Here is a 56,894-nt window from a genome sequence, read left to right as displayed (position 1 = left end):
CGGTGTTGCTGATGGCGCAGAGACGGCGGGTCTATCGAGGCACCTAGCTCGTGCCGCGTCGCCGGTTCCTTCAACCTCAGTTCAGCACGACCGAAGCATCAATGGCACCGATTGTCTTGCGCCCGGTCAGGGCCATGGCGACCTCCAGTTCCGTGCGAAGAATATTGACGATATGAGCTATGCCGACGGCGCCGGCAACGGCAAGGCCGTGCATGATGGGCTGGCCGATCAGCACGGCGTTTGCGCCCAATGCCAATGCCTTGAGAATATCAGTGCCGCGGCGCACGCCACCGTCGAGCAGTAGCGGGACGACGCCTGCCGTCTCCCCGGCAATGCCCGGCAGGGCTTCGATGCTGGCAGGCAGCGTATCCAGCACACGCCCGCCATGGTTGGATATCACCAACCCATCCATGCCCGTTTCGATCGCTCGGCGCGCGTCATGACGGCTCATGATGCCCTTGAGCAGCAAGGGCAATCGCGTCTGGCTTCGAAGCCATTCGACGTCCTTCCACGTTGGGGCGGCGTCAAGCAATCCCTGGAAGACAGGACTTTGCCCTGGGCCGGCCCGCAGTGCGGGGCCCGGCATTCCCCTCGTGTTCACCGCCTCGATGCCCTTGGGCAGGCGAAAGCCGGCACGTTGCTCCTGATTGCGCAGGCCATTGACGGGCGCGTCGACCGTGACCATGACGGCGCGGCATCCGGCGGCCTCGGCGCGCCGCAGCAGGGCAAGCGTGTCGTCGCGGCGTGCCTGCAAGTAAAGCTGGAACCAGAACGGGCCGTGCGTGGTCGAGGAAATCTCCTCAATGGTGACGCTGGCCTGTGTGCTGATTGTCATCGTCACGCCGGAGGCCGCCGCGCCGAGCGCGGTCGCCAGTTCTCCATCGCGATGGGCCAGTTTCTGGAAGGCGACAGGAGCCAGAATGATCGGCGCATCCATCGCCTGACCGAACAGCTCGATGCTGGTATTCGCTCCCGCCATATCGGCAAGGACACGTCCTTCGAGCCTGAGCCGGTCGAACGCCTCGCGATTCCAGCGGTGGGTTATCCCGTCGGCACCGACCCCTGCAATGTAAGCCCAGACCGATTGAGGCACACGCTCCCGCGCGTGGCGCTCATAGTCCGCCAGGCTGACAATATCGGCCGGGACAGGCGAAGCTTGACCGGCGGCCACTGTTTACAGATCCGACCAGTGGCGGATGAGGTTGTGGTAGTGAGCGGTAAGACCGACCACGGCCGGATGGTCGTCGGGCATGTTCTGCCGCACCTTTATGATGGACATATCCAGATCGTACAGCATGTGCCGGCGCCAGTCGTCCTTCACCATCGATTGCGTCCAGAAGAAGGAGCCCCAGCGGCTTCCGCGCGTGACGGGGTTGACGCTGTGCATGGAGGTGGCGGGATAGACGACCATGTGGCCGGCGGGCAGCTTGACGCTGTGGGTCCCGTAGGTGTCATGCACCACCAGTTCGCCGCCATCATAGTCTTCCGGCGGCGTCAGGAAGAGCGTCGAGGAGACGTCGGTGCGCAGACGCATGGCCGTGCCGGGCACCACCCGGATCGAGCCGTCAACATGGGCGCCGAACGTCATGCCCTCGTCATAGCGATTGAACATCGGGGGCAGGACATGCAGGGGCAGCGCCGCCGAGGAGAAGGTCGGGTTGCGGCCCAGGGCGCGCATGACGATCTGGCTCAGTTCCTGCGCGGCAGGCGCATCGACGGGAACCTGCAGGTTCTTCTTGACCAGCGCTGCCTGCTCGCCGGCGGTCGTGCGGCCGTCGACCCATTGCGTCGTTTCCAGCACGCGGCGGATATGGGCCAGTTCTTCCGGGGTCAGCACATCGGGGATCGTTATGAGCATATCTGGCTCTCCATGGAGAATTGAGCCGGAAACACCCGGCTCAATTCGTGATGACGGCTGCGAAAGATGAAATCGGGCATCCATCTTTCCGGTCGGAGAACAGGATTTATCCGGGCCGCTTCGTATCTTGCGGCCCGGCTATTTCCCGTTCAGAACTTGGTGCTCACCGTCAGCACGAAGCTGCGGCCGGGCGCCACGACTGCGCGGTTGCTCCAGCCGGTGGAGTAATTCAGGCTGTCGGTGAGGTTGTATCCGTTCAGCGCGAATTTGAGATTGTTGTACTCATAGGCGACGAACGCATCGAGCGAGAAGGATTCGGGAATCTGCCCGGTATTGGCCGAGTTGGTGTAATAGGCGTCGGAATAGACGATACCGCCGCCGACATCGAGCCTGCCGTCCATCTCGAGATGGCGCGAGACCTCATAGCTCGTCCACAGCGACACCGAATTGTGCGGCACATAGGCGACCTCGTTGCCTTCAACGCCAGTAGGCGCGCCTGAAGAATTGAAGGCAGCCAGGATTTCGCTGTCCATGTAGCTGTAGGAAAGGCCGACCGTCCAGGCGTCGGTGGGTTTGCCTGACACGCCAAGCTCGATGCCGCGCACGCGCTGCTCCTCGCCCGTTGTTTCGGTGTCGCCCGTAACGGGATCGGTGAAGAAGGCATTGCTCTTCTCGATCTGGAACACCGCCCCGGTCACGCTCATGAGCCCGCCGAGGAAATTAACCTTGGCGCCGACCTCATAAAGATCGCTCTTTTCGGGGTCCAGATTGGGGGTGTTGGGGCTGATGGCGCTGGAGGTGTTGGCGATGAACTGCCCTGCCGGCGTGAACGAGCGGGCCCACGACGCATAATAGGTCTGATCCTGCGTCGGCTCCCAGATCAGCGAGGCCTTGGGCGAGAAGGCACTGGTCTTTTCCCGTCCTTCAAATGGCGCAGGATTGCTGTTGGACGTGGTTGCCTGGTGATATTTGGAGTCGAAATAGTCCCAGCGGCCGCCAGCAAGAACAGAGAACTCCGGCGTCAGCCAGACACGATCCGACGCAAACAGGCCGATATTCGTGCCCGAGCCATTGCGGTCGCCATTGGGGTTGCGCGCGACCGAATAGGGTAGGTCAAAGGTGGCTCCCGGGTTGCGGACATCGACAATGGAAGGATCCTTGCCGGTGACGCTGAATGCGTCACGCTCGTTCTTCTGGTAGAACATGTCCAGGCCGACAACCATCTCATGGCGCATGGAGCCGGTCTCGAACTTGGCTACGCCGGTGGTGACGTTCTGGATGCCCCAGGAATTCTGCTCGTAAGTCGGGTTGCCGCCACCATAGCCGGACAGGAAGGCCGGGTTGCCTGCAAAGAAGTCCGATGCGCAGGTGCTGCCATTGTTATCGTTGCAGGACGGCACGCTGGTGGAGAAGTCGCGATCATAGACCGACAATCGCGTGTCGTTGTAGAGCGTCAGCCAGTCTTCCGCTTCCCACTTCACCTTGGAGGTAACGGCGTGGGTGTTGAAGATATCGTGGTCCTGCGCCTTGCCGTAGAAGCTTGAGCGCGGCACGCCGAACTCGGTGATCGGCAGCAACGGATTGTCCGGACTGCTGGCGCCGCGCGCGACCATGGGCACGCCGTAGTCAGGCGTGCGATCGCCGTGCTGGTAGAAATAGCTCACATCCCAGGTCAGATCCGTGCCGATGCCGAACGATCCGGTGGCGAGGACGCCGGCCCGGTTGGATTCGTTATTGTCGCGATCGACCAGATCCTGCCAATGCCCCATGGCGACGAAGCGCAGCGCGCTGGTTTCGCTGAGCTGCTTGTTCACATCCAGCATCACCCGGCCGAGCGGGCCGTTGCCGGCCTGGCCCTCTATAATGGTCTCGTCATCAAGATGCGCGCGCTTCAGCTGGGTATTGATCGCGCCGCCGGTCGTACCCATGCCGAAGTTTTCAGAGGACGGCCCCTTGAAGACCTGGACCCCCTCATAGGCAAAACTGTCGCGGACATAGACGCCGAAATCGCGCAGACCGTCGCTGTAGATATCGCCCTTGGCCTCGAAGCCGCGAATCTTGAACTGGTCGCCGTTCAATCCGCCGCCGCCCTCGCCGATGGCCATGGTAACGCCCGGCACGTTGCGCAGAACCTGCTCAAGCGTCTGGGTCTGCTGCTGTTCCATCACCTCGGGCGTGATGACATTGACGACCTGGGGAACATCCTTGACCTTGCCGGGTATGCGGCCGACATTCGTGTCCTGCTCGACCGCATTGGCCGAGCCGCCCCCGCTCGCCTCGACATTGATCTGGCCCAGCGTGACGTCGTTGCCAGCACCCGGTGAGGTTTCCTGGGCCTGCGCATAGACCGGGCCGGTCAATGCTGCCGACAGCGCGATGACCGGCAGGAGACCGAGGGTGTTCCTTACTTGTGAAATTGTTTCAGTGTCAGACGGATGAATCTGGCTACCAGTTTCCATGGTCGATGAGCCCCAGGCATGAATTTTGGCCGCGAGCATGTCGCGGCCCAATGTGATGTTTCCATATTCTTTGCCTGGGCCTTTGAAGGCGGGGGTCACCGGGAAACACCGGCAATATCCGGCTATAAAACATGATTATAATTGTCAACTATTAGTCGGCGGCATTGGCACCGATTGTCACAATTTAGCCACAACTTATGTGGCGTCACGGACCGGTTGCCGTGACGGCGCACTCGCCGAGGGCCTTCACTCCTTCCCGGCAAAGGCGAGAGCAGCGCCGAAGGAGGCCGGCAAAGTGGCGGCATGGCCGAGACCGCCGAAAATATCCATGGACACGGACAGGCCGGGCCAGCGCCGTAAGCGGGCGACCATCTCCAGCGTGTGGGGTGCGGGACCCTCCCAATGGGGCCCAGCCGGATTGGATCGCCGCTCCGCATTGCCCAGCATGACCAGCGCTTCGATCTCGCGGCCTGTCGTTGCAGCCTTTGCCTCGAAATCCAGCAGCCACTGGTCGTTCCACCACACCGAGGGGCTGACGGAGACGAAGCGGCGGAAGGCGCCCGGATTCGTCATCAGGGCATATAGAGTGCACAGACCGGCCAGCGAATGACCCCAGAGCGTCCGGCGGGCGGGGTCGACACGGATGCCGGCCTCCGCCAGTTCGCGCAACTCGCCGGCAAGCAGGTCGAGAAAGGCGTCGGCGCCGCCGGTCCTGCGCCCATTGGCGGAGAGCGGGATTTCGACGGGCGTATTGTCGAGGCTGCGCGCCATCACGTCGAAGCGCAATTTGGTGTCGTAGCCGATGCCGATGATCGCAAGCCCGGGCGCGGCCTCCAGATGCGCCGGCGTCAACGCATCGAAGGCGGCATTGCCATCGAGCATGTATAGCAACGGGTAACCAGCAGCCGGCGGCGCGGCGCGGGGAATGGCGAAGAAGAGCTGGAATGCCCGGCCGCTTTGCGTTTCCACCAATCGGCGCTCCAGCCTGTGGGTCGGCACATCAGCGTCGAATATGGCAAGCGCCGCGGGCTGCGGTTGTCTGGGCTGGGCGGGCGTGACGGCGACTGGTTGCATCGCCAAGCTGTGGCAGGTCGGGCGAAATGCCGTCAAGACTATCCAGGGGATAACTTGACGATTTTTATCATGTATCGCATAAGCGGCGCGCCCTGAACTTGCCGGGCAAACGCTTCAGGATGCTTCTTTGGCCGACAGCACGCATGCTTCTTTTGTGATCGAGGACTATGGCCGGCTGGTCCGCAAACGGCTGGCCGTGCTGGCCGGCTTGTGCGCCATCGTGCTGGCAGGGTTCATGGCCGACCTTGTGACCGGTCCCTCCCAGCTTGCGGTGGCGGATGCGGTCAAGGGGTTGTTCTTCCCCGGCGAGCTTTCTGCTCCCGCCCGTGTCATCATCTGGGATGTGCGCCTGCCGCAGGCGCTGCTTGCCGTGCTGGTCGGTGCGGCCCTGTCGCTCGCCGGTGCGGAGATGCAGACCATCCTCAACAATCCGCTGGCGAGCCCGTTCACGCTCGGTGTTTCGTCGGCCGCATCGCTGGGAGCCGCGCTGGCCATCGTGCTCGGCATCGGCCTGCCGGGCATCGCCAGTTCCTGGATCGTGTCGGGCAATGCCTTTGTGTTCGCCTTCGGCTCCGTGCTGTTGTTGCAGGCCCTGTCGCGGCTGCGCGGCACCGGGCCTGAAACGCTGGTGCTGTTCGGCATCGCCATGGTCTTCACCTTCAACGCACTGGTGGCGCTGATCCAGTTCGTGGCGACGCAGGAGGCGCTGCAGCAGCTCGTGTTCTGGAGCATGGGCAGCCTGGCGCGCGGCAATTGGGAAAAGCTTGCGGTGCTATTCGCCGCAATCGTGCTCGTCACCCCGACCGCCATGTGGTCGGCCTGGAAGATGACGGCGCTGCGCTTGGGCGAAGATCGGGCTCGCAGCTTCGGCGTGGACGTGGCACGGCTGCGCTTTGTTTCGCTGCTGCGTGTGTCATTGCTTGCCGCCACCTCGGTAGCCTTCGTCGGCACGATCGGCTTTGTCGGACTGGTAGGGCCGCATATTGCGCGGCTCTTGGTCGGCGAGGACCATCGCTTCTTCTTGCCGGCCTCAATGGCAGCGGGTGCGGCGGTGATGTCGCTGTCCTCCGTGGCGAGCAAGGTGATCGTTCCCGGCGCCGTGATGCCGGTCGGCATCGTTACGGCGCTGATCGGCGTTCCCTTCTTCATGGCGCTGATCTTCCTGCGGCGGGAACGCATATGAGCGACACCGCATCTGCCACACTGTCTGTGGAACGATTGTCGGTCGGCTATCCCGGCCGCAAGGTCATCGACAATCTCTCGCTTTCTCCCATCCGCGGCGGCGCGCTGACGGCACTGGTCGGCCCGAACGCGGCCGGCAAGACGACGCTGCTGCGCGGGCTGGCGGGGCTTAACCGGGCATACGGCTCAATCCGCTTTGGCGGGCGTGAACTGGTCGGCGCAAGTGCTACCGAACATGCCGCCCACGTCACCTATATGCCGCAAGCGCTGCCCCAGCGCGTGGGGCTTACCGTATTCGAGGCGCTGCTTGGCGCGTTGAAGGCCTCACCGCACGGCCGGGCCTCGAGCGCGGACAGGGAGCTGGCGCTGGAGACGCTCGCCCGCCTAGGTATCGAGCAGCTTGCCATGCGGGCGCTGGACGAGTTGTCCGGCGGCCAACGCCAGATGGCCAGCCTCGCCCAGGCGATTGCGCGGCGACCCTCCGTGCTGCTGCTGGACGAGCCGACCAGCGCGCTCGACCTCAACCATCAGCTGCGCGTCATGAAGGTGGTGCAGGCGATTGCCAGGGAGCGCGGCATCGTGACCATACTCGTGCTGCACGACATCGCGCTGGCCTGCCGCTGGTGCGAGCGCATCATCGTGCTTTCGGGCGGCAAGGTATTTGCCGATGGCAGTCCCGACGAGGCGGTGACGCCAAAGATGTTTTCCGGCGTCTATGGCGTCGAGGCACGCGTCGAGCACTGCTCACGCGGCTATCTGCAGGTGATGGTCGACGATGACGTGTGATTTTCCGCCAATTCCGGAAAAATCGCAACCAGACTTGCGTCTTTAAATCATGTAAAGACATGTAGTTAGCTTCAACAGCTTAACCATCATATCAAATACTTGAACCGCAGATTTAATCGAAATCCATCCAGTAGATGCCTGTGAGCGGTACGGCAAGGAACCGTTCATTGATCTCCTGCCGTGTCTTTTCGGGATCGATATCCGGGAAGAGATCCGGACGTATCCATTTCGCCAGAGCTTCGACAGTGAGAATATCCAGCGGCGAATTGACGAGTTGATGGGCAAGTCCGTGTACCCGATGCTCGCGCACCGCCGTGCTGCCGGAAATGCCTTTGCGGGCTGCCACGCGCGCCAGCGTCTCGCGCACGCGCTGCTCGTCATAGCCCGGCCCGATCAGCAGGCCGTTCGTTCCCTCCATATGCGGGCCACCGGTGGCGATGTAGACCTGAGGGTCGGCCGAGATCACATATTCGAGGTTGAGCATGCCGGTCACGCCCTGCAGCACCGAACCGATATTCTCGCCGCCGGCGAACTCGATATAGTTGCCGATATTGCCGCGCCCCGGCGAGGCGCAACACTCATCCGTGCGAGCCGCATGCGGCTCGAGGAACACGCGCGGACGAGGGCTGGACGAAGCGGCCACCTTTGCAGCGATTGCCTCCATGCGCTCCCGGCGGAAGGCGATGAATTCTTCCGCCTGATCGCGGCGGCCGATGATTTCGCCCAGAAAGCGCAGGCTCGGCTCCAGATTTTCAAGCGGCTGGTCGAAGAAATCGATGATGGCGACGGGCACGCCAGCCGTTTCCAGCCGGCCTATGTCGTCATCGCCGGGTTTCGACTGCAGCGAGAAGATGGCGATATCGGGCTGGGCCGCCAATACCTGCTCGACCGAGAATGTACCTGCGGAACTGGAGCTCTTCGCCAGCTTTTCGATGGCCGGGAATTTTTCCGCATAGTGCCGATAGGCCTCGGGGCCGATGCGGTTGATGTCGCGCGGCCATGCCGAGAGCAGGCTGACCGGATCGGGGTGAATGAGCGACAGCGCGATCAGGTAGCGGCCGTCATCGATGAGGATGCGATGGGCAGGCTCAGCCAGCACGACCTGACGGCCGGTGATATCCCTGGCACGGATTTCGGCCCGTGCCATTGTCGCCACCATCACGCCAAGCAGCGCAAACAAGGCGCAGGCGAAAATACCGGTCTTGCTGGAATACCGCATCGGATTTCCTGTTTGCTGATGAAGGTCTACGGGCGGGCCGGGATCATGCGCGCCAGCAGCCCGTCCTTGCGAATCAGCTGATGCCAGAGGGCGGCTGCGACATGCAGTGCGACGATGGCGACGATGAGCTTCGCACCGAGATTGTGGAGATCGCGCGGCCAGCGGCCGAGGCTTTTGCCGAAGGTGGAGATCGTCAACAGGCCGAGTACCGGCTGGAGCAGAATAGCGAGATAGAGCAGCCGGTGCGTGGCATGCGCAGCGAGCGCCTGCAATCTCGACATGTCGGCCGGAAGCGGTGGCGGGGTATGGCCAAGACGCCAGCCGACACGCAGCAGCCCCAGCGCCAATATGGTCGATCCGATGAAAATGTGGGTGCGGAAAAGATAGAAACGCGGCTCCGAGCCGCGCTCGAACCAGCCCCATATCCAGCCGGTGGCGAACTGTGCCAGCACCAGCACCGCCACCAGCCAATGCAGCCAGACCGCTACCGGATCGTACCGGACCTTTCCGTTCATGCTTTCAACCAGCCTCTTAAACCTCGGTCATTTTCCACCCGCGGTGGCATCATGAATTCCCTTCTACATTGCAAGTTTTTAAGTTGACATTGCAATTCATATTTTTATTGGTGCCCGGGAAATTGCGTTGGGGCCGTTGCCGGTGGTGCTTGGAATGCACCTGCGGATGGGCCGGATTTCAGGATCGGATGCGGATATTGTCGTCATCAAGCCAGTCTGCAGGAGAGCAGCGCCAGCCTGCCTCAGGGGCAGAACCCACCTTTCGGCTGCGCGACGCCGAACGCGCCGTGGTTGCGCAAGGCGTGCGCGCCGAAGTTGAGCCCGGGGCGATCGATAGCTTTGCCGAGCGCGTTTGCACTTTCTTCGCCGCTCATGCCGATGGCCCGCGCGTCATCGTCGGCGCGCTGCCCTTCGATCGTTCGCAAGCCGACTATCTGTTCCAGCCGGAAACGCTCGTCAGGGTTGAGGGACAAGTGGAAACGCTGCCCGCTGCGGCAGCGGTGCTGGAGGCTCCGCGCTGTGTCATCCGGCCCGAGCCTGCGCCTTCGGCCTATCGCGATGCCGTCGCCGCCTGCCTGGAATTGATCAAACGCTCTGCCGCAGATGTCGAGCCGCTGACCAAGGTGGTGCTGTCGCGCAGCCTCTCCCTGTCATCGTCGCACGCCTTCGATGCGGCCGGCCTGCTGCGCGCATTGGGGCAGGACCGCAGCGTCACCGTGTTTTCCACGCTTTTGCCGGGCGAGCGTTCGGGGCCGCAACCGCTGCTGGTGGGCGCAACACCGGAATTGCTGGTTTCCAAGCGCGGCGCGAATGTGATCTCGCATCCGCTGGCAGGTTCCGCCCGGCGCTATAGCGACGCGGCTGCCGACCGTCGTTCGGCCGCCGCGTTGGAAAGCTCCGAGAAGGACAGGCGCGAGCATCAGGCCGTGGTCGATGCGGTGTTCGATGCGCTCTCCCCCTATTGCCGTGAGCTTGCCGCGCCCAAGGGCACGACGCTTCGGCCGACGGCCAGCATGTGGCATCTGGGCACCCGCATTGTCGGAACGCTCAAGGACAGTGAGACACCGGTAACCGAGCTTGCCGCCGTGCTTCACCCCACCCCGGCTGTCTGTGGCCTGCCGCGCCGGCGGGCAGCCGAAGTGATCGGCGAGTTGGAAGGCTACGACCGCGGCTTCTACGCCGGTGCGGTTGGCTGGACCGACGAACAGGGCGACGGCGAATGGTATGTCTCGATCCGCTCGGCGCGCATCGCCGGTGCACAGGCAACGCTTTATGCCGGCGCCGGCATCGTAGCGGGCTCGGACCCTGTGGCCGAAACCGACGAGACCTCGGCCAAGTTCGTGGCGCTGCTTTCGGCGCTCGGCATCGATGAGCAGGGTCGCCCGCTTCGGGAGCGCGCGGCATGATGCCGATCCGCCAGACCTGGCCGGAAGAGCTCGCGCGCCTTTACCGCGAAAAGGGCTACTGGCGCGGCGAGACCTTTCCCAGGATGCTGCGCGAGCGCGCCGCCGCTTTCCCGGACCGCATCGCCGTGGTCGGCGGTGAAGAGCGCTGGAGCTATGGCGAGTTGCACCTTCGCGCCGAGACGGCCGCCGCCGGCTTCCTCAAGCTGGGGCTGAAGCCGGGCGAGCGTGTCATCGTCCAGATCGGCAACCGGCCGGAATTCCTGTCGGTCGTGTTCGGCCTGTTTTATGCCGGCCTGATCCCGGTCTATGCGCTGCCCGCTCACCGCCGCACCGAAATAGCGCATTTTGCGCGCAAGGCCGAGGCTGCCGGCTATGTGGTGGCCGACAAAGGCGACGGCTTCGACTATCGCGTGCTGGCGCGCGAGGTAAACGCGGAAGTACCGGAACTGCGCCATGTCGTGGTAGTCGGCGAAGCGGAGGAATTCGCCCGCTTCGAGGATTTCGCGCCCGACCCATCGCTGTTGCCGGGCAACCCCTCGCCTTCGGACGTCGCCTTCCTGCAGATTTCAGGCGGCAGCACGGGGCTGTCGAAACTCATCCCGCGCACCCATGACGACTATATCTATTCGTTTCGCGCGAGCGCCGAGATCTGCGGGCTGGATGCGGACAGCGTCTATATGACGGCGCTGCCGGTGGCGCATAATTTCCCGATGAGCTCGCCCGGCGTGTTTGGTGCGCTCCATGCCGGCAGCTGCATCGTCATGTGCCCCTCGCCAAATGCGCAGACGGCCTTTGCCCTGATCGAGAAGGAGAAGGTTACGATCACCGGGCTGGTGCCGCCGCTCGCACTGTTGTGGATGCAGGCCGCCCCGAAAACCAAGCATGACCTGTCAAGCCTGAAGGTGCTGCAGGTCGGTGGCGCGAAATTCATGCCGGAAGCCGCGCGCCGGGTGCGCCCTACCCTCGGCTGCACGTTGCAGCAGGTATTCGGCATGGCCGAAGGGCTGGTCAACTACACCCACCTGGACGACCCCGAAGACATCATCGTTGAAACACAGGGCCGCCCAATCAGTCCCGACGACGAGGTGCTGATCGTCGATGACGAGGGCAAGCCCGTGGCCGAGGGCGAGTCGGGTAATCTCCTGACGCGCGGTCCCTATACGATCCGCACCTATCACAACGAGCTGGCAGCCAATGAACGCTCCTTCACGCAGGACGGCTTCTACCGCACCGGCGATGTAGTGCGGCGCACGCGCGAAGGCTATCTGGTCGTGCAGGGCCGGGCGACCGATCACATCAACCGCGCCGGCGAGAAGGTGTCGGCAGAGGAGATCGAGGATCATCTCTTGGCCCATCCCCAGGTGTTCGATGCGGCGGTGGTGTCGATCCCCGATCCGTTCCTTGGCGAGCGAAGCTGCGCCTTCATCATCCCGCAAGGCGAGGTGCCGAAGGCAGCCGCCATCAAGGCCTGGATGCGCACCCGCAACGTCGCGGAATTCAAGGTGCCGGACCAGATCCGCTTCGTGGAACGGTTCGAGACAACGGCAGTCGGCAAGATCAGCCGCAAGGAACTGCGCGCGCAGTTGCGGCAGGCATTCCTCGACGCCGAAGCAGTAAAGGAGTGAGGGCCATGGGGCTTCCAATCATCCAGCCATATGAACTGCCGACGGTAGCCGAACTGCCGCAATCGCGCGGGCCATGGAGGGTCGACACGAACCGTGCGGCACTGCTCATCCACGACATGCAGAACTATTTCGTGCGGCCCTTCATAGCCGATGCCTCTCCTCTCGCGCCGGCGACAGCCAACATTGCGCGCCTGGCGGCGCATTGCCGGATAAAAGGGATTCCCGTTTTCTACACTGCCCAGAACGGCGATCAGGACCGACGCGACCGCGGCTTGCAGGCCGACATATGGGGGCCGGGCATGAGCGCCGTCGAGGCGGACCAGGCGATCATCACGCCGCTGGCGCCGCAGCAGGGCGATTTCGTGCTGGTCAAGCACCGCTACAGCGCCTTCCAGCGCTCCAATCTGGAAACGCTGATGCGCGCGCGCGGACGCGACCAGCTCATCGTCACCGGCATCTATGCCCATATCGGCTGCATGATGACGGCGGCGGAAGCCTTCCAGCGCGACATCGAGGCGTTCTTCGCCGCCGACGCCCTGGCGGATTTTTCACGCGACAAGCACGATCTCGCGCTGGAGTGGGTGGCGGGGCGCTGCGGCAGCGTCGCCAGTACCGACCAGCTCGTCGCGATACTTGTTTGACCGGAGGCAAACATGGCCATCACGCTGGAAAGCATGCGCGCCGACATTGCCGAAATGATCCACGAGGACCCTGACGGCATCGGCATCGAGGACAATCTGATGGATCTCGGCATCGATTCCATGCGGCTGCTCAACCTCATCCTGAAATGGCAGGAAGATGGCCTCGACCTGGACTTTGCCGAACTGGCCGACCGCTTCACGCTGGCCGGCTGGTGGGAGGCGATTGAAACCAAGCAGGCAGGCGCGGGCAGCAGAGCCTGATATGGATGCCAAGCCTGCTGCCGCTTGCCAGACAGGCGCGCCGCTGACCGAGGCGCAGACTGGCCTGTGGTACACGCAGCGCATCGACCCGACCAATCCGATCCTCAACACCGGGCAATATCTTGACATCGCCGGGCCGCTCGACATCGAAGCCTTCCGCGATGCGGTGGACCGCACGGTACGCGAGGCCGAGGCTCTGGCGCTGCGCTTCGAGGACGGACCGGACGGGCCGCTGCAGGTGGTCGATCCGGCACGGCTCCCGTTCCTCGAAATTGTCGATCTGACAGCGTCGCCCGATCCGCAGGCCGAGGCGCTGGCGGCAATCGAGGCCGACACCAATACGCCGCTCGACCTCTCGCGCGACAGGCTCGCGGCCTTCCTTCTCTACCGGCTGTCGCCCGATCGGCATTTCTTCTACGAGCGCATCCATCATCTGGCTATAGACGGCTTCGGCATGGTGCTCGTCACCAACCGGGTGGCGGAGCACTATGCCTGTCTAGTGAACGGCACGGAACCGGCCGCAAGCTTTCCGCCGTTGCAGGTGACGCTGGATGACGACCGTGCCTATGCGGCATCGCCAAAGCGCGAGACCGACCGTGCCTTCTGGCATGAGGAGATGGCAGGGCTGGAGCCGGTCACCGGCATGGCGCCCGGCCGCGCCATTTCCAGCCCGCGCTTCAAGCGCGAAAGCCTTTATCTGCCCGCTGTCTTCATGGAGCGTCTGCTGGCCTTCGCAGCCGATGCGAAAGTGACCTGGCCGGATGCGCTGACCGCGCTGGTGGCGGCCTATTGCAGACGCTTTGCCGGCACCGACGAAATCGTCATCGGCGTGCCGCATATGGGCCGGCTGGGCAATGCGGCGGCCCGCGTGCCCTGCATGCTGATGAATGTATTGCCGCTTCGCGTGATGCCCGACGAGGCGCAGCCGCTCGGCGATTATCTCATCGACATGTCGAAACGGCTGATGCGAGCCCGCCGCCACGGGCGCTACCGCTCGGAGCAGTTGCGCCGCGACCTCGGTCTCGTCGGCGGCCAGCGCCGGCTCTACGGGCCGCTGGTCAATGTGCAGCCCTTCGACCTGCCGCCGACACTGCCGGGGCTGGACGTTACGCTCAACATCCTCGGTGCCGGCGCGGTCGACGATATCACCTTCACCTTCCGCGGCGATGCGCGCACCGCGCTGCTGATGGAGGTGGATTCCAACCCGGCGCTCTATTCGGTCGAGGCCACCAAGGCGCATTCCGAACGGCTGGCGGCTTTTCTTACCAGTTCCATGGAAGCAGCCGCGCTGGCCGATGTGCCGACCGCCTGCGCCACCGATGTCGAGCGCTATCTGGTCGAGGCCAACCGGACCGAGCATGAGGTGCCTGACACCACGCTGGCGGCGCTGATCGAGGCGAAGATGCGGGCGACACCGGATGCGCCGGCACTGGTCCATGAGGATACCACACTCAGCTATGCCGATCTTGACCGCCGCACTGCCGCCCTTGCAGCTGAGTTGAAGCGGCAGGGCGCAGGGCGCGACCGGATCGTTGCGGTCGCCCTGCCCCGCTCGGTCGAATTGGTGGTGGCGCTGGTGGCAAGCTTGCGCGCCGGTGCTGCCTATCTGCCGCTCGACCTCGACAATCCGCCGCAGCGCCTGGCTCGCATCGTGGCTTCGGCAAAGCCCGTCTGCGTGCTGGCTGAACCGGGCAACGAGGCATTCGCCGGAGCCAAGGTGCTGCCGCCGGAAAGCTGGCCGATAGAGCCCTATGCAGCGGAGCTGGAGACCCCCGCGCCGGGCGGCATGGCCTATGTCATCTATACTTCCGGCTCGACCGGCGAACCCAAAGGCGTGGTGATCGAGCATCGCGCCATCGTCAATCGGCTGGAATGGATGCGCACGCATTACGGCTTCACCGCCGCCGACCGTTTCCTGCAGAAGACGCCAGCCACTTTCGACGTTTCGGTTTGGGAATTCTTCCTGCCGCTCATCACCGGAGCAACGCTGGTGGTGGTGCCGCCCGGCGCGCATCGCGACCCGACGGCGATTGCCGCACTTGTGCGCCGGCATGAGATCACCACGTTGCATTTCGTGCCGTCGATGCTCTCGGCCTTCCTCGCATCGCCTGCCTCGCAAGGCCTGAGCGTCGCGCGCACCTTCTGCAGCGGCGAGGAACTGACCGCCGAACATCGCGACCGCTTCCATGACCGCATCGAGGGCGAGTTGCACAATCTCTACGGTCCGACCGAGGCGGCCGTCGATGTCAGCTACTGGCCGGCTGGACCGGACGACGATAGCGCGCCGGTGCCGATCGGTTTTCCGGTCTGGAACACGCGGCTCTATGTACTTGACGAACTGCTGCGCCCGCTGCCGCCGGGCGTTGCCGGCCATCTTTATCTTGCCGGCGTGCAGCTTGCCCGCTGCTATCTCGGCCGGCCGGACCTGACCGAGGAACGCTTCGTGCCCGACCCGTTCCGGCCGGGCGAGCGCATGTATAAGACCGGCGATCTTGCCAGACTGCGCGAGGACGGCGCGGTCGTCTATCTCGGGCGCTCCGATCATCAGGTGAAGATCAGGGGTCTGCGTATCGAGCTCGGCGAGGTCGAGGCGGCGATTGCCGGTTCGGCGCTGGTGTCGGATGCGGCGGTGATCGTGCGCGAGGACCGGCCGGGCGACAAGCGCATCGTCGCCTATGTCGTGCCGACTGATGCTTACGAGCCAGAGAGGCTGCGCAGCCATATGGCGGCAAGGCTGGCCGACTATATGGTGCCTTCCGCTGTGGTCGAGATGAACACTATGCCGGTCAGCGCCAATGGCAAGCTCGACCGCAAGACGCTGCCGGCCCCGAGCTTCGAAGCTCCCGCGGCACGCGCGCCGGCGACGCCGACCGAGGCGGCGCTGTGCCGGCTCGTGGCCGAGGTGCTGGGGCTTGAGGCGCTGCCCGACCCGGATGCGGATTTCTTCAACCTTGGCGGTGACTCGCTGCTCGCCGTCCATCTGCTGCTTCGCGTGCAGGAACATTTCGGCTTCGATCCCGGCCTCGGCGTGCTGTTCGAGCATCCGACAATCGCCACGCTCGCCGCGTCCATAGATGCCGACAGGGTGCATGACAGCGGGCTGGAGCCGGTCATCCGGCTGCGGGCGGGTGGCGATGAAAAGCCACCGCTGTTCATCGTGCATCCGGCCGGCGGGCTCGCCTGGGGTTATCGCACACTCGCCCGTTCGCTGGCGGCGGGACGGGCGGTCTACGGGCTGCAATCGCCGGCGATCGATCCCGACACGCCCCTGCCCGACAGCCTCGATACGCTGGCTGCAGACTATGCCGGCCGCATTGCGGACCTCTGCCCGGAGGGTCCCTATCACCTCGCCGGCTGGTCGGTCGGCGGCATCATCGCGCATGCAATGGCAGTGCATCTGCAAGCGCGCGGCAAGAAGGTCGGCGTGGTTGCGATGCTTGATTCCTACCCGGCCGAGTGCTGGCGGGCCGAACCCGAGCCGGATGAGACGGCAGCCCTTCGGGCTTTGCTGGCGATTGCCGGCCACGATCCGAACGCGCATCCCGAACTCACCACCCGCGAGGCGATCGTCGCTTTCCTGCGCGCCGGCGACAGCTCGCTCGGCAACCTGCCGGGCGCGGCGCTGGACGGCGTGGTGCGGGTGGTACTCGATACCAACCGGCTGGTACGCAACCACTACCACAGCCACTATGAGGGCACCGTCACTCATATACGCGCCGGCCTCGACCATAAGGACCGCCCCGAACTGGTTCCCGATCTGTGGCTGGCGCATGCCGCCGGGCTCGACCGCATCGAGGTTCCCTTCCTGCACCCGCAACTGACAACACCGGCGGCCTCAGCGCTGATCGCGCCTGAGCTCGACCGGTGGCTCGCCCAATATGACTGAAGGAGTTTTGCATGCGCCCGACCGGACTTGAGGGAAAGACCGCGCTGGTAACGGGTGCCGGGGGCGGCATCGGCGAGGCCGTAGTGCGGCTTTTGGTGGACGAAGGCGCACATGTACTCGCCACCGACGTCGATGCGGCTGCCCTTGCGCCGCTGGCCGATCTTCCCGCCGGACGGGTGACGACCGCCATGCTCGACGTGCGCGATGCCGCTGCCGTCGAGGCGCTGGTGGATCGACGGGAGAAAGAACATGGCCCGATCGATCTCGGCGTCAGCGTCGCCGGCATCCTCTCCACCGATCTCGTCACCGAGACTTCGGACGAAACCTGGCGCAACGTCTTTGCCGTCAATTGTGACGGCGTGTTCCATGTCTCGCGGGCGCTGGCCAGGCGCATGAAGGTTGGGCGGCGCGGCGCGCTGGTGACGGTGAGCTCCAACGCGGCCGGCATTCCCCGGCACGCCATGGCTGCCTATGCCGCTTCCAAGGCAGCGGCCACCATGTTTACCCGCTGCCTCGGGCTGGAACTGGCGCCCTTGGGCATACGCTGCAACATCGTCGCGCCCGGCTCGACGCTGACGCCAATGCAGACCGGCATGTGGGCCGACGAAGCCGGGGCGCAGAAAGTGATCGCCGGCTCGCTCGAAACCTTCAAAAGCGGCATTCCGCTCGGAAAGCTGGCGACCCCGGACGATGTGGCCGAGGCCGTGGTCTTCCTGCTCTCCGACCGTGCCGGCCACATCACCATGGGCGACCTCTATGTCGACGGTGGTGCGACCCTGCGTGCATGACGGAAATATAACTTGAGCAAGATTATCATGTTATATAGAACACTGCCGTTCTCCCATTCGATCGCCATTGGCAGCGGTCTCAACTGACAGGAAATCCCATGCACGGTATGTCCACACCCGCCTCCCGAAACCGGCCAGCAATGGGATTGCGTTTGATAATCGCGGCCTGCGCGCTGGCGCTCAGCCTCGGCACCGCGCTGGCGCAGGTTGCCTTCGATGCGCCCGACGCCAACTTCCAGGGTCGCGTGCGCGCCGGGGCGGCCGAACAGGGCCAGCCCGTCTATTCCGGTTCGGATGTGAAGATTTCCGGCCAGAACTTCAAGCCCGGCCAGACCATCACGATCCTGCGCGGGGCACAGACGCTCGGCGACGGCGCCGTCACCACCGATCAGGAAGGCAAGTTCGAGGCGAAGTTCAAGCTACCCGACGATTCCGTCGTCGGCACTCATCCTTTGGTGCTGACGACGAGCGCGCCCTACCATGCCGAGATCGTCGATCTCAAAGTGTCGCCGCGTGTGCCTTTGTCAGGTGCCGAGAAGTTCGACGTCCAGGCCAACAAGCTGGTTCCGGGCCTCTACCAGAGCGCATATAGCGCAAAGAGCAATGCCCTGTTCGTGACGTCCTCCAGCGGGCGCCCGCCGGCGATCAAGGATTCGGCGCTGCTTAAGGTGAACCCCGATACGCTTGCCATCGAGGCGAAGGCCACGCCGGCAGCGGCTCCTGCACGCAAGGATGGCGAGGAAGGCGGCGTGTTCGCCGTCTATGGCGTCGGCGTGGACAATGCGAGCGGCACGGTCTGGGTGACCAATACGCGCCAGAACACTGTTGCCGTCTACAAGCAGTCCGATCTGTCGCTGGTCAAGCAGTTCGATCCAGGCACGGTCAAGCATGCGCGCGACGTGGCGATAGACGAGAAGAACGGCAAGGCCTATGTCTCCTCAACCGGCACGCCGAGGGTTGCGGTGCTGGATGCCAAGAGCTTGAGCTTCATCAAATATATCGAGATCGACAGTACCCAGCGCGGCGAGGATTTCTCGGTCGGCAGCCTGCAGTTCGACGCCACCTCGGGCAAGCTCTACGCGGTGAGCCTGTCCACCGGCGAAGCGGCAATCATCGATGTGGCGAGCGACAGTGTCGAGAAGGTGTTCAAGGTCGAGGGCGCCCGCACGGCGATCGGCGTTGCCTATGATGCCCAAACCAACCGCATTTTCGTGGCAGGCCAGGGCAGCGACAATCTGCTGATCGTCGATGCTGAAAGCGGCAAGACGCTCAGCAACGTGGCCGTGGGTGCCGGCGCGCTGAATGTCACTTTCGACCCGGTGGAACGCCTGGCCTATGTCAGCAGCCGCGATGCCGGAACCGTGACCGTCGTCGATCCGGAAGGCAATATCGTCGCCAATCTGGAAAATGCACCGCTTGCCAACCATGTCGTTTCCGACGGCAAAGGCACGGTCTATGCGGTCAACAAGTCTCGCAGCGCGGACGATCCGCAAGGCGACCGGGTTTCAAAAATCGTAGCGAAAAAATAAGGCTCCCGGCACTGCGGTGACCGTGGCCTCGGCCACGGTCAAGCCGCCTTGCCGTTGGCAGTCCCCTCATGCGCCGCCTTGGTGCGTGCCTGCAAGGCGCGCAGGGTGGAAAGCTCGAGCTCAGTTGGCGCCGGCGTTACTTCCAGCCGGTCGGCGAATTTCACCGTCCAGCCACAGGTCTCCTGCACCTGTTCGCGGCTGACGCCCGGATGCAGCGAGACCACGGTAAACTCCTTGGTCACCGGATCGGGCTTCCAGGTCGCGAGATCGGTGATCAGCAGCGTCGGACCCTTGGTCCCGATGCCCAGCCGCTGGCGGTGGTCGCCGCCCTCGCCATGGCCGAAGGAGGTGAAGAAGTCGATCTTCTCGACCATGCCGCGCTTCGACTGCGCCATGGTGATGTAGATTTCCTTCGACGAGGTCGCGATCTCGGGCGCGCCGCCGCCGCCCGGCAGGCGCGTCTTGGGATGGGCGTAGTCGCCGATGACCGTGGTGTTGATATTGCCGAACCTGTCGATCTGCGCGGCCCCGAGAAAGCCTATTGAGATGCGGCCGCCCTGCAGCCAGTAGCGGAACATCTCCGGCACCGAGACGGTGGTGACGGCAGTGTCGCACAATTCGCCATCGCCGATCGACAGTGGCAGCACGTCGGGCGCGGTGCCGATGGTGCCGGATTCATAGATCAGCGTGACGTCGGGCGCATGGGTCAGCCGCGCCACATTGCAGGCGGCCGATGGCGCACCGATGCCGACGAAGCATACATCGTCATTGCCGAGCGCGCGCGAGGCGGCGATCGTCATCATCTCATTGGGCGTGAAACCCAGCTTGGTGGAAGCTTCGCTCATGCTGCATTCCTCAGATGTTCGACGCGGCCTGAAAAATCCCCGGCGGTCTTTTCCATGACGTTCTTTTGCATCCATTCGCGGAAGCGGTCGCGGTCGGCGGCGATCTTGTCCCATTCCAGATAGGAGGCGTTGTCGCGGATATAGTAGCCGTGGGTGTAGGAAGGATGGGCCCCGCCCGGCACAACCGAGATTGCCGTCACCGTCCAACTGGGCAGGATGGTGAGATTGGGGTGCAGGCCGTCGAAATCCTCCACCACCTCCTCGACGGTGACCACGGCACGCTTTGCCGCCAGCACCGCCTCCTTCTGGATGCCGATGATGCCTTCGATCAGGACATCGCCCTTCCTGTTGGCCTTCTGCGCATGGATGAAGGTAACATCCGGCCTAACCGACGGAACGGCCGCCAGCACCTCCCCAGTGAACGGGCAGATCACCGATTTTATGTTCGGGTTGACCCTGGCAAGTTCCGCACCGCGATAGCCGCGGAAGATGGCGCAGGGCAAGCCGGCCGCGCCCGCCTCATAGGCATTGGCCATGGCGGCGTGGCTGTGCTCCTCGACCTCGATCGCGTGCGGGAAGCCGTTCTCGACCGCATCGCGCAAGCGGCGCAGCAGGCCGACGCCGGGATTGCCGGCATAGGAGAAGACCACCTTCTTCGCCATGCCCATACCGATCATCTGGTCGTAGATCAGGTCGGGCGTCATACGCACCAGCGTCAGCTCCTTGAAGCCCTGGCGGATCGCCTCATGCGCGGCGGCAGTGGGGATAAGGTGAGTGAAGCCCTCGAAAGCCACCGTGTCGCCGTCATGCAGGTTTTCGGCAACGGCCTGCGACAGCGGGAGGAATTTGGTCATTTTCATTCTCTCTTCGTGCAGAAATGGGCATCAGTGCAAGCCGCCGACGCCGAGCAATCTTTCAACCGTTGCCGGATCGGCGGAAAGCTCGACTGGCGTGCCGGACCAGGCGACCTGCCCGCGCTCCAGCACCAGCACGTGATCGGCGAAGTCGAGGGCGCTCTGGATGCGCTGTTCGACCAGCAGGATCGTCATGTCGCCTGCGGCAGCGAGCTTGGAAAACGCCGCCATCAGTTCCTCGCAGATGACCGGCGCCAGGCCCTCCAGCGGCTCGTCGAGCAAAAGCACCGTGGGCTTGCCGAGGATGGTGCGGGCCGTCGACAGCATCTGCTGCTCGCCGCCGGAAAGCTGCGAGCCGAAATTCCGGCGCCGCTCCTGCAGCCGTGGGAACATGTCATAGGCTTCGGCAATCGCCGTCCGTTCGCGGTCCTTCAGGCCGACAAGCAAGTTCTCCTCGACCGTGAGCGATGGAAAGATGCAGCGCGCCTGCGGCACATAGCCAAGCCCGCTACGGGCACGCGATGCGCTCTCAAGACCGCTCAGTTCCTTGCCGTCGAGGCGGATCGTGCCATTATAGAGCCGTGTCTGGCCGGCGATGGTGGCAAAAAGCGTGGTCTTGCCCACGCCGTTGCGGCCCAGAACGGCAAGGCGCGAGCCGGCGGGAACGGCGAAGCTGACGTTCTCCAGTACGCGCGTCTGGCCATAGCCGGCGCTCAGATTGGCGACTTCAAGCTGCGCTGCGGGCATTGGCGTAATTTCCCAGGTAGGCCTCGCGCACGCGCATGTCTTGGGTGACTTCCTGCGGCGAACCGTCGAAAATGATAGCGCCGGCGGCCAGCACCACCACGCGCCGGGCAAAGCGGAAGACGAGGTCCATGTCGTGGTCGATCATCAGCACGGCAAGGTCCGCCGGGAGCGCCGCAAGAGCTGTCTCGATGCGGGAAGTGTCGCTTTGCGGCACGCCGGCGGCGGGCTCGTCGAGCAGCAGCACCTTGGGTCTCAGCGCCAGTGCCAGCGCGATCTCCAGCAGGCGCTGCTGGCCATAGGCAATCTCGCTGACCCTGCGGTTTGCGACATGGTCGATGCCGAGCGAATGCAGGCTTTCCTGCACTTCCGCCATCACATCTTGCATGGCCTGGAAATTGCCGAGCATTCGGCCTGAGCGCCCGGTGCGCTGCAGCACCGCCAGCGCCACATGCTCGGCCGGTGTCATTTCCGAAAACAGGCGCGTCACCTGGAAGGAGCGCACCAGCCCCTGCCGCACCCGCTTCGTCGGGCTGAGTGCGGTGACATCGGCGTCGTCAAACATCACCGTGCCGGAATCCGGCGCCAGATGCCCGGTGACGAGATTGATGAAGGTGGTCTTGCCGGCACCGTTGGGGCCGATCAGCGCTACCCGGTCGCCACGCGCCAGCGATATGGAAATATCCTTGGCAACGGCCAGGCCGCCGAAGGATTTGTTCAGGTGCCGTGCCTCGAAAACCGTGCTCATCGCTTGTCCCGGATGCGCTGGAGAAGCTGGACAGCGGTGCCGTAGAGGCCGCTCGGCGCAAACAGCACGACGGCAATCAGCAGGGCACCGACGATGGTGAGCCAATGGAAGGGATTGATGGAGGAGACGAAGTCCTCGAACCACATGAAGACGAGTGTTCCGATCAGCCCGCCATAGAGCGAACCGGTGCCGCCCAGAACCAGCATCACCAGCGCCTCGGCCGAGGTGGTGAAGGAGAGGCTGTCGAGACCGACGACCTGCGTGGAGATGGCATTGAGCGCACCGCCGACGCCGGCGACCGCGCCGGAAATGACATACATGCGCAACAACGTTGCATTGACCGAAGCGCCCATGGCGCTGACGCGGACCGGATCTTCCTTGATGCCCCGGCACAGCATGCCGAAAGGCGAGCGCACCAGCACGCGCAGCAACAGGAATACCAGCACCAGGAGGACGATGCCGAACACATAGGCGGTGCGGCCCCAAAGGTCGAAGCCGAACAAGCCGAACACCGGGTCCGGCGAGATCCCGGCCAGCCCGTCGCTGCCGCCGGTCCAGCCCGACGCCTTGTTTGCGGTTTCATGGAACAGGTAGACGATGGCAATCGACAGCACGAGTTGGGCAAGGCCGTGGCCGCGCAGCATGATCGCGCCGGCGAGGAGCCCGGCAGCCGCACCGCCGATGGCGCCGATGACGACCATGATTATCGGATCGGTAATGCCGAAATGCGCGGCGGCAATGCCCGCCGCATAGGCCCCTGCCCCAAACAGCGCGGCATGGCCCAATGTGGCGATGCCGCAATAGCCGGTGACGAGATCGAGCGACAGCACCAGAAGCGCGATTGCCGTGATGCGCGTCAGAAGCGCGAGATTGTTGGGAAACAGGAGATAGCCGATCCCTGCAAGCACGAGGATCACGGCAAGGCCGGCAAGGTCGCGCAGCAGCCAGTTGGGACCGCTGGTAGCCTTGCTTGCAGGCGATATCGTCTGCTCTGCCGCCATTATCGCTTCCTGCCGAGAAGGCCGTTGGGGAACAGGCACACGATGGTTATCACTGCCAGATAGAAGAAGAACTCGCCATATTCGGGTACGAGATAGCGGCCCGTGGTGTCGATCGCGCCAAGCACCAGGCAGGCAAGCAGCGCGCCGGGGATGGACCCTGCCCCGCCCACGGAAACCACCACCAGGAACGTCACCATATAGCGAAGCGCATAATAAGGCTCGATCGGTAGGAGTTCGGCCCCGACAATGCCGCCGAAGGCGGCAAGGCCGACCGCGACCGCCGAACTGACCGCATAGACGATCCTTGTGCGCACGCCGAGCGAGCCCGCCATGGCGGCGTTGTCAACCGAGGCGCGCAGCTTGACCCCGAAGGCCGTCCGGTCGATCAGGAACCACAACGCCCCGGCCACCACGACGCCGCAGGCGATGGCAAAGAGCTTATGTGCGGCAATGGAGCGATAGCCGAGATCGACCGGACCGCGCAGCATGTCGGGCAGCGGGATGGTCTTGAGCGTCGGGCCGAAGACATAGTTCGCAATGCCGATGACGCAAAAGGTGATGCCGATCGTCATCAGCACCTGGGTCAGTTCGGGCGCACCATAGATGCGGCGGAACAAAAACCGCTCGATGGGGATGGAAATGAGGATGGTGCCGGCAACGGCAAGCAGGATCGCTACCGCATAGCCGAAGCCGAGCATATGCGCGGCATAGGAGGCGATATAGCCACCGATCATGGCGAAGGCGCCATGCGCGAGATTGACCACGCGCATCAGCCCCATGGTGACCGACAGGCCGATCGAGATCACGAACAACACCATGCCATAGGCAAGGGCATCGGTCCCGACACTGAAAACGGTTTGCATCGCTCTATCCGACGAGGCGCCCGGAAGCCGTGCATGGCCACCAGGCACCAGGGTTGAGGGGATCGCCTATTTCGCGGCAGCCAGGCCGGGATCGCCCTGCTTCTCGAAGGTCGCGATCTCCTTGTTGATGTAGCTGCCGTCTTCGGCCTTGGCCACTTCGCGCAGATAGATGTTCTGCGTGATATGGCGGGTCTCGGGATCGATCGAGACCGGGCCGCGCGGGCTTTCCCAGGCCATGCCCTTCACTGCATCCACGGCCTTTTGCGCATCCTGCTCGCCGCCGGTCGCCTCGATCATCTTGTAGATGACATGCATGCCGTCATAGGCGCCAACCGACGGGAACGACAATTCGGCCGGGTTGCCGATGGCCTTGCGCGCCGCTTCCACGAAGATCTTGTTCTCGGGCGAGTCATGCGAAATGGCGTAATGGAAGGTCGTCAGCATGCCCAGCGCTGAATCGCCGAGCGCCGGCAGGTCGGATTCCTGCGTCAGGTCACCCGGAGCCAGAAGCTGGATGCCGGCATCCTTCAGGCCGTTGTCGTTATAGGCCTTGACGAAGCCGAGCGTCGTCGGGCCCGAAGGCAGGAAGGCAAAGACGGCATCCGCGCCGGAATCCTTCACCCGCTGCATGATCGGGCTGAAGTCGTTGGTCGACAGCGGCATGCGGATCGAATCGACGATCTCGCCGCCCTCGGCCTTGAACGTGGTGGTGAAGGCGGCTTCGGAGTCGACGCCCGGTCCATAGTCGCTGACTACGGTGATGACTTTCTTCACGCCGCGTTCCTTGGCGACCTTGGCCATGGGCGCGGATGTCTGCCAAAGAGTGAAGGAGGTGCGCACCACATAGGGGCTCTTGGTGACGATCGCCGAGGTCGCGGCATTCATGACCACCAGCGGCACATTGGCCTGCTCAAGCAGCGGGGTGACGGCCATGGCATCCGGCGTGAAATAGAAGCCGGCGAGATATTGCACGCCTTCCTTGACCACCAGCTCCTGCCCCAGCGCCTTTGACTGGGCGGGGTCGGCCTGCGGCACATCGCGATAGATGATCTCGATGTCGTTATCGCCGACCTTGTTGCCATTCAGCGCCATATAGGCGTCGATGCCGGCCTTGAAATTCTTACCCTGGATGGCGAACGGGCCCGAGAAGGGGCCGATGACGCCGATCTTGATCGTATCCGCATAGGCCGAACCGCAAAGAGCGACAGCGGCAACCGCGCTCAAGAGAATCGTTTTCATGTTTCCTCCACCAATTTTGCCGGCTCGACTTTTCGGGCCGGAAACTCCCATACAGCGGCAAGTGTCATCTTCGAAACGGTAATGTAAAATGAAAAGAATCGAGCAACATATAATCTGCAGGCTATGTCTGGGACTGAAATGTCCTTTCTAAAAGGGAAGACCGACATAGTTCTCGGCAAGCGAGGCGGATGCAACCTGCGAGTGGACGAGATAGTCCAGTTCGGCTTCCTGGATGCGTTGTCCGAAACTGTCGGTATCGGGGAACCGATGCAGCATGGTAGTCATCCACCAGGAGAAGCGAACCGCCTTCCACACACGCGCCAGCGCCCGGCCTGAATAGGCCTCCATGCCTGCGGACGATCCGTCACGATAATAGTCGCGCAGGCCCTCGAAGAGATAGTGCACGTCGCTGGCTGCAAGGTTGAGGCCTTTCGCGCCGGTAGGCGGCACGATATGGGCGGCATCGCCCACCAGCGACAGGCGGCCGAACTGCATCGGCTCCGCCACGAAGGAGCGCAGCGGCGCGATGGACTTCTCGAAGGAGGGGCCGGTGGTGATACCTGCTGCCGCTTCCTCGGGCAGACGGCGGCGTAACTCGTCCCAGAAACGCTCGTCGCTCCAGTCCTCGATGCGGTCATCGAGCGGGCATTGGACATAATAGCGGCTGCGGTGTTCCGACCGCATCGAGCAGAGCGCAAAGCCGCGCGGATGATTGGCATAGATCAGCTCATGATCGGCCGGCGGCACTTCCGCCATGATGCCGAGCCAGCCGAAGGGATAGCTGCGCTCAAAAGTCCGTATCGCGTCCTGCGGCACCGACCGGCGGCTGACACCATGGGAGCCGTCGCAGCCAGCGATGAAATCGCAATCGATGCGATGGCTGGCGCCGTCCTTTTCATAGGTGACGTAGGGCGTGTCGGTATCGAATTCATGCGGCTGAACATTCGCGGCATCATAGATGGTGCTCAAGCCGCTCGCCTCGCGCTTGTCCATCAGGTCGTGGGTCACCTCGGTCTGGCCATAGACGGTGACGTGCTTGCCGGTGAGAGCGGCGAGGTCGATGCGATGCAAACGGTTGTCGAAGGCAAGCGAAATGCCGTCATGCCGCAGGCCCTCTTCATGCATGCGCCGGCTTACACCTGCTTCTTCGAGCAGTTCGACCGTGCCCTGTTCCAGCACGCCGGCGCGCACACGGCCCAGTATGTAGTCGCGATCGACGCGGTCAAGGATGACATTATCGATGCCGTTATTGGCCAGAAGCTGGCCGAGCAGCAGACCCGACGGTCCCGAGCCGATAATGACAACCTGTGTGCGCATGATTTTTCTTCTTATCCTCCCTGTAGCTGCCGATTGCCGCTAGGTGCCGATGGCTTCGATCTGAGCGACAAGCGCCTTCGCCTGGCGCAGTGCACCGGCGGTAGCGGCGACCATTTGCGGCAGGATCAGCCATTCCAGCGTCCACGCCGCACCCGAACGCTCCTGTTCGTGCACCAGCGCCTGATGCATGCCGGCAAGCTGCGTGGCGTTGAAGCGCGCCAGCGCGACCAGCATTTCGGCAGCGATGGGATTGCGCTTGTGCGGCATGGCGGAAGAACCGCCGCCACCCTTCAGTCCGATTTCGCCGCCGACCTGCCCCATCAGCGCAATGTCCTGCCCGAACTTGCCGAGGCTGCCGGTGATCAGCGACATCAGCCCGGAAAATTCCGCCAGATTGTCACGCTGACTGTGCCATTGCGGCGCGTCAGCAAGTCCGAGTTTCTCGGCAAGTGCGGCCCGCACCACCGGCCCCTTCTCTCCGAGCTTGTCTAGCGTGCCGGCAGCCCCGCCGAACTGCACGGCCAGAAGCGACGGCTTTTGTGCTGCCAATCTTTCCCGGTGGCGTGACAGCGGGGCAAGCCAGGCTTGCAGGCGATCCGATGCGGTGATCGGGATCGCTTCCTGCATGCGTGTTTTCGCCATCAGCCTGCGGCCGGCAAAGCGCGTCTCAAGCGCGGAAAGTCCGTCGATCACCGCTGACAGGCCGGCTTCGAGGTGAGCGATGACCGGCTTCAGCCGCAGCATGAGGCCGGTGTCGATCGCGTCCTGGCTGGTGGCGCCGAAATGCACCACCTTGCCATGCGGCTCACTCACCGCCGCGCGCAACTGCCTGACCAGCTCGGGCACCACCACGCCGTCCTGCCCGGTTCTTTCGCGCAGACCGGCCATGTCCGGCTTGAAGGTTTTCAGTGCGGCTGTGATCGCCGCTGCGGCCTCCGCCTCGATGGCGCCTGCCTCGGCCTGTGCCTGCGCCAGTGCTAGCTCGAAGGCGAGGATCGCCGCTATCTCCGCTTCGGCCGAGAAATACCCCGTGATCTCCTCATCGCCGACGAGGGCAGACAGCACCGGGTGATCGAAGGGCGAAAAGGACATGGCGGCTCAGACGTCGAAGAAGACCGTTTCCTTCTCCCCCTGGAGATGGATGTCGAACAGATAGGTGCCATCGGCGGCACGCTCGGCAATCAGGGTTGCCACGCGCTGCCGGTGCTCGATGCGCGCCAGTACCGGGTCTTCGCCATTGGCCTTTTCCTCGTCGGGAAAATACATGCGCGTGTTGAGCCCGACATTGATGCCGCGCGCCACGATCCAGAAATTGATGTGCGGGGCCATCTTCCTGCCGTCCCTGAACGGCACGCGGCCCGGCTTGATCGTTTCGAAGACACATTCGCCGGTGTCCATGTCGGTGGCCTTGCGGCCCCAGCCGGTGAAATCCGGATCGGCCTTGCCGCGCATTTCGGCCGGCGAATCGTAGAGGCCGTCCGCATCGGCCTGCCAGATCTCGATCAGCGCATCCTTCAGCGGCGCACCAGCCCCGTCGAAGACACGGGCGCGCACGGTGATGCGCTCGCCCTTGGTCTTGTCATTGACCATCACCGCGCCGAGGTCTTCGGCATAGACCCCTTCGATGCCGCAGAAGTTCGGCGTCATGCCGATATGCACGTAAGGGCCGGCCGTCTGCGAGGGCGATTCCTTCAAACGGTTGAGGGACTGTGCCATCAATTGCCCTCCAGCCGGTTTTCGAAAAGCGAGGAGCGGCGCCCGCGCAGCACGATGTCGAACTTGTAGGCGCAGGCATCCATGGGGATGGTCGCCTGCATGTCGAGTGCAGCAATCAACATCTCGACCGCCGCCTTGTCGGGAATCGTCCTGACGATCGGGCAGCGCCAGATCAGCGGATCGCCCTCGAAATACATCTGGGTGATCAGGCGCTGGGCAAAGCCATGGCCGAACACGGAAAAATGGATATGGGCCGGGCGCCAGTCATTGACGCCGTTCGGCCAGGGATAGGGTCCCGGCTTGACGGTGCGAAAGGCATAGTTGCCCTCCCCGTCGGTGATCGTGCGGCCGCAGCCACCGAAATTCGGATCGAGCGCGGCGACATAGCCTTCCTTCTTGTGGCGGTAGCGGCCGCCCGCATTGGCCTGCCACACTTCCAGCAGCACACCGGGAACGCCCTTGCCGCGCTCATCGAGCACTCGGCCATAGACGATGATGCGCGGGCCGATCGCGCTTTCGCCTTGCTTGGCGAAATTGTGGATCAGGTCGTCGTCCAGCTCGCCCAGAATATTGTGGCCGAAGACGGGACCGGTGATCTCCGACAGCGTGCTGTCGAGGGACAGCAGCGCCTTTTGCGGCGAGCGCAGGATGGAGGTCTTGTAATTCGGCGAGAATGCCGGCGGATGCCAGGAGCGGTCGCGCTGGAAGAAGGCGCCCGTCTCGGGCTTGCGGTTGGTGAACGGATCAGCGCTCATTCTGCTTCCCGCCTGTCGCATCCATTTCGGCAAAGACCTGCTTGGCGATCTTGATCGCCCGATTGGCCGCCGGCACCCCGGCATAGACTGCTACATGCAGAAAGGCTTCGCAAATATCCTCGCGCGTGGCGCCCGTATTGGTGGTGGCGCGCACATGCATGGCGACTTCCTCGTCATGGCCGAGCGCGGCCAGCAACGCCAGCGTCACCATGGAGCGCTCGCGCTTCGTCCAGCCGGGGCGCGACCAAACGGTGCCCCAGGCGGTTTCGGTGATCAGCTGCTGGAAGGGCTTGTCGAAATCGGTCGAGGCCTTTTCGGCGTTGTCGACATGCGGATCGCCCAGCACGGCGCGCCTGACCGCGAGGCCCTCTCGATATCTGCTGCTCAAGTGCTGAGGCAGTTCACCCATGATAGCCTTCTCCGGAAGAAAGTTCGGACAGGAATTTGCGGATGCGTCCGGTCAGTGCCGCCGGCTGCTCGACGCAAGGGATATGCCCGGCATACTCGATAATCTCGAAACGTGCGCCGGGAATGAGGTCGGCCGTGGCCCTGACAAGCTCGGGTGGCGTGGAGCCATCCTGGTCGCCGGCCAGGCAAAGCGTCGGCACGGAAATGTTGCGCGCAACCTCGGTATAATCGGCATCGCGCAATGCCGCGCAGGTGCCCGCATAACCGGCAACCGCCTGGCGCACGAGCATGTTTCGATAGGCAGCCAGTTCGGCCTTGCGTTCCGTGTGGAATGAGGGCGTGAACCAGACCTTCATGATGCCGTCTGCGATCGTGTCTATGCCGCTTTTCTCGACAGTCGCGATGCGGGCGTTCCAGCCGTCGACCGTGCCGATCTTGTGGGCGGTGTCACAAAGGAGGATGCCGTCGACCATTTCGGGCCGGCGCTTGTAGAAGCCCAGCGCAACCAGCCCGCCCACCGACAGGCCGCATAGGACAATTTGTCGGATGCCGAGCCGGTCGACCAGGCCGATGAGATCGTCGACATGGTCTTCCATGGAATAGGGAGCCGACCCGATATCCGACAGGCCATGGCCGCGCTTGTCATAGGTCAGCGTGGAGATGTTTCCAGCCAAAGCATCGGCCACTTCGTTCCATATCCGGAAATCGGTGCCGAGCGAATTGATGAAAACCAGGTGGCGGCCGCTGCCCGCAGCCGGCCGATGCGCAAAATGCAGCGTGACGCCACCAATATCGACGAATTGCACTTCGTTTCTCCTCGCCGGCAGAGTGAATTAGTTGGTAGGTTTGGTAAAATGATATTTTGTGGTGTTCTCTTAACTTGAGGGTTATGCATTCCCATGTTCGAAAGCCGGGTGCGGTTCCGCCATCTCCAGACCTTCCTCGAGGTTGCGCGCCAGAAAAGCGTGGTCAAGGCGGCTGGCATCCTCAATGTCAGCCAGCCGGCCGTCACCAAGACCATCCGCGAACTGGAAGAAGCGCTCGGCGTTGCCGTGCTGGAGCGCGACGGGCGCGGCATACGCATCACCCGCTCGGGTGAGATATTCATGCAGCATGCCGGCATGGCGATCACCGCGCTGCGCCAAGGTATCGATTCGGTCGCCAATGAAGGTGCGGCAGCCGGTCCGCTGATCCGCATCGGCGCCTTGCCGACCGTTTCGGTGCGCGTCATGCCGCTCGCCATGAGCTTCTTCCTGCGCGAGAACACCGGCGCCACCCTGAAGATCGTCACGGGCGAAAATGCCGTCCTGCTCGAACAATTGCGGGTGGGCGATCTCGATCTCGTCGTCGGCAGGCTGGCCGCGCCGGACAAAATGGCGGGCTTCTTTTTCGAGCACCTTTATTCCGAGCAGGTCGTCTTTGTGGTGCGGGCGGGCCATCCGCTGCTAAGCGGCGGCCAGAACGTGTTCAAGAGGCTGAGCGACTATCCGGTGCTGATGCCGACGCGCGGCTCTGTCATACGCCCCTTCGTCGAGCGCTTCTTCATCGCCAATGGCGTGGCGGCCATCCCCACCGAAATCGAAACCGTGTCGGATGCCTTCGGCCGCGCCTTCCTGCTGCAAAGCGATGCGGTCTGGATCATCTCGCATGGCGTGGTCAGCGAGGACATAAAGGCGGGAACATTGGTGGCACTTCCGGTCGATACGGCCGACACGCGAGGTCCGGTTGGATTGACCATGCGCACCGATATGCCGCCCACGCCGGCCTTTTCCATCCTGCTCAAGACCATCCGCGAGGCCGCACAGCAGAAAGGCTAGACCGTTTCATTCTCCTGCGCTCCATCCTGGCGCACACTTTTCCGCAACGAAATGATGGATCGCGCTGAGCGCTGCGGATATATCCACTTAACCGTGCTGTGATTCCACGTCCCTCCTTTCAGCACCTGTTCCCTTTTCCTGATCCACTAGTCCTCACCATGCCTGAAATATCGCTGACTGAAATTCTGACCCTGGCTGCGGCCCTTCTGGCGGCGGGCGCAATCACCGGCCTTTTTGCCGGCCTGTTCGGCGTGGGCGGCGGGGCGATCGCCGTACCGGCATTTTACGAACTTTTCAGACTGATCGGCGTCCCTGACGAAGTACTGATGCCGCTATGCGTGGGCACCTCGCTTGCGATCATCATCCCGACCTCGATCCGCTCCTTCAATGCGCATCGCGCCAAGGGGGCGGTCGATATGACCATCCTTCGGCAATGGGCCATCCCCGTCGTGCTCGGCGTGGTGATCGGAAGCATCATCGCCCGCCACGCCTCGCCGGACCTGTTCAAGATCGTCTTCATTATCGTTGCCGGCTTCTCGGGAACCCGGCTGCTTTTCGGCAACAGCAATTGGCATATCTCGGATAAATTGCCGCCACGGCCTGTCGTCGCCCTTGCCGGCTGGGTCATCGGACTGGCCTCGGCATTGATGGGCGTCGGCGGCGGGGTCATGTCCAACCTGTTCATGACCTTTTATAACCGCCCGATCCATCAGGCGGTGGCCACCTCATCGGGGGTAGGCGTGCTGATTTCGATCCCCGGCACCATAGGCTATGTCTATGCCGGCTGGCCCCAGGCAGCACAGTTTCCGCAGATCGCCGCCCTTCAGCCGCCTCTCGCACTCGGCTTCGTTTCGCTGCTCGGCTTCATCCTGTTCATTCCGATGAGCACCTTCATGGCCCCGCTGGGCGCGAGACTGGCGCATGGCCTGTCGCCGCGCCATCTCAGGCTTGCCTTCGGCCTGTTTCTGGTGGCGGTATGCGCGCGCTTTGCCGTCAGCCTCTTTTGAGGCCAGCGCAACGCTCCCCCTCACCCGCTCGCTTCGCCCACATTCTCTCCGAGAGAAGGTGGTCGCGCGTTTTCGTCACTCGAATTCCATGATGAGTTCATCGACCGCCAGGCTTGCGCCGGCGGCAGCGGCGATGCGCGCGACGACACCGCGCCGCTCGGCGCGCAGCACATTTTCCATTTTCATGGCCTCGACAGTGGCCAGCGCCTGCCCGGCCTCGACCTGATCGCCTTCGCGCACGGCAATCGACGTCACCACGCCCGGCATCGGGCAAAGCATGCGGGACGTATCCGCCGGCAGCTTCCGCGGCATCAGCCGGGCAAGCTCGGTCACGCGCGGCGAGCGGATATGAGCGAGAACGTCGATGCCGCGCCAGCGCAGCCGATAGGCGGAATTCACCAGCGAAACCTTCACGCCCATTCGCATGGAGCCGACATCGAAATGCGCATGGCTGGCGCCGGGCAGCCAGCCGCTCGTCACGACAAGCGTGCTGCCCTCGGCAAACTCAACCGCCGATCCGTTGCCCTCTTCGCAAATCTTCACCGCCAATTCCTGCCCGGGCAAGGTCACGACCCAGTCGGATGCGACCTCGCGCTGACGGTTGGCCAGCGCCCCTGAAATCCGGACGTTGCGTCTTTCGCAGAGGACATGGATATGGGCTGCGACAGCGGCCAGCAGCTTCGTATCCTCAGCCGACGGGTCCACACCGGCAAAACCGTCCGGATATTCCTCGGCGATGAAGGCCGTGGTCAGTGCCCCTTCGCGGAACCGCGAATGCTGCATGACGGCGGACAGGAACGGCAGGTTGTGGCCGATTCCTTCCACCTCGAAATCGTCGAGCGCACGCCCCATGGCCTCGACCGCCTGCTGGCGATCCGGTGCCCAGGCGCACAGCTTGGCGATCATCGGATCGTAATACATGGAGATTTCGCCGCCCTCGAAAACACCGGTATCGTTGCGCACGACCGTCCCGTCCTCGCGGCTGCCCTCCGCCGGCGGGCGGTAGCGCGTCAGCCGCCCGATCGAGGGCAGGAAGTTGCGATAGGGGTCTTCCGCGTAAAGCCGGCTTTCGATGGCCCAGCCGTTCAGCTTCACCTCGTCCTGCGACAGGCGCAGCTTCTGGCCGGCCGCAACGCGGATCATCTCCTCCACCAAGTCGATGCCAGTGATCAGCTCCGTCACCGGATGCTCGACCTGAAGGCGAGTGTTCATTTCGAGGAAGTAGAAATTCTTCTCACCATCGACGATGAATTCTACCGTACCCGCAGAGAAGTAGCCAACCGCCTTGGAAAGCGCCACGGCCTGTTCGCCCATCGCCTTGCGCGTTGCGGTGTCGAGGAAAGGCGACGGCGCCTCCTCGATGACCTTCTGGTTGCGGCGCTGGATCGAGCATTCGCGTTCGCCCAGATAGATGAGATTGCCTTGGCTGTCGCCCAGCACCTGGATCTCGATATGGCGCGGCTGGGTGACGAATTTCTCGATGAAGATGCGGTCGTCGCCGAAGGAAGCCTTCGCCTCGTTCTTCGACGACTGGAAGCCTTCGCGCGCCTCCCGCTCGTTCCAGGCAATGCGCATGCCCTTGCCGCCGCCGCCGGCGGACGCCTTGATCATCACCGGATAGCCGATCGAGCCCGCAATGCGCACGGCCTCGTCCGCATCCTCGATCAGCCCCATATGGCCGGGTACGGTCGACACCCCGGCCGATGCGGCGATCTTCTTGGAGGTGATCTTGTCGCCCATCGCCTCGATCGCCACCGGCGGCGGACCGATGAAGGTGACACCCTCGGCCTTCAGGGCTTCGGCGAAATGCGCGTTTTCCGACAGGAAGCCGTAGCCCGGATGCACGGCATCCGCCCCGGTCTGGCGGATAGCATCGATGATCCTGTCGATCACGATATAGGACTGGGCGGACGGCGGCGGACCGATATGCACCGCCTCGTCAGCCATCTTCACATGCAGCGCCTCGCGGTCGGCGTCCGAATAGACGGCAACGGTGGCGATGCCCAGTTTCTTCGCCGTCTTGATAACCCGGCAGGCAATCTCGCCGCGATTGGCGATGAGGATTTTCTTGAACATCAGGCGGCTCCCAAGAGCATGATCCCCAAAGGTGGAATCCGGTTTTTGGACAAGATCATGCGACCACTCAAAGAGGCATCGTGTCGTGTTTCTTCCAGCGCGTGTCGACGCTCTTGCCCCGCAGCGAGGCAAAGGCGCGGGCGATGCGCCGGCGCGAGGAATGCGGCATGATCACCTCGTCGATGAAGCCGCGCTCGGCCGCGATGAAGGGGTTTGCGAAGCGCTCCTCATATTCGGCCGTGCGGGCGGCGATCTTTTCGGGATCGCCAAGCTCGGAACGGTAGAGGATTTCGGTTGCGCCCTTGGCGCCCATCACGGCGATCTCGGCCGTCGGCCAGGCGTAGTTGATGTCGGCGCCGATATGCTTGGAGGCCATGACATCATAGGCACCGCCATAGGCCTTGCGGGTGATCAGCGTCACCATCGGCACGGTCGCCTGCGCGTAAGCAAAGAGCAGCTTGGCGCCGTGTTTGATGACGCCGCCATATTCCTGTGCGGTGCCGGGCAGGAAACCCGGCACATCGACCAGCGTCAGCAGCGGGATGGAGAAGGCATCGCAGAAGCGCACGAAGCGCGCCGCCTTGCGCGAAGAATCGATATCGAGGCAGCCGGCGAGAACCATGGGCTGATTGGCGACCACGCCCACCGTCTGACCCTCAATGCGCATGAAGCCGGTGATGATATTGCCGGCGAAGGCTTGCTGGAGCTCGAAGAAATCGCCTTCGTCGGCAATCGCCAGGATCAGTTCCTTCATGTCGTAGGGCTTGTTGGCGCTGTCGGGCACCAGCGTATCAAGCCGCATCTCGACGCGCGCCGGATCATCGAAGAAGGGGCGCGTCGGCGCCTTGTCGCGATTGTTGAGTGGCAGATAGGCGAACAGGCGGCGCACCTGCTCCAGCGCCTCGATGTCGTTTTCATAGGCGCCGTCGGCGACGGAGGATTTCTGCGTGTGGGTGCGCGCCCCGCCCAGCTCCTCCGCCGTCACAACCTCGTTGGTGACGGTCTTGACCACATCCGGGCCGGTCACGAACATGTAGGAGCTGTCGCGCACCATGAAGATGAAATCGGTCATGGCCGGCGAATAGACCGCGCCGCCCGCGCACGGCCCCATGATGAGCGAAATCTGCGGCACCACGCCTGAGGCATCTACATTGCGCTTGAAGACGTCGGCATAGCCGGCGAGCGACGCCACGCCTTCCTGGATACGGGCACCGCCGGAATCGTTGACGCCGATCACCGGCGCGCCGTTCTTCACCGCCATGTCCATGATCTTGCAGATCTTCTGGGCATGGGTTTCCGACAGCGAACCGCCGAGCACGGTGAAGTCCTGGCTAAAGACATAGACCATGCGGCCATTGATGGTGCCCCACCCGGTGACGACACCATCGCCCGCCACCTTCTGGCTCGCCATGCCGAAATCGGTGGCGCGGTGGGTGACATACATGTCGTATTCCTCGAACGAGCCCTCGTCGAGAAGCACTTCGAGGCGTTCGCGCGCCGTCAGCTTACCCTTGGCGTGCTGGGCATCGATGCGCTTCTGCCCGCCGCCAAGACGCGCCTGGGCGCGGCGGGCCTCGAGTTGTTCGAGAACGGCGCTCATCAGTTCACGCCCCTGTCCGACAACCATTTCCAGGCGGCGGGAAAGGCAATGGCCGCAAGCATGGCCTTGGCGATATCGCCGGGGATGAATGGATAGAGGCCGAAGGCAAGCACCGGCTTGTCCCAGCCGATCACTGCGCCAAGCCACAGCAGGCCGGGCACATAGATGACGGCGCCGGCGAGCAATGCGGCGGCCATGGCGGTGAAGACATTGCGGTCCCAGCCGCGCCTTGCGAGCCAGCCGGCAAGCAATGCGGCCGGAATGTATCCTGCAAGATAGCCGCCGGTCGGCCCCATCATATAGGCAAGCCCAATGCCCTTTTGGGGCGTCCCGGCAAAGACCGGCAGGCCAAAGGCGCCCTGGGCGAGATAGAGCGCGACGGCAGCGGCCCCGCGCACCGGGCCGAGCGCAAGCCCGAGGCCGATAACGACCAGCGTTTGCATGGTCATCGGCACGGGATAAAACGGCACCTGTATCTTGGCCGACAGCGTCAGGAGCAACGAGCCGGCGACCACGGCCAGGACATCCATCGGGCTGAATCGGCTTGCCCGCTCCGGGGCGATGGCTTGGTAGAGCGTCATGGTTCCTCCAGCACTGCAAGAATGAAAGACTGCCGCCGCTGCGACTGCGCGGCGCGAATGGGACCCTCATTACGTCCAGGGCGCACGCGGGAAAACGGTTGAAAATGTGCAAATGCGTAATATACAAATTCGAAAATTGTAAATTGCGAAATTGCAAATATGGCACCCCGCAAACTCTATATCGGCCGCAAGGTGCGCGAGCTGCGCCAGGCCCACAAGGCGACCCAGCAGGGCTTTGCCGAACAGATCGGCATCTCGACCAGCTATCTCAACCAGATCGAGAACAACCAGCGGCCGGTATCCGCCTCCGTGCTGCTTGCGCTTGCCGAAAAATTCCAGATCGATATTGCCGAGATTTCCCAAGGCGACAGCGATCGACTGCTTTCGGCGCTCACCGAAACGCTCTCCGACCCAGTTTTCGAAAGCTACGTGCCCAATTTGCAGGAACTCAAGCTGGTGACACAGAATGCTCCCGGCTTTGCCCGTGCGCTGATCTCGCTGCACCAGGCCTATCGCCACAATAGTGAGCAGCTTGCAAGCCTCGACGACACGTTGGGCAGAAGCGCCATTTCCACCGAGCCGACACCCTATGAAGAGGTGCGCGACTTCTTCCATTTCGTCGACAATTATATCCATGAGCTTGATATCGCTGCCGAAAAGCTCGCCACGCGGCTTGGCCTGTCAGAAAACGAGGCGGGTGCTGCTCTGCCTGCCTATATCGAGGAACGACATAAGGTACGCATCGCCAAAGGCGGATCGGACGAGGATCTCATCCGCCGCTTCGATCCCAAGGCGCGCGTTCTTTTCCTCAATCCCTATTTGCCGGCCTCGACGCGCAACTTCCAGATCGCCTTCCAGATCGCCGAGCTGGAGGTAGAGGCGATGGTGTCGCAGATTGCCGAACGCGCGAACTTCCGGTCATCCGAAGCGCTGGAGATATGCAAGATGGGCCTGCGCAATTATTTCGCCGGCGCGCTCACCCTGCCCTATCACTCCTTTTCGACGGCAGCGATGGAACTGCGTCACGACCTGGAGCTTCTGGCCGCACGCTTCGGCGCCAGCATCGAACAGGTGGCACACCGCCTGAGCACCTTGCAGCGGTCGGGGGCCAAAGGCGTACCGATCTTCTTTGCCCGTATCGACCGCGCCGGCAACATCACCAAGCGCCATAGCGCTGCAAAGCTGCAATTCGCGCGCTTTGGCGCCGCCTGCCCGCTCTGGAACGTCCACCAGGCTTTCGAGTCGCCCGGCCGTATCATCCGCCAGCTTGCCGAGACCCCGGATGGCGTGCGCTATCTGTGCGTCGCCACCGAACTGACCAAGGGAGGCGGCGGCTTCCACGCCCCGCAGCGCCGCTATGCCATCGCGCTGGGCTGCGAGATCGCCCATGCCGGGCACTTCGTCTACGCCGACGGCCTCGACCTCGGCAATCGCGCCGCCTTCGACCCCATCGGCATTTCCTGCCGCATATGCGAACGGGTGAATTGCCCGCAGCGCGCCGTACCGCCGCTCAAGCGGCATCTGTTCGTGGACAGGAACCGGCGTGGAATCCTGCCTTATGCGGTGACATAGACAGAACTGTCGGGCACGGGCAGGAACGCAATCCAGCCTCGAGCAGGCGATTTTTGTTGCGCTTCCAAATTACCTGACTTAAGTCAGATAAAATGAGCAATGACCCGATAAGCCGTATCCGTCGCTTCAACCGTGCCGTCACGCGTGAAGTGGGCGCCCTGGACAATTCATTCCTCGGCCGTGGGCGGCCGCTGGGGGCGGCGCGGGTTCTCAATGCCATCGGGCATGGACACACGGATGTCGCGGCAATTCGTGACTATCTCGGGCTCGATTCCGGGCTGATGAGCCGCCTTCTGCGCGGCCTGGAGGAGGAAGGTCTTATCGAGACGGAACCGCATTCCGACGATGCGCGTCGCCGCGTCGCCAGCTTGACCGAAGCCGGCCAGCGGGAGTTCGAAGCCTACGAAGATTTGTCGAACGACCGGGCATCGGCGCTGCTTGCCCGCTCTCCCCACTCGGACGCGTTGCTTCTGGCAATGGATCTGGTGGCATCCGCTCTTGGACGCGACCGGATATCCGTCGAGGAGATCGACCCGCGCAGCGAAGCAGCGCGCTTTTGCCTTGGCGAATATTATGCCGAACTCGGCCGGCGGTTCGAGAAGGGGTTCGACGTGGCGCTCTCGCGCGACCCCGACGCAGCCGCCATGGTGCGGCCGCGCGGAGTGTTCCTCGTCGCCATGTCGGATGGTCTTGCCATAGGCTGCGTCGGCATGAAGGGAACGGGTGGCGGCATGGCGGAAATCAAGCGGCTATGGGTAGCTTCCTCCGCGCGCGGCCTGGGAATTGCGCGCCGCCTCATGGCGGCGGCCGAAACCGCCGCCCGCGAGTTGTCCATCACGACCCTTCGCCTCGACACAAACAGTGCACTGCCGGAAGCGTTGCAGCTCTACCGCAAGTCAGGCTGGGTCGAGATCGACCGCTTCAACGACGACCCCTATCCCGACCATTTTTTCGAAAAGCATCTTTGATGGAACCGGCTCGAGCCGGGGTTTCCCACAGGCATGTCTTCTCAATCATCACGCAGATGGATGTCATGCAGCTTATGTGTTTAGTAGCGGAAAATTGGAGCATTTTTCCCGTATATCTCCGTTGATTTCGCTGAAATTCGGGTAAAACGACGCAAAACCGAACCGAAAATGTCCTTAAAAAGTTCGAATCGATCGGAAAATGCAGGCGAAGACCGCGGCGTGCAGGTGGGCCTGACCGCAATGCTCGTCGCCGTGCGCGACGGCAATCCGGTCGTGCTGACCATCGGTGAAGCTGCAGCCCTTCCCTCCGGCCCGCTGGAATCGGGCCATCGCTCGCTCCAGGCCGGGCTGCGCGACTGGGTGGAGCAGCAGACCGGCCATCCGCTTGGCTATATCGAGCAACTCTATACCTTCGCCGACCGCGACCGCCCAAGCGACGAACCTGGACGGCGGGTGTCGATCAGCTATCTCGGCCTGACGCGCGAGGAGCCCTCTCGCGCCGGGGCTTCCGGCAGCTGGCGCAACTGGTACGAGTTCTTCCCGTGGGAAGACTATCGCGGCGGCGCACCAGAGGTCATCGGCAACACAATCGTGCCGGCACTGCGCCTCTGGGCGGATGCCGCCGGGCAGGAGGAGAAGCGCGGCAAGCGCCTGCAGCGTGCCGCCATCTCCTTCGGCTTCGATGGGCGCCCATGGAACGAGGAACTGACACTGCACCGCTACGAGCTCCTTTATGAGGCTGGCCTTGTCGAGGAGGCCGCGCGTAGAGCAGGATCAAAGGGCGGCAAATTCGTTCCGGGCCGGGCGATGAATGGCGACTACCGGCGGATCCTGGCTACAGGCATTGCCAGGCTGAGGACCAAGATCAAATATCGACCTGTCGTCTTCGAGCTGATGCCGCCGGCCTTCACTCTCCTGCAGCTGCAGCGCGCAGTCGAAGCACTGGCCGGCCTGACGGTGCACAAGCAGAACTTCCGCCGCCTGATCGAGCAGCAGGATCTGGTCGAGGAAACCGGGCAGATGTCGTCCGACACCGGCGGGCGCCCGGCAAAGCTGTTCCGGTTTCGCCATGCCGTTCTCGACGAAAGACCTATCGCCGGCACCAAATAATTGACTTGACACCCCTTATGCTCATGTTAAGCATATTGCTTAATTATACTCAACCTGAGCATATTGCCATGACCATATCCCCGAATGCAGCTGAACTTTACTCCCGTGTCGAGCGGTTCATCCCGGCGATCGAATGGCCGGCTTTTTCGGGCGATATCGACGCCATCTTGAAGCTTAAGCGCGAGCGCAACGCCGTCATCCTGGCGCACAACTACCAGACGCCCGAGATATTCCACTGCGTTGCCGACATTGTTGGCGACAGCCTGGCGCTGGCGCGCAAGGCGATGGAGGTGGAGGCCGAGGTGATCGTGCTTGCCGGTGTGCATTTCATGGCCGAGACGGCCAAGCTACTCAATCCACAAAAGACGGTGCTGATCCCCGACATGGGTGCGGGCTGCTCCTTGGCCGATTCGATCACGCCCCAGGATGTGCGCCTGATGCGCCAGCGCTATCCGGGCGTGCCCATCGTCACCTATGTCAACACCTCGGCCGCGGTGAAGGCGGAATCGGATATCTGCTGCACCTCGGGCAACGCCAAGGCGGTGGTGGAATCGCTCGGTGTTCCGCGTGTCATCATGCTGCCAGACGAATATCTGGCGCAGAACATTGCCGCCCAGACCGATGTCGAGATCATCGCGTGGAGGGGCCATTGCGAGGTGCATGAGCGCTTCACGCCGGACGACATACGCGAACTGCGCGCGAGCCATCCCGGCGTCACCGTGCTCGCCCATCCCGAATGCCCGCCGGAGGTGGTCGCCGAAGCGGATTTCGCCGGCTCCACTGCAGCAATGTCTGATTATGTCGGCAGGGAAAAGCCGGCACGGGTGGTGCTGATGACGGAATGCTCGATGAGCGACAATGTCGCCGTCGACCATCCCGACGTCGAATTCATACGCCCCTGCAACCTGTGCCCGCACATGAAACGCATCACGCTTGCCAATATCCGCACGGCGCTGGAGGAGATGCGTCATCCCGTGACCATCGATCCCAACCTTGCCGAGCGCGCGCGCCTTTCGGTGGAGCGGATGCTCGCCATATGAGCGTGGAGTTCCACGACCTTACCGGCCGGCCGGTCATCATCGGTGCCGGCATCGCCGGGCTGATGACCGCATTGGAACTCGCGCCGGAGCCGGTGGTGCTGATGTCGGCCGCCCCGCTTGGCGGCGAGGCTTCGAGTGCCCTTGCCCAGGGCGGGCTGGCGGCCAGCCTTGGCGCTGACGATTCGCCCGAACTCCATCTTGCCGACACGCTGGCTGCCGGTGACGGCCTGTGCGACGAAGCGGTGGCCCGGCGCATCGTGGAAGCCGCACCGGCCGGCATCGAAAGGCTGGAGCGCCTCGGCGTCGCCTTCGACCGTGCTGCGAATGGTAGGATCGCCCTTGGACTCGAGGCGGCCCATTGCCGCCGGCGCATCGTCCATGCCGGCGGCGATGCAACCGGGCGCGAACTGGTGCGCGCGCTGGTGGCCGCCGTGCGCAATAGCCCTGCCATCACCGTTATCGAAGGCTTTGCCGCGCGCCGGCTTGTGCTGAAAACCGGCGCAGTCGCCGGCGTTCTGGCCGCAAACGGGGAGGAGCAGATCGCACTCGCCACATGCCGCGTCGTACTCGCCACCGGCGGTATCGGCGGCTTGTTTGGCGATACCACCAACCCGCTCGGCTGCTTCGGCCAGGGGCTGGCGCTGGCCGCCCGTGCCGGTGCCGAGCTTGCCGACCTCGAATTCGTGCAATTCCATCCCACGGCACTCGATACACCGACCCGCCCCATGCGCCTGATTAGCGAAGCCGTGCGCGGCGAAGGGGCAGTACTTGTCGATGAGACCGGGCGACGCTTTCTGGCCGACCTGCCCGGCGCCGAGCTTTCCACACGCGATGCGGTGGCGCGCGGCGTCTTCCGCCATCTGGCGCGGGGGCACAAAGTCTATCTCGATACGCGCGATTGCCTCGGGGCGCATTTTGCCGACCGCTTCCCAGCCATAGAAGGCTTCTGCCGCGAGGCCGGTATCGATCCGGCGCGCGATCCGATCCCCGTGCGGCCGGCAGCCCACTATCACATGGGCGGCGTGGCCGTTGATGGGCAGGGCCGCAGTTCCGTGCCCGGTCTGTGGGCCTGCGGAGAGGTCGCTTCGACCGGCCTGCATGGCGCCAATCGGCTTGCCAGCAATTCGCTGATCGAGGCGGTCGTATCGGCCGGTTGGGTCGCCAGCAGCGTGGCGGCAACTGCGCCTTGCCGTAGCACCAGGGCAATTCCAGTGGCAATGCTGCCGCACCCTGCCCCTGGCATCGTCCGCGATATCGTGTCGTCCTCCCTTGGCGTCATTCGCCACGGCGATGGCCTGCGTGACGCGTTGGCCAGTCTGCTGCCGCTGGCCACCGGCAGCACCGCTTGCGCCGATCCGGCAGCAGTCGCGCTGATGATGGTTCTGTCGGCACTGGGCCGCGAGGAGAGCCGAGGCGCACATTGCAGGGCGGACCACCCCGCCCGCAGCGCGGTGGCCCGCCGCTCGCTTCTCACCCTCGAGGCCGCCTTGGCGGAAGCCGGAAAACTCGATTCTGAACCGCTGGCCCGGAGCGCCTGACCGATGACCCTCGTACCCTTGCCCGCAATCATGCTCGAACCGCTGGTGCGCTCGGCCCTGCTTGAAGACCTGGGCCGCGCCGGCGACATCACCACCGACGCCATCGTGCCGGCGGGCAGCACCGCCAAAATGGTGCTGGCGGCGCGTCAGCCCGGCGTCGTCGCCGGCCTGGATGTTGCGGCGCTGGCTTTCCGCCTGATCGACCCGGCAATCGCCATGAAGCCCCACAGGCCGGACGGCAGCCGCCTCGAGCCGGGCGATGTCATCGCCACGCTGAGCGGGCCGACGCGCGGGGTGCTGACTGCCGAGCGGGTCGCGCTCAACTTCCTGTCTCATCTCAGCGGCATCGCGACCGCTACCGCGGGCATTGTGGAGACAGTGCGCGGCCACCGGGCCAAGATCGTGTGCACGCGCAAGACCACACCCGGCCTGCGGGCGTTCGAAAAATACGCGGTGCGCGCCGGCGGCGGCTGGAACCACCGCTTCGGCCTCGATGACGCGGTGCTCATCAAGGACAACCATATCGCCATTGCCGGCGGCGTAAGCATGGCTATCGAGCGGGCAAAGTCCCATCTCGGCCATCTGGTCAAGATCGAAGTCGAAGTTGACACACTCGGTCAGCTGGAAGAGGCGCTTGTGCTTGGAGTGGATGCCGTTCTCCTCGACAACATGTCGCCGGAGACGCTTACCCGCGCGGTGGCGATGGTCGGCGGGCGGGCGATTACCGAGGCTTCGGGCCGCGTCAACTCGTCCACCGCGCCGGCTATTGCAGCCAGCGGCGTCGATTTCATTTCTGTCGGCTGGCTGACCCACAGCGCCCCGATCCTTGATATCGGGCTGGACATGGTCGGATGATCACGGTTGGTCATTAGAGCATCGACCGAAAAGTGGACCCCGGTTTTCGGAATATTCCGATGCTCAATCAAAGTGTTAGAGCGTCCTTAGAGCCGTTCTGGTTTAAACGGAATCGAGGAACGGCTCTAAACTTTTGTTTTGGCCGCATTTCCGGACGCAAAACCGTTTCACACTTTTGCTGGAAATGCTCTAGTGCGTCCAATTGGACGCACCGCGCTCTACAGATAGAACATTGCCTTTGCCAGGAAGACGATAAGCACCACGTGGCAAAAAACGCTGATATGGATGAACTTGACGTGCCGGGACTTTAGCTTTCCGCGGCCGCCGAGCGTCACAGCGGTGATGAAGTGCGCCAGCACGCTGATCGCAAGAACTATCTTGATCGAAAGCAGAGTCGCAAAGCGGCTGTCGAAGGGATGCGCCAGCATATCGCGATATTGCCAGGCCATGGTGATGCCGGCCGCATACAGGATCGCGATGACGAACGACATTACGCGGCGGGCACGATAGCCGATCGCGGCCTCCACTGACCGCATCGCGTCTCGCCCGACCGGCTTGCGGATGCTTTCGAGAATGAGAACCTCGAAGAAGACCGTGCCGACAAACATGATGGCGGCAAAAAGATGCACGGTGACGAGAACAAAATGGCTCATGGCAATGGAACTGCGCTTGCCATGCAAGCCTTACATCTTGATGGTCTGCCCGACTGAACCCTGCTCGCAACTGAGAAACGCAACATTTGCGCCGCGCTCCATCTGCATGACTTCGGCGAGAACCGAGACCGCTACATCAGATGCAGTCTTGGCACCTGAAAACAGGCCCGCGGGACCTTTGATGCGCCCGAGTTGGACAGGGTCGACGCCGTCCAGTTCCAGCATTTCCATTCTTTGGCGTTGCGTGCGCCGGCTGCCCATCGCCCCGATATAGAAGGCTGGTGTCTGCAAGGCCGCAGGTATCAGGCGCTTTTCCCAATCATGGTCATGGAACATGAGAACAATGGCCGATCTTGAATCCGCCTGGAAATCGGGAGACGTGCCTCTGCCGACTACGACCGTCAAAACGCCCTCCCCTTCCGCCGCGTTCCTTGTTTCCTCGTCGGGGGAAAAAAGGACAGACTCGAAACCGGAAAGACGGCCAAGCCTGGCCAACTGGATCGCCGCAGGCCCGACGCCGGCCACGATCAACCGGCGGCGTGGATAATAATGGCGGATGAAGGCCTCATGGGGATCAGCCTCGCTTCCGCCCGGCACCCGCAAGGCTGCAGCCTGCCGGCGTGCCAAGGCGAGATCGATCGCCGCAAGTTCGCCTTCGGATACATTGACATCCAGCACCAGTTCGATGGCGCTGCCGCAGGGAAGCTGGATGTCGAGATATTTCGACCCCCTTCCATAGCGAACGCGACGGTTGCTGCCCTGCTCGATCGCGGCCAGTGCCTCTGCGACGATGGCGCGTTCGATACACCCTCCGGAAAGATAGCCGACCCAGTCTCCGGATTCCGAGACCGCCATCTGCGACCCTAGCGGCCGTGGCGATGAACCTTCGATCTGCACCAGCGTAACGAGCGCGACACGTTCGCCAGCGCGCATGCGGTCAAGGGCGAAGTCGATGACATATTCCTCCACCCGCTCCCAGGTTCCATCCGGTTTTCTCATAATGACAGCCCCAATGGTTCTTACAGCAGCACTGAGCTTCTGACGGCAATTCCAGGGGCATTCGTGGATAAACGATATGTTGCCTATGGCAGTGCAAGGAAGCTTACTGCGTCATCTATATATGAACACATATAACGGAATACTGCAAAGTCTGAATTGATATCGAATCGATTCAACCGGTCGCGAATAGCTGTCTACTCCGCGCAACAGGCTTTGCCGCAGCATTTTCCACCGCCTGGAGGTGATTCCACCTCGCTGGGTCCGTCCCCGGCTGCCTGCGGGTTTTCTCCCCTCGGGAGGTGCCGCTCCATGCCGGCGAACAGGCCGGTATGGCCAAGCGGCTGAGCGACGGCCAGCCCCGCGAGCAATGCTGCCGTCAGATCAGATTTTCAAGCATTCACCAGTCACGATGCGAAGCTTAGCTGCACCTTGATCGACCGACCGCGATCACCAGCCACCTGGAAGGCTGCCAGCGCTTCATCAAGATCGTGGGTAGAACTGATGATCGGGCGCACATCGATCCGGCGCTGGTCAATCAGCCTTACGGCCTGCGCATATTCGCCGGTAAAGCGATGCGTACCAACGAAAGCGATCTCCTTGCCGACGACAAGGTTCAGCGGCACCGGCACATCTCCTGCCACACCCACCGCGACCACCGTTCCCTGCGGACGCGTCGCCATCACCGCCGACTTCACCGCAGGTGAGGCCGCGGAACATTCAAAGGCGATGTCGAAATGGCCCTTGCCTTCGTTATATGCCTCAAGCCGCTCCGGCCGCGTGCGCACATTGATGGTTTCGGTGGCCCCCATCATGCGCGCCACTTCCAGCGGCAGATCCTGAAGGTCGGTGACCACGATAGAGGCTGCTCCGGCATGGCGCAGCGCCGCAACGGTAAGCGCACCGATGGGGCCGGCGCCGGTCACCAGCACCGACTTGCCGGCTATGTTGCCGGCGCTCGCGCCTGCGCGGTTCAGTGCATGAAGGCAGACTGCGAGCGGCTCGGCGCAGGCAACTTCTGCTAGCGTGACATCGGGATTGTCGATGCGCACGCATTGATAGGCATCCACCACCATCAGGTCGCGGAACCCGCCCTGCTCGTGCGGGAAACGCAGTGCCGAACCGAAAAACCGCATCGACAGGCAATGCTGCTGCAGCCCTTCAAGGCAGTAGCGGCAGCTGTTGCAGGGCCGGCTGGGATTGACCGCCATGCGATCACCAACCGCAATCCCCTCGACGCCGGGCCCGATCGCCTTCACCGTTCCGGCAACCTCATGACCAAGGATGATCGGTTCCCTGACCCGGATGGGGCCGAAGCCTCCGTCCTGGTAATAATGCAGGTCGGACCCACAGATGCCGCCGGCACCCATGGCGACGAGCACCTGGCCTGGGCCCGGTTCCGCGACTTCGGCTTCCTCGATCCGAATATCGCCTTGGGCGTAGAGTCTGCAGACGCGCGTTTTCATAGCCTATTCTCCCATCAGCGTGTTCGGCAGCCAGGTCGCGAAGAACGGGACATACGACACCAGCAGCAAAACGACGATGTTGGAGATCAGGAACGGAACGATCGCCTTGACCACGGGCATCAGCGGGATGCGCGCGATGTTGCAGGCGACGAACAGGCACACGCCCACCGGCGGCGTCGTCAGGCCGATCATCAGGTTCAGCACGGCGAATGTCGCAAAATGCAACGGATCGATACCGACGCTGGTAGCCAGCGTGAGCAGCGGCACGAACAGGATGATCAGGGCCGCTATCGTCTCCATGAACATGCCGACGATCAGCAGTAGGATATTGATCAGGATGATGACGACATATTTGTTGTCGGTGATCGACAGCACGGCACTTGCGATCATCTGCGGGATGCGCTCGGCGGCGAGGATCGAGCCGAAGACATTGGCAAAACCGACCAGTGCGAGGATGCCGGCAGACGAGATCGCGCTGTCGATCAGTATCTTCGGAATGGCCGACAGCGGCAGTTCACGATAGACGAAGGCGCCGACGACGAAAGCGTAGATGCTTGCCACAATGGCGGTTTCCGTCGGCGTGGCGATGCCCGTCAGCAGCCCGCCGATGATCAGTGCGGTCATGGCGAGCGCCCAGAAGGCGCTGAAGAAGGCAACGAAGAGTTCACGGAACCCCTTCCACTCGTGGCGCGGATAGTTATTGCGCACGGCAAGGATGTAGCAGGTGATCGCCATGCCGACGCCCATCACAATGCCCGGCACCGCGCCTGCGAGGAACAGCTTGCCGACGGAAATCCCCGACAGCGCGCCGACGATGATCATCGGGACGCTGGGCGGGATCATCGGTCCCACGGTCGAGGAAGCGGCCGTAATGGCGGCTGAAAAGGCAGGCGGATAGCCAGACTTGACCATGCCGGGGATCATCACGCCGCCGGTTGCCGCCACGTCGGCCACGGCTGTGCCGGAGATACCGCCGAACATCATGGAGTCGGCGACGTTGGCCATCGCCAGCCCGCCGCGCATCCAGCCGACCAGCGCATTGGCCAGCCGGATGATGCGTTCGGTGATACCGCCGAAATTCATCAAATTGCCGGCGAGGATGAAGCCGGGAATGCACAGCAGGACGAAGACGTCCATGCCGGCATACATGCGCTGCGGGATGATGACCACCGGCATGCCCGCGGCCACGATGTAGGCCAGTGACGCGACACCAAGGCAGACCGCAACCGGCACGCCGAGCGCGAGCGTGCCGGCGAAGGTGGCGAGAAGCAGAAACAGTTCCATGGCGTTACAGCTCCTCGACGAATTGGGGACGCCCGTCATCCGTGCCGGCAAGCATGCCGATTACGCGGATGACAGCAAAGAAACAAAGGAGAACCGAAAGGAAGAGGACGCTGGCGTGGATATAGTCCATCGTCCAGCGCAGGCTGGGCGAGCGCTGGAACGCACCGATTGCGGTGAATTTCCAGGCGGGTAGGATCATGACCGCGCTGAGCACGGCGGTGAAGGCGGCGGCGAGCAGGCGCATCCACCATGACACGCGCTCCGAGACCGCCTCCTGGAGAAGGTCGACATTGACGAGTTCTCCCGTGACCAGCGACAGGCCGATCCCGAAAGCCGTCATGTAGAGAAGCAGGTAGCGCGACAGTTCCTCGGTCCAGACCGGCGAAGGCAGCCCGAAGGTGCGCGTGACAATCTGGATCGTCACCACCGCGATCAGCGCAAGAAATGTGATACCCACCGTCGTGCGGCACACCAGTGTCAGCAACCGGTTCAACACAGCCAAAGATTGCATCACATCCAAACCTTCTCCTGTGGCGACGGCGCGGGCATGGCCGCGCCGTCAGACCGCCTGTCGTTGCGACTAATTGTTGAAGAGACCTTCGACGATCGGCCGAATGCTCTCATCGACGCTGTTGATGACGGCGTCGCGGGCCTTATCGGCGAAGGCCTTCTGGTCGACCTCGACGAAGGTCATGCCCTTTGCCTCCAGGTCGGCGCGGATTGCATCCTCATCCTTGAGGAACTGCTCGCGCTCAAAAGCCTGCGCGCGGCGGGCAGCCTCCATCACATGGCCCTGATCTTCTTCCGAAAGCCGGTTCCAGACCTGCTCGGCAATGGTCAGGTAGATCCAGGAGCGGACATGCTGGGTGACATTCACATGCGTCTGCACTTCGTTGAACGAGGCCGACTGGATCAGCGCAAGCGGGTTTTCCTGGCCCGAAATGGTACCGTTCTGCAGCGAGGTGAAGACTTCCGAAAACGCCATCGGCGTCGGCTGCGCGCCAAGTGCGGTCCACACATCGACGAACAGCGGAACGTTCGGCACGCGCATGCGCATACGCTCCAGGTCTGCCGGCGTCTTGATTGCCTTGTTTGCAGTCAGATTACGCGGGCCACGGGCGAAATATGCGATCGGGCGCACCTGCGCGCGCTCGACGATCTGCGCCTCGATTTGCTTGCCGACCTCACCGCTGGCGAAGGCGTCCATGTCCTCAAGCGAGGAATAGCCATACGGGATAGCCAGCAGGGCGGCCATCGGCGCCCAGTTCTGCAGGCTCTCGCCGGTGATGGTCATCTCCACCGTGCCGAGCTGCATGCCGTTGATGAGGTCCATTTCGCGTCCGAGCGAATCGTTCGGGAACACTTCGACGGCGATGCGGCCATCGGTCAGAGCGGACAGTTCTTCGCCGAATTTGAGCGAGGCCTTGTGCCAGGAATTCTGCTCATTGGCGAGATGGCCAAGCTTCAGCGTCAATTCCTGTGCGAAGACGCTAGTAGACAGTGCGGTTGCAAGCGCGATGCCTGCCAAGATCGACTTGATACCCAATTTAGAAATCATGTGATGTCTCCCTGACTTATTGGTGGTGATTGTCGAAATGGAGCCGCTATCTTGCGGCGTTGAAGAGTTCCGGACGGGCCTTGGCCACTGCCGGCAGCGATTTCAGGATTTCGCGCAGATGCGCGCGCATGGCGCTTTCGGCGGCAGCCACATCGTTGCGGGTGATGGCCGTCGCGATCGCCTCATGCTGGCTGATGAGCAGCCGCACATGCGGCTTTTCAACGCTCAGGTAACGCACCCGGTCCATCTGAGCCTTCACGTCTTCCACCACGCGCCAGGCATAAGCCTTGCCCGCCATCTCCGCGAGCGTGCGGTGAAAGAGCTCGTCCAGCTTGACGAACCCGTCGGAATCATCGTCGGCGACGCGCTTCTGCTGCTCGATCTGCCGAAGCAGTTCAGTCCTTACCGCCTGATCGCTGCGCTCGGCGACGAGCTTGACGACGTCGGCCTCGATCGCCTCGCGAACGAACCGGGCATCCATGACCGCTTCCGTCGAAATGGGCGTGATCATGGTGCCGCGCTGCGGCCTGATCTGCACAAGTCCGGCTTCGGCCAGCTTGATGAACGCCTCGCGAACAGGCTGGCGCGAGACGTCGTAACTGCGCGCGATCTCGGTTTCGGAGATTACCTCGCCGGGCAGCAATTCCGTTCTCACGATCCGGTCGCGCAACAATCGGCACAGCTGCGGCGCAATCGCCGCCGAGGCATCAATCTTGTTGGCAGTCAGCGCCGTGTCCATCGTCGGGCGGGTCCTCCGTTGGGAGAAACTTATCCTCCATACTTCCATACTAGTCAACACTTGTGTATGAATTCGGACTTCACGGTGGCGACAGAGCGTGCAAGCTCATGTCGAAACGCCGCGCATCACGGGAGCAAGGCAGACAAATGAGACAGACTTGGCGTTGGTTCGGGCCGCACGACCTTACATCGGTCGACGACATGCGGCAGGCGGGCGTGGAGGGTGTGGTCAGCGCGCTGCATCACGTGGCGACCGGCGCGGTGTGGATGCCGGAAGAAATCGCCAAGCGGCGTGACGAAATCGGCCGGATGAAGGATGGCTCGCAATCGCATCTAACCTGGGAGGTCGTCGAGAGCCTGCCGGTTTCCGAAGACATCAAGAAGCAGAAGGGCGAGTGGCGCGAGCATATCGCCAACTACAAGACGAGCCTCCAGAACCTGGCCGCGCAAGGCCTTGAAACCATCTGCTACAACTTCATGCCGGTCCTGGACTGGACAAGAACCGACCTCGCCTTTCGCGTGCCGCATGGCGGCACCTGCATGCGTTTCGATCTCATCGACTTTGCCGCCTTCGACATCCACATTCTGGAACGCAAGGGCGCGGCGGAGGAGTTTGGCGCCGAGATCGCAGAACGGGCCGCAGCACGGTTTGCCGAGATGAGCGATGCGCGCAAATCCCAGCTCGCCGCCAATGTGACTGCCGGCCTGCCGGGCTCGACCGAAAGCATGTCCATCAGCGATGTGCGCCGGCATCTTGCCGAATATGACAGCATCGACCCGGAAAGATTGCGGGCGAATTTCATAGCCTTCCTTGAGGAAGTGACTCCGGTTGCCGAAAAGCTCGGCATGCGGCTGTGCTGCCATCCCGACGATCCGCCATTCCCGCTGCTGGGCCTGCCCCGCATCATGTCCACCGCTGACGACTATCGACGCATTCTCGATGCCGTCGACAGCCCGGCAAGCGGCATGACGCTGTGTTCCGGCTCGCTCGGCGCGCGCGCCGACAATGACCTGCCGGCCATCATGCGCGCGTTCGCGCCGCGCGTGCACTTCCTGCATCTGCGCAATGTGACCATCGAAACGCCGGGCACGCCCGCCTCTTTCCATGAGGCAGAGCATCTGGGCGGCGGCACCGACATGGTCGCCTTGATCGGCGAAATCCTCAAGGAAGAGGCCCGCCGCAAGGCCGCGGGCCGGGCCGACCACCAGATCCCGATGCGGCCGGACCATGGCCAGGACATCATCGACGACCTCGGGCGCAAGGGGCAGCCCGGCTATCCGACGATCGGACGGCTTAAAGGTCTTGCCGAACTGCGCGGCATCATGGCGGCGCTCTCCCACCCGGCTGTAAGCTTCAACTCATGACTCGGCTGTCGGCGACTTCACGGATCGGCCCGGCGGTGACCGCGCCGGGCTATGAGCCCCGGTCTCATGCGACGGGCATCGTCCATATCGGCGTCGGGGCGTTCCACAAGGCGCATCAGGCCGTCTACACCGATAGCGCGCTGGCCGCTGCCGGCGGCGATTGGCGCATCATTGGTGTCAGCCTGCGCAGTGCGGATGTCGCAGCCGCCCTCAACCCCCAGGAGGGGCGCTATATCCTCATCACACGCGACGAGGCCGGCGACAGCGCGCAGCTGATCAGCAGCATCGATCGCGTCCTTGTCGCCCCGGACGATCCGCAGGCCGTTATCGAAGCGATAGCCGACCCCGCCACGAAAATCGTGACGCTGACGGTGACGGAAAAGGGTTATGGCATCGACCGCGCAAGCGGCGGCCTGGACCGCAGCCACGCTGCCGTCGCACATGATCTCGCCAATCCCGAAAAGCCCGTCGGCGTCATCGGATTTCTCGTCGCGGGCCTCTCCGCACGCATGGAACGGGGCATCGGTGGCCTGACGATCCTGTGCTGCGACAATCTCCCGGAAAACGGGCATATCACGGCGCGCCTGGTTACCGAGTTTGCTGCGCAGATTGACGAGAAGCTCGCCACCTGGATTTCTGACGAAGTGCGCTTTCCAAGTTCGATGGTCGATCGCATCACGCCCGCCAGCACCGCCCGCACCTTCGAGGATGCACAGCGTCTGTCGGGCTATGCCGATGAGGCGGCGGTGGAAACGGAACCCTTCACCCAATGGGTGATCGAGGATAATTTCCGCGCAGAGCGGCCTGCCTGGGAAAGCGCCGGCGCGCTCTTTGTCGATGACGTGGCGCCCTATGAACAGATGAAGCTGCGCCTGCTCAACGGCACGCATTCGATGCTGGCCTATGCCGGTTACCTGGCCGGCCACGAGACGATCAGCGAGGCCGTGCGCGACACCGGCCTGCACGCCCTTGCCGAACGCCAGATGATCGCGGCCGCAACAACGCTGCCGCCGGTGCCGGGTATCGACCTCGACGCCTACCGCGCCCAGTTGCTGGCGCGTTTCTCGAACCGCGCCATCCGTCACCTGACCTATCAGATCGCGATGGACGGCACCGAAAAATTGCCGCAGCGCATTCTCGCGCCGCTTGCTGAAACGGTCAAGCTTGGCGGGGACGGCACGCCGTTCTGTTTCGCGATTGCCGCGTGGATGCGTTACTGCATGGGCGTTTCCGACAAGGGCGAAACCTACGCGCTGCGTGATCCGCGGGAACATCTGATCGCGCCGCGCGTCGAAGCGGCAGGCCGCGACCCCGCTTTGCTCTACGACGCGCTGTCCTCCCTGCCCGGCTTGTTCCCGCCGGCACTTGCAGGCAACGAGACCGTCCGCGCCTGCGTTGTCTCTCTTCTGGCTTCGTTGCTTGAAAACGGAATGGCCGGCGCGATCGCGCAGCAGAACTGACGGGGAGACGGTCGTGACAAAGAGGTTTTTGTCGATCGGCGAGGCCATGATCGAGATGTCGGCGGCAAGCGACAACTGGCGGATGGGCTATGCCGGCGACACCATGAATACGGCATGGTATGCGCGCGCGTTCCTCGATGCGTCCTGGTCCGTTTCCTATTTCACCGCGCTCGGCATCGACCGCTATTCGCAGGGCCTGAAGCGTTTTATCGCCGATGCCGGCATCGACACCGGCAGCATCGCCACGGTGGCGGATCGGCGGCCGGGCCTCTATTTCATCCACCAGGAGAACGGCGACCGGCAGTTCACCTATTGGCGCGACATGTCGGCGGCAAAGCTGCTTGCACGTGACGAAGCAGCCCTCCAAGCGGCGCTTGATGGCGCCGATGAAATCTATTTTTCAGGCATTACGCTGGCGATCCTCGACCAGTCGGACCGCGAGCGCTTCCTCACCGCCATTGGCCGCCGCCGCAGGCAAGGCGCAAGGATCAGCTTCGATCCCAATATCCGCCCTCGCCTCTGGAGTGGAAACGACGAAATCCGCGACTGGCTCACCCGAGCCGGCAGGGTCTGCGACATCGTGCTGCCGACCTTCGGCGACGAGCAGGCGCTGTTCGGTGACGAAGACGTGCACACGACGGCCGCGCGTTATGCCCGGCTTGGCGCACATGAGGTGGTCGTGAAGAACGGCCATGAACCGGCGCTTGTCCCTGCCGACGGAAACGCCGTGGAGGTGCCGGCGATCCGCGTCGAGACTGTCGTAGATGCGACCGGGGCCGGCGACAGTTTCAACGGTGCCTATCTGGCGGCGCGGCTCAATGGAGCCGCCGGGAGCGAAGCTGCAGCTCTCGCCCACCGCGTGGCGGCCATCTGCATCGGCCACCACGGCGCGCTTGCCCCGCGCGAAGCGCTTTTGAACGGCTAGGAAAAGGCGGTCATCAAGCCGCCAAATCCCGGTCAGGCGGAAGCGACGAGCCCGCCATTCCTTTCCAGGAATTCGATGATGACATCGAGCCCGTCACGGGTCTTCAGATTGGTGAAGACGAAGGGGCGCTCGCCGCGCATGCGCTTGGCGTCGCGGTCCATCACGTCCAGATTGGCGCCCACCAGCGGGGCAAGATCGGTCTTGTTGATGACCAGCAGGTCCGAGCGCGTGATCCCCGGCCCGCCCTTGCGCGGGATTTTCTCGCCGGCGGCGACGTCGATCACATAGATGGTGATGTCGGCCAGTTCCGGGCTGAAGGTGGCGGCAAGATTGTCACCGCCGGATTCAATCAGCACCATGTCGAGCTTGGGAAAGCGCTCGCGCATCTGCGCCACCGCGGCAAGGTTGATCGAGGCATCCTCGCGGATTGCGGTATGCGGGCAGCCACCGGTCTCCACCCCCATGATCCGCTCGGTCGGCAGCGCGCCGACGCGATTGAGGATTTCGGCATCCTCCTTGGTGTAGATGTCATTGGTGATGGCCGCGATGTCGTAGCGGTCGCGCATCGATTTGCAGAGCGCTTCCATCAAAGCTGTCTTGCCGGAGCCGACAGGGCCACCGATGCCGACGCGCAGAGGTCCGTGTTGTGTGTTCATGAGCGAAAGAGCCTCGTATATTGCAGTTCGTGACGCATGGATGCGATATCGGTAAGAATAGCGGCCGAGCCGACGTCATCCAGCCCGTCGGCGAGTGCCTGCCTGGAAACCTCGTCGACCACCGGTTCCAGCATGCTCGTTACCTTCAGCCCGTCGCTCTGTCCAAGCGGGATCAGCCGCACGCCAGCCGAAACGAGATTGGCGGCAAATGCCTGGAGGAAAGCCACCAGAAGGGCATCGAGCGGCAACTGGTGGGCGGCCCCCGCCACACCGACCGCCACCGGAGCGGCGATCTCGCGGGGGCTGGTTTGCCGGAAATGGTCGAGGAGCGGATGCGGCCATGCGGCGGTCACGGCCGCGCAAAAGGCCGTGCCCTGGCCGAGGCTTTCGATCCGGCGTTCCGCCGTCGGCTGCAGCGCGGCGGCCAGGGCTGCTATCTCCTGCAATTCGCTCCATTGCTGCGCCGCTGCCGCACGCCATGCAGCGCACAGGAGGATTGCATCGGAACGGCCCGAGCCATGCAGCAGCACCCCTTCGATCCAGCCCCTCAGCGAGGATACGTCCCGCACCTCTCCCGTTTCGACCAGCCATTCCAGCCCGTGGCTGTAGCTGAAGGCCCCGACCGGAAAAGACGGCGAGAACCAGGTCTGCAGCTTCGTCAGATCCGCGGTCGAAACTTCAAGCATTCCGCATGGAGAGGCGTTGGTATCAGCGTGGACATTCATCAGTGGTGGTCGTGATCGTGATCGTGATCGTGATCATGATCATGATCGTGGTGGTGGTGGTGATGCCCCCCGCCGTGTGAGAAGGCGCCGCCTTCGGGATCGAAGGGCGCGTCGATCTCTGCCGTTGTGCCGTTCAGGCCCTCGACCATGTCCTTGATGACGTGATCGTAGCGGATGCGCAGCCGGTCGCCCATCAATTGGGTCGGCAGATGTCGGTTGCCGAGATGCCAGGTGATGCGAACCAGCCCGGCCATGCCGACAGCGGTGATCTCGATCAGGCGTTCGGGCGCGGCCTTGACGCGCACCACCCTGCCGTCGCCCAGCGCCAGCCCGTCGCCGTCGCGCAGCGCGACCGCGCGCGGCAGGTCGAGCAGGAAGGACAAGCCCCCCTCACCCGTCATCATGTGGCGGCGGCGATGGCGTCCGTCGAAATCGAGCAGCACTTCATCGGCCGCATTTGCAACATCCCAGGTCCCGGATTGCCGGACTTCATTACAGGTAAGCATTACAAACCCTGACAGTTAAAACAGGAAATAGCGCTGCGCCATCGGCACCACGTCGAGCGGTTCGCAGGTCAGCAATTCGCCGTCCGCGCGCACCTCATAGGTTTCGGGATCGACCTCGATATGCGGCGTCGCCGAATTATGAACCAGGCTTGCCTTGCTGATGCCGCCGCGCGTGTTGGTGACGGGCAGCGTCTGCTTGGCGAGGCCGAGCTTCTTGCCGACTCCTGACGAATGTGCCGCGCCGCTCAGGAATGTTATCGCCGAATGGCTCACCGCCCGCCCGAACGCGCCGAACATCGGCCGGTAATGCACCGGCTGCGGGGTGGAAATCGAAGCGTTGGGATCGCCCATCAGCGCCATCACCACCGTTCCCATCTTCATCGTCAGGTCCGGCTTGATGCCGAAGAAGGCCGGCGACCACAGGACGAGATCGGCAAGCTTGCCCACCTCCACCGAGCCGATATGCTGCGACAACCCATGCGCGATTGCCGGGTTAATGGTGAATTTGGCGATGTAGCGCTTGACTCGGAAATTGTCGTTGTCGCCGGTTTCCTCCTTCAGCCGGCCGCGCTGGACCCGCATCTTGTGCGCGGTCTGGAAGCTGCGCAGGATCACCTCGCCGACGCGGCCCATGGCCTGGCTGTCCGACGACATGACCGAGATGGCGCCGATGTCGTGG

General features: G+C 63.2%; 54 protein-coding genes (2 of these 54 running past the window's edge). 21 read left to right on the top strand and 33 right to left on the bottom strand.

What is annotated here, in order from left to right:
- Positions 1–47: the final stretch of an MFS transporter gene (locus tag EET67_RS13060; RefSeq protein WP_128626619.1), read on the top strand. 1,132 nt of this gene lie to the left of the window's left edge; the window shows 47 of its 1,179 coding nt (coding positions 1,133–1,179); its start codon lies beyond the left edge, outside the window; the stop codon is at positions 45–47.
- Between the two features lie 29 nt (positions 48–76).
- On the opposite strand, the gene EET67_RS13055 is transcribed toward EET67_RS13060, so the two are convergent.
- The 4 genes from EET67_RS13055 to EET67_RS13040 all read right to left on the bottom strand — a co-directional run bounded on the left by EET67_RS13055 (position 77) and on the right by EET67_RS13040 (position 5,391).
- Entirely contained in the window at positions 77–1,171 is a 1,095-nt protein-coding gene (locus tag EET67_RS13055; RefSeq protein WP_128626618.1) for an alpha-hydroxy acid oxidase, read from the bottom strand.
- A gap of 3 nt (positions 1,172–1,174) precedes the next feature.
- Positions 1,175–1,858: a Fe2+-dependent dioxygenase gene (locus EET67_RS13050; protein WP_128626617.1), complete on the bottom strand. Its 684-nt coding sequence runs from the start codon at positions 1,856–1,858 to the stop codon at positions 1,175–1,177.
- Between the two features lie 149 nt (positions 1,859–2,007).
- Positions 2,008–4,356 (bottom strand): TonB-dependent receptor, encoded by a 2,349-nt coding sequence (locus tag EET67_RS13045; protein WP_245450893.1) that lies wholly within the window; start codon positions 4,354–4,356, stop codon positions 2,008–2,010.
- Positions 4,357–4,563: 207 nt separating this feature from the next.
- Complete coding sequence (locus EET67_RS13040) at positions 4,564–5,391, bottom strand: alpha/beta hydrolase (RefSeq protein ID WP_128626616.1); 828 nt, start codon at positions 5,389–5,391, stop codon at positions 4,564–4,566.
- A 127-nt stretch (positions 5,392–5,518) separates the two neighbouring features.
- Here EET67_RS13040 and EET67_RS13035 point away from each other — a divergent pair, with 127 nt between their 5' ends.
- Entirely contained in the window at positions 5,519–6,574 is a 1,056-nt protein-coding gene (locus tag EET67_RS13035; protein WP_245450891.1) for a FecCD family ABC transporter permease, read from the top strand.
- Entirely contained in the window at positions 6,571–7,359 is a 789-nt protein-coding gene (locus EET67_RS13030) for an ABC transporter ATP-binding protein (RefSeq protein WP_128626615.1), read from the top strand. Before EET67_RS13035 ends, EET67_RS13030 begins: the two co-directional genes overlap by 4 nt.
- A gap of 112 nt (positions 7,360–7,471) precedes the next feature.
- Here the strand turns inward: EET67_RS13030 and EET67_RS13025 are convergent, their stop codons facing one another.
- Together EET67_RS13025 and EET67_RS13020 are read right to left on the bottom strand one after the other, a co-directional pair.
- Complete coding sequence (locus EET67_RS13025; protein WP_128626614.1) at positions 7,472–8,578, bottom strand: ABC transporter substrate-binding protein; 1,107 nt, start codon at positions 8,576–8,578, stop codon at positions 7,472–7,474.
- A gap of 26 nt (positions 8,579–8,604) precedes the next feature.
- The gene (locus tag EET67_RS13020; protein WP_128626613.1) at positions 8,605–9,093 is read right to left on the bottom strand and encodes a cytochrome b; all 489 of its coding nucleotides are present in this window, start codon (positions 9,091–9,093) and stop codon (positions 8,605–8,607) included.
- 197 nt (positions 9,094–9,290) lie between these two features.
- Between EET67_RS13020 and EET67_RS13015 the strand changes: the two genes are divergently transcribed.
- The 7 genes from EET67_RS13015 (at position 9,291) to EET67_RS12985 (ending at position 19,229) form a co-directional block, all read left to right on the top strand.
- Positions 9,291–10,499: an isochorismate synthase gene (locus EET67_RS13015; protein WP_165899894.1), complete on the top strand. Its 1,209-nt coding sequence runs from the start codon at positions 9,291–9,293 to the stop codon at positions 10,497–10,499.
- Positions 10,496–12,124, top strand: coding sequence for a (2,3-dihydroxybenzoyl)adenylate synthase (locus EET67_RS13010; protein ID WP_128626611.1), 1,629 nt, complete (start codon positions 10,496–10,498; stop codon positions 12,122–12,124). The genes EET67_RS13015 and EET67_RS13010 overlap by 4 nt, the downstream gene beginning before the upstream one ends.
- A gap of 5 nt (positions 12,125–12,129) precedes the next feature.
- A complete protein-coding gene (locus EET67_RS13005; RefSeq protein WP_128626610.1) occupies positions 12,130–12,765 on the top strand; it encodes an isochorismatase family protein in 636 nt (211 codons plus the stop codon).
- Positions 12,766–12,777: 12 nt separating this feature from the next.
- A complete protein-coding gene (locus tag EET67_RS13000; protein ID WP_128626609.1) occupies positions 12,778–13,026 on the top strand; it encodes a phosphopantetheine-binding protein in 249 nt (82 codons plus the stop codon).
- Between the two features lies 1 nt (position 13,027).
- Complete coding sequence (locus EET67_RS12995; protein ID WP_128626608.1) at positions 13,028–16,912, top strand: non-ribosomal peptide synthetase; 3,885 nt, start codon at positions 13,028–13,030, stop codon at positions 16,910–16,912.
- An 11-nt stretch (positions 16,913–16,923) separates the two neighbouring features.
- Positions 16,924–17,700 (top strand): 2,3-dihydro-2,3-dihydroxybenzoate dehydrogenase, encoded by a 777-nt coding sequence (locus EET67_RS12990; protein ID WP_128626607.1) that lies wholly within the window; start codon positions 16,924–16,926, stop codon positions 17,698–17,700.
- Between the two features lie 140 nt (positions 17,701–17,840).
- A complete protein-coding gene (locus EET67_RS12985) occupies positions 17,841–19,229 on the top strand; it encodes a YncE family protein (protein WP_128626606.1) in 1,389 nt (462 codons plus the stop codon).
- A 38-nt stretch (positions 19,230–19,267) separates the two neighbouring features.
- Here EET67_RS12985 and EET67_RS12980 read toward each other — a convergent pair whose 3' ends face one another.
- From EET67_RS12980 to pcaD, 13 genes are all read right to left on the bottom strand, one after another.
- Positions 19,268–20,074, bottom strand: a complete 807-nt coding sequence (locus tag EET67_RS12980; protein ID WP_128626605.1) for a CoA-transferase subunit beta — start codon at positions 20,072–20,074, stop codon at positions 19,268–19,270.
- On the bottom strand, positions 20,071–20,928 hold the full coding sequence (locus EET67_RS12975; protein WP_128626604.1) for a CoA transferase subunit A: 858 nt from the start codon (positions 20,926–20,928) through the stop codon (positions 20,071–20,073). Before EET67_RS12975 ends, EET67_RS12980 begins: the two co-directional genes overlap by 4 nt.
- Positions 20,929–20,958: 30 nt before the next feature.
- On the bottom strand, positions 20,959–21,675 hold the full coding sequence (locus tag EET67_RS12970) for an ABC transporter ATP-binding protein (RefSeq protein WP_128626603.1): 717 nt from the start codon (positions 21,673–21,675) through the stop codon (positions 20,959–20,961).
- Positions 21,656–22,420, bottom strand: a complete 765-nt coding sequence (locus tag EET67_RS12965; RefSeq protein WP_128626602.1) for an ABC transporter ATP-binding protein — start codon at positions 22,418–22,420, stop codon at positions 21,656–21,658. The genes EET67_RS12970 and EET67_RS12965 overlap by 20 nt, the downstream gene beginning before the upstream one ends.
- Positions 22,417–23,421 carry a branched-chain amino acid ABC transporter permease gene (locus EET67_RS12960; protein WP_128626601.1) on the bottom strand — a complete coding sequence of 335 codons (1,005 nt, stop codon included), beginning with the start codon at positions 23,419–23,421 and terminating at the stop codon, positions 22,417–22,419. Before EET67_RS12960 ends, EET67_RS12965 begins: the two co-directional genes overlap by 4 nt.
- The gene (locus EET67_RS12955; protein ID WP_128626600.1) at positions 23,421–24,284 is read right to left on the bottom strand and encodes a branched-chain amino acid ABC transporter permease; all 864 of its coding nucleotides are present in this window, start codon (positions 24,282–24,284) and stop codon (positions 23,421–23,423) included. Before EET67_RS12955 ends, EET67_RS12960 begins: the two co-directional genes overlap by 1 nt.
- 66 nt (positions 24,285–24,350) lie before the next feature.
- Complete coding sequence (locus tag EET67_RS12950) at positions 24,351–25,523, bottom strand: ABC transporter substrate-binding protein (protein WP_128626599.1); 1,173 nt, start codon at positions 25,521–25,523, stop codon at positions 24,351–24,353.
- Between the two features lie 147 nt (positions 25,524–25,670).
- On the bottom strand, positions 25,671–26,840 hold the full coding sequence (gene pobA, locus EET67_RS12945; protein WP_128626598.1) for a 4-hydroxybenzoate 3-monooxygenase: 1,170 nt from the start codon (positions 26,838–26,840) through the stop codon (positions 25,671–25,673).
- Between the two features lie 39 nt (positions 26,841–26,879).
- Positions 26,880–27,932: a 3-carboxy-cis,cis-muconate cycloisomerase gene (locus EET67_RS12940; protein WP_128626597.1), complete on the bottom strand. Its 1,053-nt coding sequence runs from the start codon at positions 27,930–27,932 to the stop codon at positions 26,880–26,882.
- A 6-nt stretch (positions 27,933–27,938) separates the two neighbouring features.
- On the bottom strand, positions 27,939–28,556 hold the full coding sequence (gene pcaG / locus EET67_RS12935; RefSeq protein ID WP_128626596.1) for a protocatechuate 3,4-dioxygenase subunit alpha: 618 nt from the start codon (positions 28,554–28,556) through the stop codon (positions 27,939–27,941).
- Entirely contained in the window at positions 28,556–29,311 is a 756-nt protein-coding gene (pcaH, locus tag EET67_RS12930) for a protocatechuate 3,4-dioxygenase subunit beta (protein WP_128626595.1), read from the bottom strand. The genes pcaG and pcaH overlap by 1 nt, the downstream gene beginning before the upstream one ends.
- The gene (gene pcaC / locus EET67_RS12925; RefSeq protein ID WP_128626594.1) at positions 29,301–29,720 is read right to left on the bottom strand and encodes a 4-carboxymuconolactone decarboxylase; all 420 of its coding nucleotides are present in this window, start codon (positions 29,718–29,720) and stop codon (positions 29,301–29,303) included. Before pcaC ends, pcaH begins: the two co-directional genes overlap by 11 nt.
- Positions 29,713–30,525, bottom strand: a complete 813-nt coding sequence (pcaD, locus tag EET67_RS12920) for a 3-oxoadipate enol-lactonase (protein ID WP_128626593.1) — start codon at positions 30,523–30,525, stop codon at positions 29,713–29,715. Before pcaD ends, pcaC begins: the two co-directional genes overlap by 8 nt.
- A 93-nt stretch (positions 30,526–30,618) precedes the next feature.
- On the opposite strand from pcaD, the gene pcaQ reads away from it, so the two are divergent.
- Positions 30,619–31,536, top strand: a complete 918-nt coding sequence (gene pcaQ, locus EET67_RS12915; protein ID WP_128626592.1) for a pca operon transcription factor PcaQ — start codon at positions 30,619–30,621, stop codon at positions 31,534–31,536.
- 158 nt (positions 31,537–31,694) lie between these two features.
- On the top strand, positions 31,695–32,543 hold the full coding sequence (locus tag EET67_RS12910) for a sulfite exporter TauE/SafE family protein (protein ID WP_128626591.1): 849 nt from the start codon (positions 31,695–31,697) through the stop codon (positions 32,541–32,543).
- A gap of 75 nt (positions 32,544–32,618) precedes the next feature.
- Here the strand turns inward: EET67_RS12910 and EET67_RS12905 are convergent, their stop codons facing one another.
- The 3 genes from EET67_RS12905 to EET67_RS12895 form a co-directional block, all read right to left on the bottom strand.
- Complete coding sequence (locus tag EET67_RS12905; protein WP_128626590.1) at positions 32,619–34,619, bottom strand: acetyl-CoA carboxylase biotin carboxylase subunit; 2,001 nt, start codon at positions 34,617–34,619, stop codon at positions 32,619–32,621.
- A gap of 67 nt (positions 34,620–34,686) precedes the next feature.
- Positions 34,687–36,219, bottom strand: a complete 1,533-nt coding sequence (locus tag EET67_RS12900; protein WP_128626589.1) for an acyl-CoA carboxylase subunit beta — start codon at positions 36,217–36,219, stop codon at positions 34,687–34,689.
- Positions 36,219–36,800 (bottom strand): biotin transporter BioY, encoded by a 582-nt coding sequence (locus EET67_RS12895; protein WP_128626588.1) that lies wholly within the window; start codon positions 36,798–36,800, stop codon positions 36,219–36,221. The genes EET67_RS12900 and EET67_RS12895 overlap by 1 nt, the downstream gene beginning before the upstream one ends.
- 159 nt (positions 36,801–36,959) lie before the next feature.
- On the opposite strand from EET67_RS12895, the gene EET67_RS12890 reads away from it, so the two are divergent.
- From EET67_RS12890 to nadC, 6 genes are all read left to right on the top strand, one after another.
- Positions 36,960–38,372 (top strand): helix-turn-helix domain-containing protein, encoded by a 1,413-nt coding sequence (locus EET67_RS12890; RefSeq protein WP_128626587.1) that lies wholly within the window; start codon positions 36,960–36,962, stop codon positions 38,370–38,372.
- A gap of 92 nt (positions 38,373–38,464) precedes the next feature.
- Positions 38,465–39,340, top strand: a complete 876-nt coding sequence (locus EET67_RS12885; protein WP_128626586.1) for a bifunctional helix-turn-helix transcriptional regulator/GNAT family N-acetyltransferase — start codon at positions 38,465–38,467, stop codon at positions 39,338–39,340.
- 168 nt (positions 39,341–39,508) lie between these two features.
- Positions 39,509–40,450, top strand: coding sequence for an NUDIX hydrolase (locus EET67_RS12880; protein WP_128626585.1), 942 nt, complete (start codon positions 39,509–39,511; stop codon positions 40,448–40,450).
- 68 nt (positions 40,451–40,518) lie between these two features.
- Positions 40,519–41,490, top strand: a complete 972-nt coding sequence (gene nadA / locus EET67_RS12875) for a quinolinate synthase NadA (RefSeq protein WP_165899893.1) — start codon at positions 40,519–40,521, stop codon at positions 41,488–41,490.
- Positions 41,487–43,028 carry an L-aspartate oxidase gene (locus EET67_RS12870; RefSeq protein WP_128626583.1) on the top strand — a complete coding sequence of 514 codons (1,542 nt, stop codon included), beginning with the start codon at positions 41,487–41,489 and terminating at the stop codon, positions 43,026–43,028. The genes nadA and EET67_RS12870 overlap by 4 nt, the downstream gene beginning before the upstream one ends.
- 3 nt (positions 43,029–43,031) lie before the next feature.
- Positions 43,032–43,883 carry a carboxylating nicotinate-nucleotide diphosphorylase gene (gene nadC / locus EET67_RS12865; RefSeq protein WP_128626582.1) on the top strand — a complete coding sequence of 284 codons (852 nt, stop codon included), beginning with the start codon at positions 43,032–43,034 and terminating at the stop codon, positions 43,881–43,883.
- Positions 43,884–44,101: 218 nt separating this feature from the next.
- Here the strand turns inward: nadC and EET67_RS12860 are convergent, their stop codons facing one another.
- The 7 genes from EET67_RS12860 to EET67_RS12830 form a co-directional block, all read right to left on the bottom strand.
- Entirely contained in the window at positions 44,102–44,536 is a 435-nt protein-coding gene (locus tag EET67_RS12860) for a CopD family copper resistance protein (RefSeq protein WP_128626581.1), read from the bottom strand.
- 30 nt (positions 44,537–44,566) lie between these two features.
- On the bottom strand, positions 44,567–45,535 hold the full coding sequence (locus EET67_RS12855) for an XdhC family protein (protein ID WP_128626580.1): 969 nt from the start codon (positions 45,533–45,535) through the stop codon (positions 44,567–44,569).
- Between the two features lie 404 nt (positions 45,536–45,939).
- The gene (locus EET67_RS12850; protein WP_128626579.1) at positions 45,940–46,998 is read right to left on the bottom strand and encodes an L-idonate 5-dehydrogenase; all 1,059 of its coding nucleotides are present in this window, start codon (positions 46,996–46,998) and stop codon (positions 45,940–45,942) included.
- Positions 46,999–47,001: 3 nt separating this feature from the next.
- The gene (locus EET67_RS12845) at positions 47,002–48,282 is read right to left on the bottom strand and encodes a TRAP transporter large permease (RefSeq protein ID WP_128626578.1); all 1,281 of its coding nucleotides are present in this window, start codon (positions 48,280–48,282) and stop codon (positions 47,002–47,004) included.
- 4 nt (positions 48,283–48,286) lie between these two features.
- The gene (locus EET67_RS12840) at positions 48,287–48,793 is read right to left on the bottom strand and encodes a TRAP transporter small permease (RefSeq protein WP_128626695.1); all 507 of its coding nucleotides are present in this window, start codon (positions 48,791–48,793) and stop codon (positions 48,287–48,289) included.
- Between the two features lie 69 nt (positions 48,794–48,862).
- The gene (locus tag EET67_RS12835; RefSeq protein ID WP_128626577.1) at positions 48,863–49,840 is read right to left on the bottom strand and encodes a TRAP transporter substrate-binding protein; all 978 of its coding nucleotides are present in this window, start codon (positions 49,838–49,840) and stop codon (positions 48,863–48,865) included.
- 46 nt (positions 49,841–49,886) lie between these two features.
- Positions 49,887–50,579: a GntR family transcriptional regulator gene (locus tag EET67_RS12830; RefSeq protein ID WP_128626576.1), complete on the bottom strand. Its 693-nt coding sequence runs from the start codon at positions 50,577–50,579 to the stop codon at positions 49,887–49,889.
- Between the two features lie 146 nt (positions 50,580–50,725).
- Here EET67_RS12830 and uxuA point away from each other — a divergent pair, with 146 nt between their 5' ends.
- The 3 genes from uxuA to EET67_RS12815 are packed head-to-tail and all read left to right on the top strand — an operon-like array spanning position 50,726 to position 54,328.
- On the top strand, positions 50,726–51,943 hold the full coding sequence (uxuA, locus tag EET67_RS12825; protein ID WP_128626575.1) for a mannonate dehydratase: 1,218 nt from the start codon (positions 50,726–50,728) through the stop codon (positions 51,941–51,943).
- Positions 51,940–53,403, top strand: a complete 1,464-nt coding sequence (locus tag EET67_RS12820) for a mannitol dehydrogenase family protein (RefSeq protein WP_128626574.1) — start codon at positions 51,940–51,942, stop codon at positions 53,401–53,403. The genes uxuA and EET67_RS12820 overlap by 4 nt, the downstream gene beginning before the upstream one ends.
- A gap of 13 nt (positions 53,404–53,416) precedes the next feature.
- On the top strand, positions 53,417–54,328 hold the full coding sequence (locus EET67_RS12815) for a sugar kinase (RefSeq protein WP_128626573.1): 912 nt from the start codon (positions 53,417–53,419) through the stop codon (positions 54,326–54,328).
- 32 nt (positions 54,329–54,360) lie between these two features.
- Here EET67_RS12815 and ureG read toward each other — a convergent pair whose 3' ends face one another.
- The 4 genes in view from ureG to ureC are tightly spaced (at most 38 nt apart) and all read right to left on the bottom strand, a layout consistent with a single transcriptional unit that may run on beyond the window.
- Positions 54,361–54,984 carry an urease accessory protein UreG gene (gene ureG / locus EET67_RS12810; protein ID WP_128626572.1) on the bottom strand — a complete coding sequence of 208 codons (624 nt, stop codon included), beginning with the start codon at positions 54,982–54,984 and terminating at the stop codon, positions 54,361–54,363.
- Entirely contained in the window at positions 54,981–55,670 is a 690-nt protein-coding gene (locus EET67_RS12805; protein ID WP_128626571.1) for an urease accessory protein UreF, read from the bottom strand. Before EET67_RS12805 ends, ureG begins: the two co-directional genes overlap by 4 nt.
- 38 nt (positions 55,671–55,708) lie before the next feature.
- Entirely contained in the window at positions 55,709–56,215 is a 507-nt protein-coding gene (locus tag EET67_RS12800; RefSeq protein WP_128626570.1) for an urease accessory protein UreE, read from the bottom strand.
- Positions 56,216–56,230: 15 nt separating this feature from the next.
- Positions 56,231–56,894, bottom strand: partial view of an urease subunit alpha gene (gene ureC / locus EET67_RS12795; protein WP_128626569.1) — the end only. It continues 1,049 nt past the right edge of the window; the window shows 664 of its 1,713 coding nt (coding positions 1,050–1,713); its start codon lies beyond the right edge, outside the window; it ends in the stop codon at positions 56,231–56,233.

The sequence above is a fragment of the Borborobacter arsenicus genome, assembly GCF_003934165.1.
Classification (GTDB): Bacteria; Pseudomonadota; Alphaproteobacteria; order Rhizobiales; family Rhizobiaceae; genus Pseudaminobacter; species Pseudaminobacter arsenicus.
This window is presented reverse-complemented; position numbering and strand designations above follow the sequence as displayed.

Bases quoted from the DNA above. Each gene is read 5' to 3' on its own strand.
- EET67_RS12955 (WP_128626600.1), bottom strand. From the start codon at position 24,284: ATGCAAACCGTTTTCAGTGTCGGGACCGATGCCCTTGCCTATGGCATG.
- EET67_RS13010 (WP_128626611.1), top strand. From the start codon at position 10,496: ATGATGCCGATCCGCCAGACCTGGCCGGAAGAGCTCGCGCGCCTTTAC.
- EET67_RS13030 (WP_128626615.1), top strand. From the start codon at position 6,571: ATGAGCGACACCGCATCTGCCACACTGTCTGTGGAACGATTGTCGGTC.
- EET67_RS13025 (WP_128626614.1), bottom strand. From the start codon at position 8,578: ATGCGGTATTCCAGCAAGACCGGTATTTTCGCCTGCGCCTTGTTTGCG.
- EET67_RS13005 (WP_128626610.1), top strand. From the start codon at position 12,130: ATGGGGCTTCCAATCATCCAGCCATATGAACTGCCGACGGTAGCCGAA.
- EET67_RS13020 (WP_128626613.1), bottom strand. From the start codon at position 9,093: ATGAACGGAAAGGTCCGGTACGATCCGGTAGCGGTCTGGCTGCATTGG.
- EET67_RS12895 (WP_128626588.1), bottom strand. From the start codon at position 36,800: ATGACGCTCTACCAAGCCATCGCCCCGGAGCGGGCAAGCCGATTCAGC.
- EET67_RS12970 (WP_128626603.1), bottom strand. From the start codon at position 21,675: ATGCCCGCAGCGCAGCTTGAAGTCGCCAATCTGAGCGCCGGCTATGGC.
- EET67_RS12985 (WP_128626606.1), top strand. From the start codon at position 17,841: ATGGGATTGCGTTTGATAATCGCGGCCTGCGCGCTGGCGCTCAGCCTC.
- EET67_RS12980 (WP_128626605.1), bottom strand. From the start codon at position 20,074: ATGAGCGAAGCTTCCACCAAGCTGGGTTTCACGCCCAATGAGATGATG.
- ureG (WP_128626572.1), bottom strand. From the start codon at position 54,984: ATGAACACACAACACGGACCTCTGCGCGTCGGCATCGGTGGCCCTGTC.
- EET67_RS12860 (WP_128626581.1), bottom strand. From the start codon at position 44,536: ATGAGCCATTTTGTTCTCGTCACCGTGCATCTTTTTGCCGCCATCATG.
- EET67_RS12990 (WP_128626607.1), top strand. From the start codon at position 16,924: ATGCGCCCGACCGGACTTGAGGGAAAGACCGCGCTGGTAACGGGTGCC.
- pcaH (WP_128626595.1), bottom strand. From the start codon at position 29,311: ATGAGCGCTGATCCGTTCACCAACCGCAAGCCCGAGACGGGCGCCTTC.
- EET67_RS13040 (WP_128626616.1), bottom strand. From the start codon at position 5,391: ATGCAACCAGTCGCCGTCACGCCCGCCCAGCCCAGACAACCGCAGCCC.
- EET67_RS12855 (WP_128626580.1), bottom strand. From the start codon at position 45,535: ATGAGAAAACCGGATGGAACCTGGGAGCGGGTGGAGGAATATGTCATC.
- EET67_RS12850 (WP_128626579.1), bottom strand. From the start codon at position 46,998: ATGAAAACGCGCGTCTGCAGACTCTACGCCCAAGGCGATATTCGGATC.
- EET67_RS12870 (WP_128626583.1), top strand. From the start codon at position 41,487: ATGAGCGTGGAGTTCCACGACCTTACCGGCCGGCCGGTCATCATCGGT.
- pobA (WP_128626598.1), bottom strand. From the start codon at position 26,840: ATGCGCACACAGGTTGTCATTATCGGCTCGGGACCGTCGGGTCTGCTG.
- EET67_RS12900 (WP_128626589.1), bottom strand. From the start codon at position 36,219: ATGAGCGCCGTTCTCGAACAACTCGAGGCCCGCCGCGCCCAGGCGCGT.
- EET67_RS12890 (WP_128626587.1), top strand. From the start codon at position 36,960: ATGGCACCCCGCAAACTCTATATCGGCCGCAAGGTGCGCGAGCTGCGC.
- EET67_RS12830 (WP_128626576.1), bottom strand. From the start codon at position 50,579: ATGGACACGGCGCTGACTGCCAACAAGATTGATGCCTCGGCGGCGATT.
- EET67_RS12880 (WP_128626585.1), top strand. From the start codon at position 39,509: ATGTCCTTAAAAAGTTCGAATCGATCGGAAAATGCAGGCGAAGACCGC.
- EET67_RS12845 (WP_128626578.1), bottom strand. From the start codon at position 48,282: ATGGAACTGTTTCTGCTTCTCGCCACCTTCGCCGGCACGCTCGCGCTC.
- nadA (WP_165899893.1), top strand. From the start codon at position 40,519: ATGACCATATCCCCGAATGCAGCTGAACTTTACTCCCGTGTCGAGCGG.
- EET67_RS12950 (WP_128626599.1), bottom strand. From the start codon at position 25,523: ATGAAAACGATTCTCTTGAGCGCGGTTGCCGCTGTCGCTCTTTGCGGT.
- EET67_RS13000 (WP_128626609.1), top strand. From the start codon at position 12,778: ATGGCCATCACGCTGGAAAGCATGCGCGCCGACATTGCCGAAATGATC.
- EET67_RS12820 (WP_128626574.1), top strand. From the start codon at position 51,940: ATGACTCGGCTGTCGGCGACTTCACGGATCGGCCCGGCGGTGACCGCG.
- EET67_RS12805 (WP_128626571.1), bottom strand. From the start codon at position 55,670: ATGCTTGAAGTTTCGACCGCGGATCTGACGAAGCTGCAGACCTGGTTC.
- pcaG (WP_128626596.1), bottom strand. From the start codon at position 28,556: ATGGCACAGTCCCTCAACCGTTTGAAGGAATCGCCCTCGCAGACGGCC.
- EET67_RS12975 (WP_128626604.1), bottom strand. From the start codon at position 20,928: ATGACCAAATTCCTCCCGCTGTCGCAGGCCGTTGCCGAAAACCTGCAT.
- EET67_RS12885 (WP_128626586.1), top strand. From the start codon at position 38,465: ATGAGCAATGACCCGATAAGCCGTATCCGTCGCTTCAACCGTGCCGTC.
- EET67_RS12800 (WP_128626570.1), bottom strand. From the start codon at position 56,215: ATGCTTACCTGTAATGAAGTCCGGCAATCCGGGACCTGGGATGTTGCA.
- pcaQ (WP_128626592.1), top strand. From the start codon at position 30,619: ATGTTCGAAAGCCGGGTGCGGTTCCGCCATCTCCAGACCTTCCTCGAG.
- EET67_RS12910 (WP_128626591.1), top strand. From the start codon at position 31,695: ATGCCTGAAATATCGCTGACTGAAATTCTGACCCTGGCTGCGGCCCTT.
- EET67_RS13045 (WP_245450893.1), bottom strand. From the start codon at position 4,356: ATGCTCGCGGCCAAAATTCATGCCTGGGGCTCATCGACCATGGAAACT.
- EET67_RS12960 (WP_128626601.1), bottom strand. From the start codon at position 23,421: ATGGCGGCAGAGCAGACGATATCGCCTGCAAGCAAGGCTACCAGCGGT.
- EET67_RS13050 (WP_128626617.1), bottom strand. From the start codon at position 1,858: ATGCTCATAACGATCCCCGATGTGCTGACCCCGGAAGAACTGGCCCAT.
- EET67_RS12905 (WP_128626590.1), bottom strand. From the start codon at position 34,619: ATGTTCAAGAAAATCCTCATCGCCAATCGCGGCGAGATTGCCTGCCGG.
- nadC (WP_128626582.1), top strand. From the start codon at position 43,032: ATGACCCTCGTACCCTTGCCCGCAATCATGCTCGAACCGCTGGTGCGC.
- EET67_RS12965 (WP_128626602.1), bottom strand. From the start codon at position 22,420: ATGAGCACGGTTTTCGAGGCACGGCACCTGAACAAATCCTTCGGCGGC.
- EET67_RS12835 (WP_128626577.1), bottom strand. From the start codon at position 49,840: ATGATTTCTAAATTGGGTATCAAGTCGATCTTGGCAGGCATCGCGCTT.
- uxuA (WP_128626575.1), top strand. From the start codon at position 50,726: ATGAGACAGACTTGGCGTTGGTTCGGGCCGCACGACCTTACATCGGTC.
- EET67_RS12995 (WP_128626608.1), top strand. From the start codon at position 13,028: ATGGATGCCAAGCCTGCTGCCGCTTGCCAGACAGGCGCGCCGCTGACC.
- EET67_RS12840 (WP_128626695.1), bottom strand. From the start codon at position 48,793: ATGCAATCTTTGGCTGTGTTGAACCGGTTGCTGACACTGGTGTGCCGC.
- pcaC (WP_128626594.1), bottom strand. From the start codon at position 29,720: ATGGGTGAACTGCCTCAGCACTTGAGCAGCAGATATCGAGAGGGCCTC.
- EET67_RS12940 (WP_128626597.1), bottom strand. From the start codon at position 27,932: ATGTCCTTTTCGCCCTTCGATCACCCGGTGCTGTCTGCCCTCGTCGGC.